The following is a 57,671-nucleotide window of genomic DNA, read 5'->3' as shown; positions in this document are numbered from 1 at the left end:
GTCTTTAAATTTCAGTGCATTTTTAGCAAAACGGAATTTGGCAAAATCCTGATAGACCAGGATGGCGACCGCTTGTCCAAGATAGGCTGGCGTTTTGCCTGCCGGCAGCAACATGTCTTCGCCATAGAATGCCGGGAAAGCCAGACCGTCGCGCGCCAGCACGTCGGCAGTGACCAGCTGATCCGGCTGTAAATCGTCGCCGAGCAGCGATAAATCCAGCCCGGAATAAACACGGTCAGCCTGCGTTACGCGCAGGATAAAAGCATGGGCCTGTTTTTGCGGCCAGTGCGGCATGTCTTTGGCGCGGATATCGCGGGCAAAGACTTTCTGTCCCATAACCTTCGCTTTGCCATCGATACGGAAACGGACGCGTTTGTTTTGCGCATCCCATTGTGGTGACTGGAGAATTTTCTCTTCAAACAGCGCGGCGTAGGCCTTGCTGTGTAACGGGGCGAGATAAACAGAGACGCCAGCGATCACAGCGCCTTTGACAAAGCGCCGCCTGGACGGGTTGAAATTGCTCATAAATTTCCTTGCTTCTTATTGTCTTTCTTATTTTTCGGCACATTTACAGCTTGCAGTAAATGCTGTAAATACCGCTTATCGCGGGCGATTATAGGTTTTCAGTTCGAATTAAGTAATGATCGATTACACATTTTTAATATTTCGTTCACAAACTTGCGCAAAAAGATGGGATAATTATTCATGTTGCGCAAACAATGTACAAAAGGGACAGACGCAAAATGGCAGGCATTCTTCTTCTCGCAGCGGGTACAGGAAACCGGTTTATCGCCGCGGGCGGTACGGGCAATAAACTCAATGCGGTAATGGCTAAAACAGCAGAAAACTCTGTCACGGTTTTCGACGCTACGCTGGCGCAGACCATAGCCAGCGGACTGCGGGTTCACGTCGTTACCCGTCCGGATAATGTGCCGGTTCAGGACAGTTGCGCACGCGCGAAGGTGCCGGTGACGCTGGCCGAAACGGGCGGAACCGGTGAATCCATTGCCGCTGGCGTGCGGGATACGCCGGACTGGGACGGATGGTTAATTCATCTTGCGGACATGCCTTTTGTGACACCGGATATTTTTATCGCCGTGGCTGATACCTTGCGCAGCGCTTTGGTTGTTCGCCCTTACTGGCAAAACGCACCGGGGCATCCGGTAGGATTTGCCTGCCCGCTCAGGGAAAAGTTGCTGCAATTGCGCGGCGACCAGGGCGCGCGGGAACTGATCTACAGTCATGAAATTCTGCGCGTAGATTTCAATAATCCTGCGGTGATCCGCGATATCGATCTGCCTTCCCAGCTTTCAGCGCGCGTTTCGAACGGAAATATGTATGCAACATCTTGATAATCAGGTCATTGCACAGGCCAGCGACTGGCTGGCGCACCATCCGGTCTGGCTGTGTACCGTGCTGACCACTTACGGTTCTTCCCCGCGTGCGCCCGGCGCGTTGATGGTGGCCAATGCCAGCGGTCATTTTTGTGGTTCGCTTTCCGGCGGCTGTGTGGAAGAGGATTTTCTGCAACGCATTGCTGCGGGTGAATATCAGCAGGCCAGTCAGATTGTGCGTTACGGAGAAGGCGGTCTGACGCCGAATATTGCCCTGCCGTGCGGCGGTTCGCTGGATGTGCTGATCGAGTATTTACCGGCGACACAAAACAATATGGATTATCTGCAGAGAATGGGGATGGCGCTGGCCGGGCATTACGCGCTCACCAAGTCACTTACCCTGCCCGCAGCCTGCGACCATCTGGAACTGACAAATTATCATAATGCGACTCAGGTGATGCGTAACGACGATTGCATTACCCTGCATCTGGCCGCCCCGCCGCGTCTGCTGATTGCCGGATTGTCGAGTGTCGCGCTGTATTGCGCTGATTTTGCCTGCGCGCTGGGATTTGAAGTGGTGGTATGTGAATGCCGCGAGGACGTGCTGGAAAACTTTTTGCCGTCGCTTAAAGCGGATATCCGGCTGGAAAAACAGTTTCCTGCAAAATATCTCGAGCAAAAAAGCTGTCATGCGAATACCGCCATTGTCGCGCTGACTCATGACCCGAGAATGGATGATCTGACCCTGATGGAAGCGGTCAATACGCCAGCATTTTACATTGGTGCGATGGGGTCGCAGCGTAACAGCGCACGCCGCCGTGAGCGTCTGCAAACCATCGCGGATTTTACGACAGAGGATTTTTCCCGCCTGCACGCCCCGGTTGGATTACCGATTGGCAGCAAAACGCCGGCAGAAATCGCGCTGGCGGTGATGGCTGACATTGTGAAACACAAGAACGGAATAGCGCAGGAAAACGCCGCAGCCTGAAACCAGGGCTGATTTCAGTGCACAAAAAAGCCTGAGGAAAACCTCAGGCTTTTTTATCCGGCTTACCGGGAAATTACGAACGGGTAAGCTGCAGCTGACCGCTTTTATCCAGCGGAATTTGAGTGCCCGGATCGTGGTCCATACGAACTTTCCCTTGCTGATCGCCTATTTTGTAGGTCACATCATACCCGAGCGTTTTGTCCTCTTTGTCGTACACGGTTTTACAGCGCTGCTGCTGAGTCGTGTACGTATCATTTTCCTGCATGCTGCTCTGCACACGGTTACCGGCGTAACCGCCACCCAGCGCACCGGCTACCGTCGCGACATCACGTCCGCGGCCACCGCCAAACTGGTGTCCCAGTACGCCACCGGCAACGGCACCCAGCACGGAACCGGTGATCTGATGTTCATCCTGTACAGGACGACGATGAGTCACCGTCACGTTGCGGCATTCCTGACGCGGGGTTTTGGTGGTCTCTTTGATCGGCGTCGCGCTGACTACCTGCGCGTACTCCGGACCCGATGAAAAAACGTTCATGCTCGCAACGCCAGCAATGCCCAACGCCGCAGCCACACCAATACCGACCCCAGCTAACATTGACTTGTTCACAGGACTTCCTCCGAAAATGTTACCACGCAATTGTCCCGGATTCGGGGACACCTCAGTGGACAGCAACACATCTGAGGAGCGGCGTGCGTGAATCGCCTTCTGTAAACTTATTGTTAAGTCTGCACAAGGAAATGTCAGTGAACAATAAGACGAACTCTGTAAGTGAGAGGAATGACGGGTGTAACGGGGTGTTTCAGAGAATTCTTAGCTGACAAAGTAAAAAAGCAGAATCTTATGCTTCTCGTGTGGAGAATGTGAAAAATGAAAAAAAGCCTGTAAGAAACAGGCTTTTAGGTATGAAACGATTCAGCCCGCTCAGAAAAAAAGCCGGCTGTTCAGTATCAGTGCAGTTTCAGGCGCGGACGGATCACACGGTTGATCCCGCCGACCAGCATCATCAGGCCAGTTTTAATATAACCGTGCAGCGCAATCTGGTGCATGCGGTACAGGGAAACATAAACCAGACGCGCCATACGCCCTTCAATCATCATGGATCCGCGCATCAGATTCCCCATCAGGCTGCCGACAGTACTGAAGCGTGAAAGGGAAACCAATGAGCCGTGATCTTTATAAACGTAAGGTTTCAGGCTCTGCCCTTTGCGCTGCGCCATGATATTGGCGAAGCAGCGGGACGCCATCTGGTGCGCTGACTGAGCGCGCGGTGGCACAAAGCCGCCGGACGGCTGCGGGCAGGATGCACAGTCGCCGATCGCATAAATATTCGGATCACGCGTGGTTTGCAGCGTAGGCTCGACCACTAACTGGTTGATACGGTTAGTTTCCAGGCCTGCGATATCTTTCATGAAATCAGGTGCTTTGATTCCGGCAGCCCATACCATCAGGTCAGCATCAATGAATTCGCCTGACTTGGTGTTCAGGCCGTTTTTATCGGCGCTGGTCACCATGGTTTGCGTGAGCACACGAACGCCCAGCTTGGTCAGTTCCTGATGCGCAGCCCCGGAAATACGCGGAGGCAACGCAGGCAGAATACGCTCACCCGCTTCCACCAGCGTGACGTTCAGCGCATCGCTGTCCAGCCCTTCAAAACCGTAGCTGTGCAGCTGTTTCACCGCATTATGCAGCTCGGCAGACAGCTCAACGCCGGTCGCACCGCCGCCCACAATCGCGATATTCACTTTTTTCTGCTTGTCATCGCTTGCAGAGAATTTAAGGAACAGATTCAGCATTTCGTTATGGAAACGGTGCGCCTGATGCGGGTTGTCCAGGAAAATGCAGTTGTCTTTCACGCCCGGCGTACCGAAGTCGTTCGACGTACTGCCCAGCGCCATAACCAGTGTGTCGTACGCGATATCACGCACCGGTACCAGCATTTCGCCGTTCTCGTCGCTAATTTCAGCCAGTTTAATGGTCTGATTTTCGCGATCGATATCGGTCAGCGAGCCAATCTGGAAAGTGAAACCGTGGTTGCGGGCATGCGCCAGATAGCTCAGCGCGTCCACGCCGTCATCCAGGCTGCCGGTTGCCACTTCGTGCAACAGCGGTTTCCATAAATGGCTGTGGTTACGATCGACCAGAATGATTTCCGCTTTTTTCTTGCGGCCAAGTTTATGGCCCAGGCTGGTAGCCAGTTCCAGACCGCCGGCGCCACCGCCGATAATCACAATTTTCTTCATTGGTGATGTCAAAATGACCCCCTCAAATGTGAACCAATTGTTATATAAGAGTAAAAATTTTATCCTTATATTACATAGGGTTGCTTAAGTTAAATCGGTATCTGACACGGAGGATATCATGCGTGGTGATTTGGTCATACCAAAATTGATGTAGGTCAATTTAAATTCATTTGATTAATTTGACTTAGTGAAATGGCATGGATTTTGACTTCTTTAAATCAGGGAGTTAGGACACGGCGTGCGGGAAAAAAACGTTTTGACGGGAGATTCAGACATAAAAAACCACCGCACAAGGGCAGTGGTTTTCAGCGGTAAATGTTAATCAAATGATATTTTTAAAGGCTTTGATACGTTGCAGATGGGTCGAGATATCCTTGAATTTATGGGTCTGATGTTCGTCCCATTCAACAGGATAGTAATGATGAAGCTTTTCAGCGGTTTTCTTGCTGTCGAGCACGCCATCTTCGCGCGATAAAATCACCAGACAACGGTCGCGGTTTTTCTCGCGAAAATCACTGATGCATTTCGTGGCGATATCTTCGTACTCTTCGGGACGGTCAATTTTACCGGCCATATTATCCTGGGGCGATAAGTTCGGGTTGAACATCACCTGACGGATGCCGCACAGAAAACCGATGCGTTCAGCCCAGAATCCGCCGAGCCCTACTCCGCAGATCAGCGGCAGTTTGTCGGTGGTTTCATGCAGCACTTTATCGACCTCTTTCAGCAAATGTTGCATGTCATGACGCGGGTGCAGCGTGCTGTAACTGATGAAACGGACGTCGGGATCAATAAACTGCAACTGCAACACTTTCTCGTGGTTACCGGGACTGGTTGAATCGAAGCCATGCAAATAGATAATCATCGTTTACCTCATCCTGAATGTGCGTTGAAACCCTCACGCGGTCTGAAAACGTTACCGGGCAGTTTCTTTATGTTCCTGCCAGCGTGCGTCGAGCGCGGTCAGTTCACGGTTTGCGTCTTTCCAGCGACTGGAATTTTGCAGGTCCTGACGGGCCTGTTTTCCACTGTACAGTCCGCGATGATACAACTGCGCAACACGCTCAGCTTTGACCGGAGACAGGTTATCCAGCACGCTTACCGCGCCCTGACGGTTATTGCAGGCCAGGATCATATCGCAACCGGCATCAAGAGAGGCCTGAGCACGTTCCGGATAGCTGCCCATAATCGCAGCCCCTTCCATCGAAATATCATCGGAGAAAATCACGCCGTTGAAGTTCAGCTCTTTGCGCAGAATGTCCTGAAGCCAGTATGGCGAACCGCTGGCCGGGCGTGGATCTGCCTGGGTGTAAATCACATGCGCCGGCATGACGGCATCGAGCAATTTACGCGCATTCAGCTGGCGGAAAATTGCCATGTCGTGCTCGCGGATAACGTCCAGCGGACGATCGTCTCTCGGAGTTTCTTTGTGGGAATCCGCACTGACCGCGCCGTGTCCCGGAAAATGCTTACCGGTAGTTTTCATCCCTGCTGCATGCATACCGAGAATGAACTGTTCCGCCATCTCCAGCGCTTTCTGCGGTTCGGCGTTAAACGAACGCTCACCAATGGCAGCGCTGATATGCCCGATATCCAGAACCGGCGCAAAGCTGATGTCGATATCCATGGTAATCATTTCTGACGCCATCAACCAGCCGCCCTCCTGTGCCAGGCGCTTCGCTTCATGCGGCGCATTCAGCGCAGCAAAAGACTGCGCGGCTGGCAGACGGGTAAAGCCTTCACGAAAGCGCTGCACGCGTCCGCCTTCCTGATCCACCGCGAGCACCAGCCGGTCGTGAGACGCGGTGCGGATCTGACGGATCAGTTCATGCAGCTGATCAACATCATGATAGTTTCGGGTGAATAAAATCAGTCCGCCCACCAGCGGATGCTGCAAAATTTCACGTTCTTCGGCATCCAGCTCGTAGCCAGCCACATCCAGCATTACAGGTCCCAGCAAAATGGACGCTCCTTTTAAGTTTTCACATGTTAATCATGGACGCGGCCAAACAGCCTGACCCGCAGCGGCTGCGCCCATTCACTGTATTTCTTATCAGCGGTTTGCGCCCAGCGGACTTCAAACCACAGCAGCATCAGATAATCCACCCACGGCAGCCAGCGTTTAATCTGCTGGCGGAAAAGCGGGAGATCCTGATAACCGCCCGCCTCAGCATATTCTCGAAGAAACGCGTCCTGCTGAAGCGGATCTAAATCATTGCCGCGAAACAGCGCCGCAAATTCGAGCGCGATATCGCCGTCGGCGGCATATTCCCAGTCAATGATCCGCATACCCTTCTCCGTCTCCAGCAGGTTTCCCGCGTGGATATCCATATGAAGAAGTGCCATTTTCAGTGGCACGGGCAATTTGCGTCGTATCATTTTCTGGTGTAACGCCAGCCAGCGCGGCGTGAGCCTGCGCCGGTCAACATGTTGCCAGTAACGGGCAAACTGACGGCGTAAATCCAGCGGATAACCGGAACATGCCAGCCGGTGCAGTTTTGCCAGGCTCTGGCTGACGGGTTTCTGCCCCTGTGCGGAGACAAACGCCGCCTCACTGAGCGGCGTACCTGCAATCCATTCCACCAGTAACCACGGCGGTGAACTGAGTCTGACACAAGGCCCCAAACTCTGCCGCGCAATATGCCGCAAAATGGCATGTTCACGCTGTCTTTCCACCCCGGCGTTCCGGCGTTCACCTGACTGATGACGCGCCAGCATATCGCCTGCCGGAGAAGTAATTTTCCAGCTTTCGCCCGTCAGACCGGCCACGGGTGATAAATGAAAACCGGCGGTTTTCACCGCCGGATAATGTTGCTCAATCAGTTGCTGTAGCTGATTTTCAGGGCTGAGTTCAGCCTTAATTTTGAACCGCACCGCGACCTGACCAGACAATTTCGCCGCTCGGCGCTGTCAGTAAACGCATCGACATTGTCGGCGCTTTCACATCGCCGCTCACCGTGCTGTAAAGCACGTACTGCGCTTTTACGATGTTGGCCAGCCCTATGGCTTTGCTCACAGACGACAGGCTGTCATCCGGCGATAAGCCGAGAGACTGCTTGGCGGAAGCCAGTTGATCCGCAGGCACCAGCTGGAACGTTGTGTTATTAGCCAGCGCACTGCGTAAAGCATCGGTCGCTTTGGAGGTTTGCAGTGTGCCATTGGTACTGTTTTTCACGCCATCCACCAGCAGCACGCTGCCAGCCTGAACGCCATTGGCTTTGAGCATTTTCGCCAGCATCGGCTCAACGGTGGAGGTCCAGTCAATGCTGGCCAGTTTCGGCGGCTGCGGAACCGGCTGAATCTGCGGCTGCTCAGGAACCGGCGGATTGACCGGCGGCAGGGGTTGTTGCGGCTGCTGAGGTTGTTCAGGCTGCTGTGGCTGCGTTTGTTGTTGGTTTGGCAGAGTACAACCGCCCAGGATCAGTGCGGCCATCGCCACAATGAGAAAATACTTTTTCATCAACCTTCTCCGTACGGGAATTTAGAGATAAAGGTACAAACGCACACTGTGCGCATCAAGATTGCCATTGGTCGAACTGATCTCCACACTGCTGTTCGCAGGAACAGTGACAGTGCGGGATTCCGCGATCGGCAATAAATCCAGCCCCTGTTTATCATACCAATAGAACCGGTAATGCAGTGTGACAGGATGTGGCTGGTTATTATCCAGCGTACTGGTGGCTTTTTTCTGCCCGCCGGAGTCAGACACGGATGGCGAACCCGGGATGATCCCTGCCGTCAGCACGGGAGATTCCATCACCACCCGTTGCTGATTGTTCAGTGCAATGCCCGGCTTGCTGCTACAACCTATCAGCAAAACGACCGGCAATAACGCCATCAATAAACGCATGTTTACCCTTACTGACGTGACAACAATGGACCGAGCGCCCGGCCACCGACCAGATGCATGTGGATATGATAAACCTCCTGCCCTGCGTCACGGTTACAGTTGACGATCAGACGGTAGCCGCTTTCAGCAATCCCTTCCTGTTCGGCGATTTTCGCCGCGACAGTCATCATGCGCCCGAGAGCGGCTTCATGACTGGCATCAACATCGTTCATCGTGGGGATCAGGACATTCGGGATAATCAGAATATGGCTTGGCGCCTGGGGAGAAATATCGCGGAACGCCGTGACTAATTCATCCTGGTAAACCACATCGGCAGGGATTTCACGGCGAATAATTTTGCTGAAAATTGTCTCTTCGGCCATCTTAACTGTCCTTAACAAAGTAAAAAGCGTTGTACGCAGTATGGGTTAGAATTTCCATTCCTTTCAACCTGATTACGCTTTTTGATGCTTAATTGACGCAGAAAACGCCACCCGAAGGCGGCGCTGTCTTTATCCACAAACCGCAGGCATGAAAAAAGGAGGCCGGAGCCTCCTTTCTCAGAACCAGACAACGTTCACCATTAATGGTTACGCATGTACTCGTCCATGTCTGTTTTCAGGTTATCGGACTTGGTGCCGAAAATTGCCTGAACACCAGAACCTGCCACAACCACACCTGCCGCACCCAGTTTTTTCAGGCCCGCCTGATCCACTTTAGAGACGTCGGCTACGCTGACGCGCAGACGCGTGATACAGGCATCGAGGTTAGTGATGTTTTCTTTACCGCCGAAAGCCTGAACCAGAGATGCTGACATTTCAGAACCCCCCTGAGCAGAAGTTTCGCTGGTAGCGTCTTCACGGCCAGGAGTTTTCAGATCCAGTTTAGCAATCAGGAATCGGAAGATGCTGTAGTAAATCACCGCATACACCGCACCAACAATTGGGAACAGCCAGATTTTGCTGCTGTTGCCGCTCAGTACGATGAAGTCGATCAGACCGTGGGAGAAGCTGGTACCGTCACGCATGCCCAACAGGATACAAATTGGGAATGCCAGACCGGCCAGAATCGCGTGGATCACATACAGGATCGGCGCCACGAACATGAAGGAGAATTCGATTGGCTCGGTAATACCGGTCAGGAACGCGGTCAGAGCAGCGGAGATCATGATGCCGCCGACTTTGGCACGGTTCTCAGGTTTCGCTGAGTGCCAGATAGCAACAGCCGCTGCTGGCAGACCGTACATTTTGAACAGGAAGCCGCCTGACAGTTTACCTGCAGTTGGGTCACCCGCCATGTAACGTGGGATATCGCCGTGGAAGACCTGACCGGCAGAGTTCACATACTCACCGATTTGCATCTGGAATGGAACGTTCCAGATGTGGTGCAGACCAAACGGAACCAGCGCACGTTCAACCACACCGTAGATACCGAACGCAACAACCGGGTTCTGATAAGCAGCCCATTGTGAGAAGGTCTGGATACCTGTACCGATTGGCGGCCAGATGAAGGACAGAACTACACCCAGAATGATGGCAGCCAGACCAGAAATGATCGGAACAAAACGTTTACCCGCGAAGAAGCCCAGATATTCAGGCAGCTTGATGCGATAGAAACGATTGAACATGTATGCCGCGATCGCACCGGAGATGATACCGCCCAGTACGCCGGTATCCGCCAAATGCTTAGCTGCGATTTCTTCAGCCGGCAAATGCAGAACCAGAGGTGCGACAACCGCCATGGTTTTCACCATGATGCCGTACGCAACAACCGATGCCAGTGCAGATACACCGTCGTTATTGGTAAAGCCTAACGCTACACCAATAGCGAAAATCAGAGGCATGTTAGCGAAGACTGAACCACCGGCTTCGGCCATAACATGGGAAACGATCATTGGCAGCCAGCTAAAGTTTGCAGAACCGACGCCCAGCAGGATACCTGCGATTGGGAGTACGGAAACTGGCAGCATTAGCGATTTACCGACCTTTTGAAGGTTTGCAAACGCGTTCTTAAACATAATTGAGTGTGCTCCTGAGTAATGATGCTTTTTGATACTTCATGCGATTTCGCTTAATGGCAAACCGCTTTGCAAAGACTCTGAAAGCCTTTTGCAGTCGGGTGTCTAAGCACCCCTTTTAATTTTTACGCAGGGTAAAATAATTCCCTTTGTTAATGTTTGATGGCAGTCACGTTTTTCTGAAAAATGCAGTAAGAGCGTATTAAAAACCCGCGCTTACCCACACAAAATCCGAAAAACGCGGCCCTGGCACCGTGAAAAACGGTGCCAAGATACCTCAATATGGCGATTAATTACGAGATGAAAAATAAATCTGGAATATATGACTTAGCGAAAGCTTAGGTGAGAGAGGATGCATCGATGTGAAATAATCGTGAAAAGTTTGCTGTTGTCACTTCAGCCAGCTGTTCGACGCTGACGCCTTTCAAAACAGCCATGTAATCGGCCACATCGCGCACGTAAGCAGGCTGGTTTTCTTTACCACGATGCGGAACCGGTGCCAGATACGGAGAATCGGTCTCTACCAGAAGACGATCTAATGGCACATAACGGGCGACTTCGCGTAAGGATTCAGCATTTCGGAAAGTCAGAATGCCGGAAAAAGAGATGTAGAAACCGAGATCTAACAGGAATTCTGCGGTCGGAATATCTTCGGTGAAGCAGTGCAGAACGCCACCGCATTCGCCAGCTTTCTCTTCTTTCAGAATATCGAGCGTATCCTGACGCGCATCGCGGGTATGGACGATCACCGGTTTGTTCAGCTCGCGGCCAGTGCGGATGTGCTCACGGAAGGAATCTTGTTGCAGTTTCAGCTGATGTGCTTCTTTCTGATAAAAATAATCCAGGCCGGTTTCACCCATCGCCACCACTTTCGGGCTGGCGGCGAGACGGCGCAGCTCGGCAAAATCGTAGCCGTCATCAATGTTCAGAGGATGTACGCCGCAGGAAAAAGCCACTTCAGGACGATCGCCAATTAACTGCGCCATGGCCTCATATCCTGGTAATGTGGTCGCAACGGCCAGCATAAATTTCACATCACGCTCGCGGGCTTTTTCCAGCACGTTATCAACGCCGGAGTGCAGCTCGTTGTAATCCAGGCTGTCGAGATGGCAGTGGGAATCGACTAAAAACATAGTATTAACTCGTTACGGTCTGTTGATGATAATTCGATTTCAGCGTGTCAGTGACGAACTGAAAAATGAGGAAGGAACGGAGCCGCGCAACATTTGCTCCCATTCCAGCAATTGCTCGGTCAGCAGCAGTTCGCGATTCACGCCCACGATGGAAAGTAACTGCTGGCGGCAGTGCATCCACGCGTTAACGGATTGTTGCAACGAAGCATTGGATTGCGTACTGGCAAGCAAGCTTACCAGGGGCTGCTGATCGTGATTAATGATGAAATGCCTGGCCTGTTGTTGCCATTTGATGGCATCAAGCAACAGCGTTGCCAGCCAGTACAGCCGGTCAGCGGCGTCGTCATGATTCAATTGCGGCAGCAACGAGAGCATATCCTGCTGCTGGCATTGGGTATAAAGCTGCTGGCACAGCGCCACACGTTGTTTCCAGCGCTCCGGCTGTAATAATTCCAGCGCAGAAAGCGGCGCGCCATTAGCCAACCGCAATGCGGTCTTAATTGCCACCGAATCCGCGCTGAGCTGGCGATTGATCCACTGTACGGATAACGCCTCTTCCGGCACCGGCAGATGCCAGTAGAAACAGCGGCTGCGGATAGTTGCCAGCAGCGCAGAAGGCTCACGGCAGCCTAGCAGGAAATAAGTCCCGGAAGGCGGCTCTTCCAGCGTTTTGAGCAAGGCGTTGGCCGCGGCTTCCGTCAGCAATTCCATCTGCGGGATCCACACAACTTTCGCACCGCCCTGCTGCGAGTAATTGTAGAGCGTTTCAATGAGCTGACGAACCGGGTCGATGCCCAGCGAATTTTTGCCTTTTTCAGGCAGCAAGGTATGCCAGTCAGGATGGTTTCCGGCGATCATCAGCTGGCAGCTGTGGCATTTACCGCAACTCTTTTCCCCCTCTTTATGCTGGCAAAGCAACCAGCGGCTCAGACCATAGACCAGTGCGTCATCGCCCATTCCCGCCGCAACGTGCATCAGCAGAGAATGATGACCACGCCCGGTCTGATATTGCCCGATTAACTGGCGGTAAGGGCCGCTGAGCCACGGATACCAGCTCATGACATCAGGCCTTTTGCTGCCTGTTCGTCGAACCAGTTTTTCAGCGTCAGTTCGATGGAAGCTTTAACCTGTTCAATGGTCTGCGACGCATCAATGGTTTTGATGCGTCTGTCGGCGGCGGCAAGTTCAAGGTAACGCGCACGCGTACGCTCAAAAAATGGCAGCGCTTCCTGTTCGATACGATCCAGCTCACCGCGCGCTCGGGCGCGTTGCAGGCCAATAGCCGGTGGCAGATCGAGATAAAGCGTGAGATCAGGACGGAAATCACCCAGCACGGTGTCGCGTAATGAACTCATCAGTTTTGCATCAATACCGCGTCCGCCGCCCTGGTAGGCTTGCGACGAAAGATCATGCCGATCGCCGACAACCCAGGCACCACGCGCCAGAGCAGGCAAGATTACCGTTTCAACCAGCTGGACGCGTGCGGCATAAAGCATCAGCACTTCAGCTTTCACTGTCGGCTTTTCACCCCCGACGCCGCGCTTGAATAAATCGCGCAATTTCTCCGCCAGCGGTGTACCGCCAGGCTCGCGGGTAAACACAATTTCTTCCACACCGTGCTGGCGCAATGCATCCACCACCACGTTATGAGCGGTGGTTTTTCCCGCCCCTTCAAGGCCTTCAATCACAATGAAGTTACTTTTCATTCTTATTCTTAAGAGCCTCTATATACACACGAACCGCCTTGTTATGGTTCTCAAGGTTAGTGCTGAAAGTATGCCCGCCTTTGCCGTCAGCGACAAAATAAAGATAAGGGGTTTTTGCAGGATGTGCCGCAGCCTGGAGCGAAGCTTCGCTCGGCATCGCGATTGGCGATGGCGGCAAACCGGTAATGACGTAAGTATTGTAAGGCGTCGGCGTTTCCAAATCTTTTTTGGTGATATTACCGGTGTATTTTTCGCCCATACCGTAGATGACCGTCGGATCAGTTTGCAGACGCATGCCGATACGAAGACGGTTAATAAAGACAGAAGCCACTTCCGGGCGTTCATCTTTTACAGCGGTTTCTTTTTCGATAATCGACGCCATCGTCACCATATCGGCGGGCGTTTTATACGGCAGTGAGTCCGCGCGCCCTTTCCAGATGTCGGCAACGGTTTTTTCCATCCTCACATGCGCACGTTTGAGCAGCGAAATGTCGGTCATCCCGGCGGTGTAATGATAAGTATCGGGATAGAGCCAGCCTTCAGCATTTTTAGTGTCGGTAATACCTAATGCCGCCGCAATCTCTTCGCCACTCTTGCCGTTCAGCTCATGCTTCAGATATTCCGACTTCTCCAGCACTTTCATCCAGTCACTCAGTTTGAAACCTTCTACAAAGCGGATGCTGAACTGCGCTTCTTTGCCACTTTTCAGTAATTCCAGCATCTGCCGAACGGTCATTCCCTTCTCGAGACGATACGTCCCCGCTTTGAACTCGCTCAGTTCAGGCTCAAGACGTAATAACCACGGGAACCAGTGACTTGATTTAATCAGTTTTTTATCAATGAGCAGTGTTTCCAGCGCCACACGTCCCGTACCGGCTGGCAGGGTGAAAATGGTTTCGCTGCTGACGTTGATCGGGCGGTCGGCGAACTGCTTCACTTTATGGTAACTCAACGCCGCCAGCCCAAGCAGGATCAGGACAATCAGGGCGAAAAATTTCGTTTTTTTGTTCGTCATTGTTTATTCACTTTTTAAAAGCTCTGGTGCAGGAAATTGTACAAGTGCCGCCCGGTATAATGACGATCACAGGCTTCTGTCACCGGTAAAATGGGCATCAGTGCATTACAAATCAGGATTTCGTCAGCATCCGATAGCGTTTCGGGCGTTTCACAGACCTGATGTAAAACCCAGGGAGAGGCTGATTCAATCACGCGGATAAGATGCTGACGCATAATCCCGTCGACGCCAGACTGCGATAAATCCGGCGTAAAGACCTGATTTCCTTTGCGCCAGAATAAATTGGCCGCACAGCATTCCACCAGGCAACCTGAGGTGTCAACCACCAGCGCCTCATTGGCGTCTGTCTGGTCAAGATGCATGCGGATCATGATCTGCTCAAGACGGTTGAGATGTTTAATTCCTGCCAGCAGGGGATTTTTGCTCAGCATCACCGGGTTTAACGCAAGTTTCACGCCGCGCTCGCGCCATTTGTGATACTGCGCCGGATAAGCCGATACCGACACAATACGGGTCGGGCCGCTGCATCCGGCAGTGCTGTAACCACGCCCGCCCTGCCCGCGCGTCAAAATGGCTTTCACTACCCCTTCTTGCTCAGACTGTGCGGCCCCAACAATTTCGCGCTCCAGCGCCTGCCAGTCCACGCCCTCAATTCGTAATACGGCAACCGCACGCTGCAAACGTTGCAGATGGGCATCCAGAAACTGGATTTCGCCGTTCATCACTCTGGCCGTCGTAAAACAGCCATCGCCAAATTGCACCGAACGATCTCCTGCCGGCAATGCAGCTTGCGCCACACCGTTAATCCACATGGTTACTTCCTCCGGGCGTTAATATTCTCTGACAGAAGAGCCTGCGCGAGCGGCCCAGCTGCATCAAGTGGAGCATTCCTACTTTATCGTACCGGGCCAGGCAGAGGGCTGGAACACGCACTTTGTTGAACTGCCGTTTGGCACAAACCGGACCTTTTATACAGACAGCAAAAAGGCCCAATAACGGGCCTTTTTCAGACGGACAGGTTTTTACCGGATTCAGATCTTGCGAAATACCAGCGAACCGTTGGTGCCGCCAAACCCGAACGAATTGCACAGTGAGTAATTCAGCGCTTTTACCTGACGCGCTTCATGCGCCACAAAGTCCAGATCGCAACCTTCATCCGGATTATCCAGATTGATGGTCGGTGGAACGGCCTGATCGCGTAAAGCAAGCAAAGTAAAGATAGATTCCACTGCGCCAGCCGCGCCCAGTAAATGTCCGGTCATGGATTTGGTCGAGCTGACCAGCACTTTCTTCGCATCTGCGCCAAAGACAGACTTAACTGCCTGCGCTTCAGCTTTATCGCCAGCAGCGGTAGATGTTCCGTGCGCGTTGATATAACCAATTTCGGAAGCAGAAATACCCGCATCGCGAAGTGCATTTTCCATAGCCAACGCTGCACCCGCGCCATCTTCCGGCGGTGAAGTCATATGGAATGCATCGCTGCTCATGCCGAAACCAACAATCTCAGCATAAATTTTTGCACCGCGTTTGCGGGCGTGTTCGTACTCTTCCAGCACCATAATACCTGCGCCATCGCCGAGGACGAAACCATCACGATCTTTATCCCACGGACGGCTTGCCGCCTGAGGATTATCGTTACGTGTGGATAACGCGCGTGCAGCACCGAAGCCACCGACACCCAGAGGCGTACTGGCTTTCTCTGCGCCGCCAGCCAGCATCACATCTGCATCGTTATAAGCAATGATACGTGCTGCATGTCCAATATTGTGCACCCCTGAAGTACAGGCTGTAGCAATAGAAATACTCGGCCCACGCAACCCAAACATAATGCTCAGATGACCGGCAATCATGTTAACGATGGTTGAGGGAACGAAGAAAGGACTAATTTTACGAGGTCCGCCGTTAACCAATGAGGAATGGTTTTCTTCAATCAGACCAAGACCGCCAATACCAGAACCAATCGCCGCACCAATACGCGTTGCATTCTCAGCATTTACTTCAAGCCCGGAGTCTTGCATCGCCTGAATACCGGCAGTAATACCATACTGTATAAAGGCGTCCATCTTGCGTGCATCTTTGCGGGAGATGAAGTCTTCACAGTTAAAATCTTTAACTAAGCCAGCAAAACGCGTTGCATAGGCACTAGTATCAAAATGGTCGATTAGGCTAATGCCACTCTGACCGGCAAGGAGAGCGTTCCAAGTGGACTCTACAGTATTGCCGACAGGAGACAGCATGCCCAGTCCAGTCACTACAACTCGACGCTTAGACACGTGTGTCCTCCAGGGAGGGAAAAAGTAGTTATACCGTGGGATATAAAAAACTTAGGCGGTCGAATGACCGCCTAACTATCTAAACTTAAAGCATGTACGCTTACTGTTGGCTAGCGTTGATAAAATCAATAGCTGCCTGAACAGTAGTGATTTTTTCAGCTTCTTCGTCAGGGATCTCGGTATCAAACTCTTCTTCCAGAGCCATAACCAGCTCAACGGTGTCGAGAGAATCAGCGCCAAGGTCGTCTACGAAAGATGCAGCATTCACTACTTCTTCCTGTTTAACACCCAGCTGTTCAACGATGATTTTCTTAACGCGTTCTTCGATAGTGCTCATACTCTTAAATTTCCTATCAAAACTCGCTTTCGCGATGGTTTTCGTAGTGTATAAAATGTTGAAAAAGATGCAACTAAATCCAGGCTGGTCAAACCACGAATTTGCTCTATTTTGCGGTTTTTACCGCAAAAAACGCAAATAATTTCGTAATTTTTAAATCATGTACATGCCGCCATTGACATGTAATGTTTCACCCGTGATGTAGCTGGCCTCGTCAGAGGCTAAAAAAGCAACGGCGCTGGCAATTTCTTTGGCATCGCCCAACCGGTTGGCTGGAACTGATGACAAAATGCCTGCGCGTTGATCATCTGTCAACGCCCTTGTCATATCCGTCTCAATAAAGCCGGGAGCGACGACGTTGACAGTAATGCCACGTGAAGCGACTTCACGTGCCAAAGACTTACTAAAACCAATCAAGCCAGCTTTAGCCGCCGCGTAGTTCGCCTGCCCTGCGTTACCCATGGTGCCAACAACGGAACCAATTGTAATAATCCGTCCACACCGTTTCTTCATCATAGCCCGCATGACAGCTTTTGACAGCCGAAACACTGAAGTCAGATTCGTGTCCAGAATATCCTGCCACTCATCATCCTTCATTCGCATGAGAAGGTTATCACGGGTAATGCCGGCATTATTAACTAAAATATCAATTTCGCCAAATTCAGCTCGAATCGTCGCCAATACTTGCTCAATAGATGCAGAATCAACCACATTGAGCATAATACCTTTGCCGTTTTCGCCTAAATATTCGCCGATTGCTTCAGCGCCTTTTTCGCTGGTCGCGGTGCCGATCACTTTTGCGCCGCCAGCAACCAGCTTTTCAGCGATTGCGCGACCAATGCCACGGCTCGCACCCGTTACCAGTGCAATTTTGCCTTCGAAGCTCATACTCATCCTCTTAATTACTGCTCAAGCGCCGCTGTCAGGCTTGCCGTGTCGTTTACCGCGGCGGCCGTCAGGGTGTCTACAATACGTTTAGTCAGACCGGTCAGAACTTTACCCGGCCCCACTTCTAATAACTGTTCAACGCCTTGTGCTGCCATAAATTCGACAGATTCAGTCCAGCGAACCGGGCTGTATAACTGACGAACCAACGCACTGCTGATCGCTTCCGGAGACGTTTCAACTTTCACGTCTACGTTGTTCACAACGGAATATTGTGGCGCATTGAAAGTAACATTTTCCAGCGCAACGGCGAGTTTATCAGCAGCAGGCTTCATTAATGCGCAGTGTGAAGGCACGCTGACAGGCAGCGGCAGAGCACGTTTTGCGCCTGCGGCTTTACAAGCAGCACCGGCACGCTCAACGGCTTCTTTGTTACCGGCAATAACGACCTGACCCGGTGAGTTAAAGTTTACCGGCGAAACAACCTGGCCTTGCGCAGATTCTTCACACGCTTTAGCGATTGCATCGTTGTCCAGACCGATAATGGCGTACATTGCGCCGGTACCCGCAGGCACGGCTTCCTGCATCAGTTTGCCACGCAGTTCAACCAGGGAAATAGCCTGTTTGAAATCCAGCACACCCGCGCAAACAAGCGCTGAGTATTCGCCCAGGCTGTGGCCGGCCATCAGAACAGGCTGAGTGCCGTTCTGCTGCTGCCAGACACGCCAGATAGCGACGGATGCTGCCAGCAAGGCAGGCTGTGTCTGCCAGGTTTTATTCAATTCTTCAGCTGGCCCCTGCTGCACCAACTGCCATAAATCATACCCCAGCGCCGAAGAAGCTTCGGCAAATGTTTCTTCAACAATCGGGTGTGCTGACGCTAAATCAGCCAGCATACCGAGCGTCTGGGAACCCTGACCAGGGAAAACAACTGCAATTTTTGTCATTTTTATCTTCCTGTTAAATCAGAAACGTACCAGCGCCGAGCCCCAGGTAAAGCCACCGCCAAATGCTTCGAGCAGCACTAACTGCCCGCGCTGAATTCTGCCGTCACGCACAGCTTCGTCAAATGCTGCTGGCACAGAAGCCGCAGAAGTATTGCCATGACGATCGAGCGTAACCACGACTTTGTCCATTCCCATACCCAGCTTTTTCGCTGTCGCACTGATAATACGCAGATTCGCCTGATGCGGAACCAGCCAGTCAAGTGCAGTACGGTCAAGATTATTTGCCGTCAGGGTTTCATCCACAATGTGCGCCAGTTCAGTCACAGCCACTTTGAAGACTTCATTACCGGCCATGGTGACATAAGCAGGTTTTTCCGGCTCAGACTGACTTGGGTAAGCCAGCGTCAGCAGGTTGCCGTAATGACCATCTGCATGCATGTGCGTGGAAATAATGCCCTGCTCTTCGGATGCCCCCAGCAGTACGGCGCCAGCACCATCGCCAAAGAGGATCACCGTACCGCGATCTTCAGGATCGAGTTTACGGGACAACACGTCAGAGCCGATCACCAGCGCATATTTCACGGCACCGTTTTTAATGTATTGATCGGCAACGCTTAGTGCGTAGGTGAAACCTGCACAAGCGGCGGCCAAATCGAAAGCTGCAGAATCCTTGATGCCCAGCATATTCTGCACCTGGCAAGCTGAACTCGGAAATGCATGTGAAGATGAGGTTGTTGCAACAATGATCAGACCCACGTCGCTTGCGCTAACGCCGGCCATTTCAAGTGCTTTCTCTGCTGCGTGCAGGCCCATTGTGGCCACAGTCTCATCCGGTGCAGCGATACGACGTTCACGAATACCCGTGCGGGTGACAATCCACTCGTCGGAGGTATCCACCATTTTTTCTAAGTCGGCATTAGTCCGAACTTGCACGGGCAAATAGCTCCCCGTACCGAGAATTTTTGTATACATGTACGATCAGTCACTCTTGGGTAATACAGCTTCAAGGCGCGCGGCAATCCGCTGAGGGACCTGCCGCTGCACCGCCTGCACAGCCTGTTCGATAGCAACAGCAAACGCACGCTGGTTTGCTCCGCCGTGGCTTTTAATAACGATGCCCCGTAATCCTAACAAACATGCGCCATTATACTGGTCGGGGTTGAGGTGGCTAAAACGCTTTAGCAACTTCTTCTGAACTATCCGTCCCAACCATTTCAACCACCAGGCCTTCTTGCCACCCTCACCGGAGGATTTTAACAGTGACAAAAACATCCTTATTACACCTTCCATGGTCTTGAGCGTAACATTCCCGACGAAGCCGTCACACACCATCACATCTGTCTTACCGGTCAGAAGGTCATTGCCTTCAAGATAGCCGATATAGTTGATTAGTGCGGTATTTTTTAAAATGGCAGCGGCTTCACGGATGTTATCCAGCCCTTTACTTTCCTCTTCACCGATATTCAGCAAGGCAACACGGGGGTTATTAATACCTACCACCTGTTCGGCCATCACTGCACCCATAACGGCAAACTGGACCAGCATTGTGCTGTCGCACTCAACGTTGGCCCCCAGATCAAGTACCACGGTTTTACTGCGCTGCTGATTGGGCAATACGCTCATCAGCGCCGGGCGCTCAATGCCATCCAGAGGCTTTACAACCAGTTTGGCTAATCCCATCAGCGCTCCGGTATTCCCGGCACTGACGCACGCCTGCGCGTCACCACTCTTGATCAGTTCCAACGCCACACGCATTGAGCTTCCTTTACTGGCACGTATAGCTTGCGATGCGCGCATATCGCTGGCTATCACTGATTCAGCAGGAATTATCCGAATTCGTTCTGTTAAAGAAGGATCGGCTTTGACTAAGAAAGGTGTGATTGCGTCGGGATCACCGACCAGAAGAAGGTCTAATTCAGAATTAGAAATCAGTGCCTGCAATGAAGCAGGCACTGTGACGGAAGGACCGAAATCCCCGCCCATTACATCTAACGCGAGGGTTAGACGAGTCAAGGTATCGCCTTGCCAGCACTTATCACGTGAATAAGTTGCAGGCAAATATCAGCCGATTACCTTGCGACCGCGGTAGAAACCGTCGGCAGTGATGTGGTGACGCAGGTGAGTTTCACCAGAAGTCTTGTCCACAGACAGAGTGGAAGTGGTCAGAGCGTCATGTGAACGACGCATGCCACGTTTAGAACGGGTTGGTTTATTCTGTTGTACGGCCATGGACCTTACTCCTTAAGTACTTTTCTTTAAACTCGCTAATACGGCAAATGGATTTGGTTTCTCCGCCTCTGCAGGCAGTTTACCAAACACCATGTCCGCGTCGGACACTTCACAGTGTTCAGATTCATGTACCGGAACGACAGGCAGAGAAAGAATAATTTCGTCTTCAATCATTGCCAGCAAATCAACTTCGCCAAAATCATCGACTTCGATCGGCTCGTACGCTTCCGGTAATGCCTCAGCCTGCTCATCATTTTGGACAGGACTAAAACAATATGTTGTGTGAACCTGATGTTCAAACGTCTTACCGCATCTCTGGCATTCCAGAGTTACAGCAACATCAGAGTGGCCGGTAATCACCGCCAGACGCTGATTGTCGATATTAAACGACAATGAGGTTTGTATATCAGAATCCACACTGACCACTGATTGGGCAACGCGCGTAACCTGATCTGCAGTATAGACACCTGTATAGTCTAAACGCTTCTGGGCAGTGCGGACCGCATCAAGGGTCAGGGGTAATTTTACTTTTTGCATAGGGCGCGCATATTAACTTTGTAACGACAGAGAGTCAAAGAAAAAGGCCTCAAAACCGCACCTTTCACCAATATTCGCTTCCACAGCGGCCGACAGTTTAAAATGTGCGATTCAATAACGCTACGCTTTGTGAAAAAAAATTATGATTATGTCTTTACCAAAATTACTTTTAGCCTCGACCTCGGTCTACCGCAGAGCGTTGCTGGAGAAAACCGGCCTGACGTTTACCTGTGCGTCACCCAATATTGATGAAACTCCAGCTCCCGGTGAGAACCCGGCTGAACTGGTGAAACGCCTGGCACAATCGAAAGCCACTGCGCTGGCCACTGCCCATCCGCATCATCTGATTATTGGCTCCGATCAGGTTTGCGTGATTAATGGAAATATCACGGGTAAACCGTACACATTTGATAATGCCTTCAAACAGTTGCAGGCAGCCAGTGGCAAAACCGTCACCTTTTATACGGGCCTGAGTGTTTATGACAGCGATACAAAATCAGCGCAGACGTTATGTGAAACGTTTGACGTCACCTTCCGTTCTTTAATCGATGAAGAAATTACCGGATATTTGCATCGTGAAAAGCCCTACGACTGTGCGGGCAGCTTTAAATGCGAAGGATTGGGGATCACGCTCTTTGACAGTCTGACGGGGCGCGACCCAAATACGTTAATCGGATTGCCATTGATCGCCCTGCTCTCCTTACTGCGCAGACACGGCATCAATCCGTTACTTGAAAACCGCTAACTGAGAGGCATAAAAAAAGGCGCAACCCGTGCGCCTCTTTACAGGCTGATTTTTTTAACGGGCGGTCGTTTTGCCGCGTAAAATTTTCAGGCAATTACGCAGTTTGGCATCCATAGGCGCTTCAATACGCAGTGTTTCACCGGTATTCGGATGTTCAAATCGCAAAGCCGCAGCGTGCAGGAATAAACGATTCAATCCCGTGCCTGCCAGTTTTGCGTCAAAATCACGCTCGCCATAGCGGTCATCAAAAGCGATCGGATGACCTGCATGCAGGGCGTGAACACGAATCTGGTGCGTTCTGCCGGTTACCGGGCTGGCTTTTACCAGTGTCGCGAATTCATAACGCTCTTCAATTTTGAATCGCGTTTCAGAGGGTTTACCTTCTGCATTAACACGCACAACACGCTCGCCGCTTTGCAAAATGTTTTTCAGCAAGGGGGCCTGCACGACTTTACAATGTGACGGCCATTCACCGCGCACCAGCGCCAGATAATCCTTCTGCATGCTTTTCACGCGCAGTTGTTCGTGCAGGGAACGCAATGCTGAACGTTTCTTCGCAACAAGCAATACGCCTGAGGTATCACGGTCCAGACGATGGACTAATTCCAGAAAACGCGCTTCAGGGCGAAGTGCGCGTAATCCTTCGATAACACCAAAGCTCAGGCCGCTGCCACCGTGAACAGCGGTACCAGACGGCTTATTCAGAATTAATAAGTAATCATCTTCATACAATATGCAGTCGGTTAGTGCGGCAACTTTATCCAGTTTGGCAGAAACTGGCGCTTCATCCCTTTCGGCTACGCGAACAGGTGGCACACGCACTTCGTCGCCAGCTAATAATTTATATTCTGGCTTAATTCTTTTCTTATTAACCCGGACTTCGCCCTTACGCACGATGCGATAGATCATGCTTTTCGGCACGCCTTTCAGGATTTTGAGTAAGAAGTTGTCGATGCGCTGACCGGCTTCATCTTCGGAAATGGGGATTAATTGTACAGTTGGGTTCTCAGTTTTCATGGCTCGCGATTCTAAATATCCGGCACGGTTCGCGCCACTGATTTTTATGTGCTTAACTCTTACTTTACCAGTAACCACCGAGGAAAACCTGCCTGCTTCACCCGTTTTTTAAGAATACAAATGTTAAGACAATGCGGCTCATATCTCATTGAGGTAAATATCTTACCCGCATGGGAAAAGTCACCTTGCTATCAGAGTGCCTGCAATGGAATAATGAAGTCACTTTCGGCGTTGTTTCTCTTAAGTTAGGGAAAACGCAGGAATTATAGATTTGCCTGATCGCACAAAAACGCAGCAATGGCGTAAGACGTAATGTGAAATCAAGCAATTAGCGGGCTGCGGGTTGCAGCTTGGCCGGCGAACGGAATGAGATCTGTTAACGTAAATTCAGAAGCTATTCCCCTAATAAAAGTGCTGCTTTCATAACGCTGGTGTCTTTAATACAGCAAAAGCAGACTTACCGAAATAATGCGCCCCTATGCAAGCGACAGCCGTGAGGTTGACGATTTGCGAGAAGACTCGGGGCCAACGGTTTATCCGGTCATGAGGTCATTTTGCCCGCAGCTCTGTCAATAATGGAATAATAATGAGTAAGTTAAGATGAAAAGAATGTTGATCAACGCGACTCAGCAAGAAGAGTTGCGCGTTGCCTTGGTAGATGGACAGCGACTGTATGATTTGGATATTGAAAGTCCGGGCCATGAGCAGAAAAAAGCGAACATTTACAAAGGTAAAATCACCCGCATTGAACCAAGTCTGGAAGCGGCATTCGTAGATTACGGTGCGGAAAGGCATGGTTTCCTCCCTCTGAAAGAAATTTCCCGCGAATATTTCCCAAGTAACTATTCCTCTCATGGCCGCCCGAACATCAAAGATGTTTTGCGCGAAGGCCAGGAAGTGATCGTTCAGGTTGATAAAGAAGAGCGTGGAAATAAAGGCGCAGCGCTGACGACGTTTATCAGCCTGGCCGGTAGTTACCTGGTACTGATGCCAAACAATCCACGTGCTGGGGGAATTTCCCGCCGTATTGAAGGCGACGACCGCACAGAATTGAAAGAAGCCCTGTCTTCACTGCAATTACCTGATGGCATGGGTCTGATTGTTCGTACCGCAGGCGTTGGCAAATCTGCTGAAGCTCTGCAGTGGGACCTGACTTTCCGCCTCAAGCACTGGGATGCCATCAAGAAAGCCGCTGAAGGCCGCCCTGCTCCTTTCCTGATCCATCAGGAAAGTAATGTTATCGTCCGCGCATTCCGTGATTACCTGCGCCCGGACATCGGTGAAATCCTCATCGATAACCCTAAAATTCTCGATCTGGCAAAAGAGCACATTGCTGCACTTGGCCGTCCTGATTTCAGCAGCAAAATCAAACCTTACGTTGGTGAGATCCCGCTGTTCAGCCATTATCAGATTGAATCCCAGATTGAATCTGCTTTCCAGCGTGAAGTGCGCCTGCCTTCCGGCGGTTCGATTGTTATCGACAGCACAGAAGCCCTGACGGCTATCGACATCAACTCCGCACGTGCAACCCGCGGCGGCGATATCGAAGAAACCGCATTCAATACCAACCTTGAAGCCGCCGATGAAATTGCCCGTCAGTTACGTCTGCGTGACCTCGGTGGTTTGATTGTTATCGACTTCATCGATATGACGCCAGTTCGCCACCAGCGCGAAGTGGAAAACCGTCTGCGTGATGCCGTTCGTCAGGATCGCGCGCGAATTCAAATTGGTCGCATTTCCCGCTTTGGTTTGCTGGAAATGTCCCGTCAGCGCCTCAGCCCGTCACTGGGTGAATCAACACACCACATCTGCCCACGTTGCGCAGGTACAGGTACCGTTCGTGATAACGAGTCCCTGTCGCTGTCGATTCTGCGTCTGATTGAAGAAGAAGCGCTGAAAGAAAATACCAAAGAAGTTCATGCGATCGTTCCGGTTCCTATCGCTTCTTACCTGCTGAACGAAAAACGTGAATCGGTGAATGCCATCGAAAAACGTCAGGGCGGTGTTCGTGCAGTGATCGTTCCAAACGATCAGATGCAAACCCCGCACTACCATGTTCTGCGCGTACGCAAAGGCGAAGAAATCTCTGCACTGAGCTATCTGTTGCCACAAATTCACGAAGCAGAAATGCTGCAACCTTCTGAAGAGTTGCCGACTGAGCGTCGTCGCCCTGAGCAACCGGCACTGGCTGCGTTTGCCCTGCAAAGTGAAGCGCCTCCGTCCAGCTTTGAGCAGGAAACAGCGGTTGAAGAACCGGTTAAAACCCGTACCACAACGGTTAATGCGCCAGCCGCACCAGCAGCTGAGAAATCCGGCTTTGTCAGCCGTCTGCTGAGCGGGCTGAAAAGCTTGTTCGCACCGCAGCCACAGCAGGAAGTTAAACCTGTTGAAGCGCCGAAAGAAGCTGAAGCCACTGAAACAGAAAATCGTCGTAACAACGAACGCCGTAACCAGCGTCGTCAGGGCGGACGTCGTGATCGCAACGGTGAACGTGGCGAACGCAATGACCGCGGCAACCGTGGTGAGGGTCGTGAGAATAATCGTGATAATCGTGGCGAAAGCCGTGACAACCGCGAAAATAATCGCGAGCAGCGTGATGATCAACGCCGCAACCGTCGTAACCAGGAGCCTGTAGTTAGCGAAAGCCGCAACGAAGACGTTGAAACTGCACCGCGTGAAGAGCAGCAGCAACAACCTCGTCGTGAGCGTTCGCGTCGCCGTTCTGAAGATAAGCGCAAAACACAGACTGAAGAAAAAATTCAGGATGCTGTTGTTGTAGAGCAAATCGCCGCGCCGGTCATTGATGAAACGGAACAAGAAGATCGTCAGCCAGCTCAGCGTCGTCAGCGTCGCCAGTTAACGCAGAAAGTTCGCTTCGAATCAGAAGAAGTTGATCACGAAGCAGAAGCTGCTGCACAGTTACTGATTACCGGTACACGCCCTGCGGCTCCGGTATTTACCGAACAGGCACCTTCTGAAGCGGAAACAGTTAATACAACTGAAGGCGAAGAAAACCTGAATGACAACAACCGTGAAAACGGTATGCCACGTCGCTCACGTCGTTCTCCGCGCCACCTGCGTGTAAGCGGTCAGCGTCGTCGCCGTTACCGTGATGAGCGTTACCCGACTCAGTCGCCAATGCCTCTGACCGGTGCGTTTGTTTCTCCGGAAATGGCGTCAGGAAAGGTCTGGATCACTTACCCGGTTGCGCAGTCATCTGAACAACAGTTTGCAGAAACTGAAGCGCCAGAAGTGCTGACACAACAGGTTGAAACCGCTCAGGCCAATACGCCGGTTCTGAATGAATCAACTGAAGTTGAAGCCGCGCCGGTTGAGCAAACTCTTGCGGTTGAAGCAGTTCCGGTTACTGAAGCAGTACAGCCGGAAGCACCAGCGGAAGAAAGTGTTGTGCCTGAAATTGCACAACCTGTTGCCGAAGAACCTGTTCTGGTTGAACCTGAAACTGCAGAGCCAGTTGAAGAGACACCGCGCGTAGAAGTTGCACCACAAGCTCACGAACCGGTTGTTGTTGAACCAGTGCCTGTTGTTGCTGAACCTGAAGTTCAGGCTCCGGTAGCCGCAGAACCTGAAGTTAACGCCGAGCCTGTTGCTCCGGTACAGCACGCCGCAGAAACAGCGGCAGAGGTGAAAGCCCCTGCTCATGTTGAAACTGTTGTCTCTCAAGCTGTCGTTGCTGAACCACGCTTTAAACATCATGCCACTGCACCGATGACCAAAGCGCCAGCCCCTCAGTACGTTCAGGAACCTGCCCGTCACAGCGATTGGGTTCGTCCTGAATTCGGCTTCGAAGGTAAAGGTTCTGCAGGCGGCCATGCAGCAGTAAGCACTGCAACGGCACCAGCAACCAAACCTGAAATGCCTTCTGAGTGATGCGTTGAAAATGCTCTAAAAAAACCCGCCCCGGCGGGTTTTTTATTATTAAGCAATAATGACTGGCTGATTGAGACGTTTTCAGGCCAGGGTTTTCAGACGGCGAATAGTCAGTTCTTCCAGTTTACCTTCGAGACTTTTGGCGAAATGCTGAAAATGCTCTGTTTTGTTGTGCTGCTTAAGTGCATCTTCAGAAGCCCAGCGTTCGTAAAACACGAACGTCCCTTCCTTATCAAGATCTCCGTGCAGTTCATACTGCAGACACCCAACCTCCTGACGGCTGGGTTCAATAACGTCAAGCAAAGCCTCTGTTACCTGTTTTTTAAACTCTGGTTTAGCAACAATTGTGGCAACAACTCTGATTTCCATACTGGTTCTCCTGTCGTTTTTTGTCTTGCTTCCCCGGTGTCTGGAAGCACTTTGACTAAAATCTGCGTTCACTATGAACCTTTCGATACATTGATTTCAATACGAACTTTATTTAACAGATGCAACACAACGGTTTTACGCTTATTCTTGTTCCCCGCCGTTAATGCTCCCATTACCGCACCTGATTCCCAACATCTTGTCTCTCAATGCCGGAGTTTTGCCTGATGACCGCCACACCGCAAGTTTTGAAAATCCGCCGCCCAGATGACTGGCATATTCACCTTCGTGACGATGAAATGCTCAGCACCGTGCTGCCTTTCACCAGTGAAGTCTTTGGCCGCGCGATTGTCATGCCCAACCTGACGCCTCCGGTGACGACCGTCGCAGCGGCAATTGCCTACCGCGAACGGATTATGGTTGCACTGCCGAAAGAACATAACTTCACCCCATTGCTGACCTGCTACCTTACGGATTCTCTGGATCCTGATGAGATCTCTCAGGGTTTCGAGCAAGGTGTATTCACTGCCGCAAAACTCTATCCTGCCAATGCAACAACCAACTCTCAGCACGGTGTCTCCGATGTTAAGGCAATCTATCCGGTGCTGGAGCGCATGCAAAAAATTGGCATGCCTTTGCTTATCCACGGTGAAGTTACTCACAGCGATGTGGACATTTTTGACCGTGAAGCGCGCTTTATTGATGAAGTGATGGATCCGGTACGCCGCCAGTTTCCTGAACTGAAAATCGTGTTCGAACACATCACGACCAAAGAAGCGGCGCAATACGTTCTGTCCGGCAATCAGTACCTCGGCGCGACCATTACACCTCAGCACCTGATGTTTAACCGTAACCACATGCTGGTCGGTGGCGTACGTCCTCACCTGTTCTGCCTGCCAATCCTGAAACGTAATGTTCATCAGCAAGCCCTGCGTGACGTTATTGCCAGCGGCGCTGATCGTTTCTTCCTGGGCACTGATTCTGCGCCACATACCAAAGGCCGCAAAGAATCGAGCTGCGGCTGCGCAGGCTGCTTCAACGCACCACTGGCACTTTCCGCTTACGCGACCGTTTTCGAAGAAATGGATGCACTTCAACATTTTGAAGCTTTCTGTTCCCTGAATGGCCCGCGCTTCTACGGCTTGCCGCTCAATGAAGACTTCATTGAACTGACGCGTACGCCAGTCACTCAGCCAGAAGAAATTGCGCTGGGCGATGAATGCGTTGTGCCATTCCTTGCAGGGCAGACGCTCAACTGGAAAGTGACTTCGTACTAAAATACGATTCTCTTCAACTCTGTATTGCACCGCTCATGATTTGACTGTATAAATATACAGTCAAATCTATTCAGGAGGTCCTATGCGTGTTGAAGTCACAATCGATAAAACCAAGCCTCTGCCTGCGGGTGCCTTAGACGCCTTATCGGGTGAATTGAGTAAAAGAATTAACAAACAGTTTTCTGATCGCGAAAATAAAATTCAGGTTCGCTACGCCGGCGCAAATAGCTTGTCCGTGCTGGGTGGAGCCAAAACAGATCGTGATCTTATCGAAGAAATTCTCCAGGAAACCTGGGAAAGTGCAGATGACTGGTTTTCAAATCAGAATGATGAGTAACTGCATGAATTTTCTCAGAACGTGCTCAGATTCAATACCTTATTAATAATAATCAGGTTTATTAAAACCCGCCGTAAGGCTATTTGCGTATTTCACCGGGCGTCGCAGTCCGGTTTTTTCATTCTTTTTGCTCGTATAAAAATTACCCAAATTAAAAAGTAATTTTGGTTAAACTCCAGATTATTCTGACTCCCGGATAATCAATACAAATTATTTACAATTAAAATCCCTTAAACCTCTCCATAAATTGCATTAACTGTTTATACTGAAATAGCTCACCTGATAATGAGCCGCATTGATCCTCAGATAGTCACTCACGTCAGTCACTACAATATAAGGGGTCTATATGGACAGAAATGATGAAGTTATTCAGACACACCCGCTTGTTGGTTGGGATATCAGTACCGTCGACTCTTATGACGCCATGATGATACGTCTTCATTACCTGTCTTCAAAAGACCAGACACCCGAGGATGCTCAGGTAGACAGAACTTTATGGTTAACTACCGACGTTGCCAGGCAGCTGATCAACATTCTCGAAGCCGGTATCGAAAAGATAGAATCTAACGAGTACGAATACAGTGATCACCGAAAACACTAAGCTATACCTGCCAGTCTGAGGCACCAGCGATTCCATCCTGGTGCCTTTTTCTTTGCCTTCGCTCCCTTGCCTTCCCAGCCGTAAACTCACTATCATGCCCGTAGTGCATATGTTAAAAAATTTCGACAGTGGAGCATTTGGTTATGGATTATGATCTCATCATCGTTGGCAGCGGTTCAGTCGGGTCAGCTGCGGGCTATTACGCCACGCGTGCCGGGCTGAAAGTACTGATGATAGACAGCGCAATACCTCCTCATCAGGCAGGCAGCCATCACGGCGAAACGCGGCTTATCCGACACGCGTATGGTGAAGGTGCCCGGTACGTTCCAATGCTGCTGAGAGCACAAATGCTCTGGAATGAGTTGGCAGAGCTAAGCGGTGATAAAGTATTTCACCGCAGCGGCGTGTTGAATATGGGTCCTGAAGGTTCCGAATTCATCGGCAATGTGAAAGCTAGTGCAGAAACCTACAACCTGAACACACAGTCTCTCAGCGCGGCTGAAATCCGCGAAAAATGGCCACTGTTTACTTTGCCAGACGGCTATTGCGGCGTTTTCGAACCTGACTCTGGTTATCTGCAAAGCGAAATAGCCATCAGCGCCTACATCCGCCTTGCGCGCGAAGCGGGTTGCGCGCAGCTGTTCAACTGCCCGGTCGACGATATCCGTTGGGTTGATGGCGGCGTTGAGGTCTCCACAATCGATGGCGTTTATCATGGCAAAAAACTGGCAGTGACCGCCGGAACCTGGGTGACAAAAATCCTTCCGGAGTTGCCAGTGAAACCTTTACGCAAAGTTTTTGCCTGGTTTCATGCCGATGGGCGCTACAGCGAGGAGAATCACTTCCCGGCCTTCACGCTCGAAACCCAGCAAGGTGATCAGTATTACGGCTTCCCTTCCGTAAAAGATTCCTTAAAGCTCGGAAAACATAATGGTGGTCAGTGGATCACAGAGCCGCAAGAGCGCAAACCTTTCGGCGGATTTAGCCAGGACGGTACAGAATCCTTCAACTTTTTCCGCCACTTTTTGCCGGGTGTTGGAGTGAGTTTACGCGGCGCGTCATGCACTTACGACATGACCGCAGATGAAGATTTCATTATCGATACATTGCCGGGCAGAGAAAATACACTGGTCATTTCAGGTTTGAGCGGCCACGGATTTAAATTTGCCAGCGTATTAGGTGAAATAGTGACTCATTTCGCTAACAATCATCCTATTCCTTTCGAGCTTGAGCCTTTCTCCCTTTCCCGATTCAATTAATGTAAAGATGTTTCAACCGTCGTTTATATTCTTTCGACGGTTGTCATTTTATTTCCTCGAAGAGTCATTTTTAAGTTTCACTTTGAACGAGATCAATAGACCGGTATTTCCGAATTGACAGCATTATAGAAAAAAACCTATGCTAGATGCAGAAATCACAGGAGTGGTTTCCACGCGTAAATGATACGCCTGAACAAGGACGTCGAATGAAACTCTCTATTATTGAACCCTGTGGATTCACCCGGTTAGGAATTTTCTCTTATCTTGTTGAGAATAATAATCTCGACATTATTGATACTGTGAATATTTCTCAGGCACTCAATTCACTGACAGAATTTCAGCCTGACGTTATTCTCGTGAATATGACGCAGCATTGTCATAACGCTGAATTATCATTGGAATTGAAGGCTTTCTTTGAGTTCCGCCATACCGCCAGAATATACTGTTATATCGATGCGAATTATCCGGACAGTGATGCGCCGATTGCCATCACCCGCGAAGTTTTCGTTCTCAATAAACAGTCATTAACACAGTTATTACAAGAGATTGCCGCAGCCCCTGAATCCTTTATGCCTGAAAATAACTTCGGCATTCCAAGAACCCTGTTCAGCGATCAGGAAATTCTTGTGATGGGATACTGGATGTCAGAAATGCCGAACTACCGGATTGCCAGAAAATTAAATATCAGCAGCCGTACCGTGTATGTTCATAAGCGCCATCTGGCTCAGAAAATTAAAGTCCGGAACCGGCTTGAATTCTGTTTTATTTACAATCTGATCAAGTATTTATTCTGGCCGATAGATGACATTTCCGCGACACCCATTAGCCGTCAGATTAAAGACGATCTTTTAATGATTTACAAAGCACACAGCTAAATCATTCACATAATGCCCTGAACAATCAGGGCATTTTTATATTATCGCCTTCCTGTTTTTCCATTAAGTTTCACTCACTCAGACATCCGCGGATTACGCGGTTGCACTCTGACGACAGGGGCATACAATAAGTTTAAAATTAGCAGCCTTATCTTGAGCAGCCTCATAAAATGAAACACTCCGCTTCTGAAGATGTCACCCCAACAGAAATTACAGAAACGTTGCTTTCCGTAATCCGTCTGATGCGCAAACAAGTGGACGCGGCAATGTCCGCGCAGGGCCTTTCCCTGGCTCGCGGAAAACTATTGTCGGCCATCGCGCATGAAGGTACCTGCCGCCCCGCAGAACTGGCTCAGGTGCTTCAACAATCTCCCCGAACCATTACCGATGCGATTGATGCCATGGACCGGGACGGTTTGCTGGTGCGCAAACGTCATCCGACAGATCGCCGTTCACAATTGCTGGAATTAACGGAAGCGGGAAAACAGGCGTTAGAGCAGACTAAAAAACCGAAGAAGGATGCCATCGACCGGTTATTTCACGGGCTGGATTTACCCGCCCGTCAGCAACTCATGGCCTCTTTGAAAAGCATTGAAACGCACGCAGTGCGCATTGAAGAGTTAAACAAACTTTAGCGTTTTTGTGCGGCGCCATCGCCCAACAGTACAGCAATCTTATGCCCGGCAGCCGTCGGTTCCAGCGCTATTTTCAGTACAATAGTCAGCGGCACGGAGAGCAGCATTCCGACCGGGCCCATCAGCCATCCCCAGAAAATCAGGGACATAAAGACCACCAGCGTCGAAAGCCCCAACCCGCGCCCCAGAATTTTGGGGTCGATAATGCTGCCAAAAACAAGGTTGATCAGCACATATCCGCCTGCCACGATAATCCCTTCACTGAAGCCGTTGAACAAGAACGCCTGAATAACCGGCGGGATTGCCGCCAGAAAAGAACCGATATTGGGAATGTAATTCAGCGCAAACGCCAGCATTCCCCACAAAAACGCAAACCGGATCCCCGTCGCTGCCAGCAGCGCCCAGACCGCCAGCCCGGTGACCACGCTGATTAACGTTTTGATCACCAGATAACGCGTCACGCTGTCGAGCGCACGCTGAACATTTGCCATCCCCTTTCCCGGTTCATCCGACATCTGTTCAATTTTGTACGGCAGCTGCGGCACTTCGAGCAGCATAAAAGCCACCGTCATTAGTAACAGAAACAAACCCGCCATCGCGTTAGATAAATAGCTGATGAGTTTGCTGACCAGGTTCAACGTCGCTGCCGGGTCGATATAACTGGCCAGCTGTTCAGGCGATAACGTCAGGTCGCTTTGCCCGGACAGCTCTTCGAGATAACTCAGCTTCTCAACAATCAGCCCGCGATACTGTGGCAACGTGCGGGCAAATTCATTAAGCGTCACCAGCAGTTTAGTGGTCATGAAAACCATCAGGCAAATCACCAGCGTCGCCACCAGCAAAACGGCAAGTGCGCGCGGCACCCGACATTTCCCCAGCAGCACAATCAGCGGATTCAAAACAAAAGCCAAAAACAGCGCCAGAATGAACGGTACGATGATGTCCGCCGCAGATTTAATTCCCGCGAAAATCACCACCAGCATCGCCATCATTACGACGATTTTGAGTCCCTGAGTCGTCACGATCGTTTTACGCAAATCTTCCTCCTGATGCGGCCCGATTTCTTAACGGGATTTCACCCATTCCCGCAGACGCTGAACATGCACATACAGCGACGGGATAAACAGGATCCCCACGGTCGTGGACAACAACATTCCGCTAAACACCGTAACACCAATGATGTGCCTGCTCATGGCGCCAGCACCCGACGCCAGTACCAGCGGCAAGACGCCCAGAATGAACGAAATTGCGGTCATCATGACAGCGCGGAATCGTTGCTTCGCACCGTCCTGCGCCGCTTCGCGGATAGTGGCGCCCTCTTCCCTTCTGGCTTTCGAAAACTCGACAATTAGTATGGCATTTTTCGCCGCCAGCCCGATAAGCAACACCATACCAATCTGAGCATATACGTCGTTGCTGAGGCCTGCCAGATACAGGCCTCCGACCGCGCCGAATACCGCAAAAATCACCGAAATCATCACCACCAGCGGTATGCTCCAGCTTTCATACTGGGCGACCAGGAACAGATAGGCGAAAAGCAGCGCCGCGGCATAAATCACAATAGCCTGACCGCCCGCCTGAATCTCCTGCAACGACATCCCGGTCCACTGGTAACCATAACCGGCGGGCAGTTTCTCGTTCAGGATATGTTCCATTTGCGTCATCGCTTCCCCGGAACTCACGCCTGGCGCAGCAGAACCGCTGATCGCCAGTGACGGGAACTGGTTATATTGCGTAATAAACGGTGCGCCGAGAGTCGGCGTCAGGCTGACCATTTTCCCCAGGCTGACGAGAGAACCATTATCGCTGCGCACGGTCAGCGTCGAGATTTGATCTGCACGCTGGCGATCTTCCATCTCATTTTGCATCTGCACGTTGAACAAACGGTTGTTGATAATGAAATCGCTGACGTTAATCCCGCCGAGCGATGTCTGCAACGTACCGAAAATCCTGCTGACCGGAACCTGCAATTGCGCAGCACGATCGCGATCCACGCTGAGTGCAATTTCAGGAACGGACGCACTGAATGTTGTGAAGACGCGGCTCAGTTGCGGATCCTGATTTGCCGCCTGAATCAGCGCCTGTCCGGTCGCCGCCAGTTCCTGCGGTGATTGTCCGCGTAACGCCTGTAAGCGCAAATCCAGCCCGGAAGCCGTACCCAGCCCGGAAATGGCTGGCGGGTTTATCGCCATAATCATCGCAGAAGGAATGCCTGCCATCGCAGGTTGCAACCGTCCGATGACCTGATCCACACTGCTGCGCTCACCCCAGGGTTTCAGCAAAACAATACCAAAGGCAGAATTCGGTGAGCTCCCGCCGCTCAGCAGGCTGAATCCGCTGATCGCGATGACATCTTCAACCGCGTCATCTTTGCCAAGAATTGCCTTCATCTGCCCGAGAACCGTATCGGTACGGTTAAGGGACGCGCCGTCCGGTAGCTGCACATTCACGAAGAAATACCCCTGATCCTCATCCGGCAGGAAAGATTTCGGCAAACTGCTGTAACCCCATGCGCACAAACCGGCGATCACAATCACGCTCACAATACTGGTCAGCACATTTCTGCTGATCCCACGCGCGGCTTTGACATAGGTATCGCGCACACTGTCCAGCCCGTTATTGAAGAGCTGGAAGAAGCGCGCAGGTTTCTCCGGACGGGGCTTGAGTAATTTTGCGCACAGCGCCGGAGTCAGCGTTAATGCGTTAATACTGGAAAGCACTACCGCCGCAGAAAGCGTCACCGCAAACTGACGATACAGCGCACCGGTAATCCCCGGCAGCACGGCAATTGGAACGAATACCGCCAGCAGAACCACGGTAGTAGCAATAACCGGTCCGGCAATTTGTTTCAGTGCCAGACGGGTTGCAGCTACCCGCCCGAGCGACGGATCTTCGACCATCAGCCTTTCGACATTTTCGACCACGACAATCGCATCATCGACCACGACCGTCAGCGCCAGAATAATAGCGAACAGACTCAGTGTATTGGCCGAATAGCCAAAGATGTAAAGCACGGCAAATGTGCCGAGCAAAGAGACAGGAATGGTCAGCGCAACAATGAATGTGGCGCGCAAACTTTGCAGGAACAGGAAAACAATGGTCAGAACGACGATGAACGTCAGCACCAAGGATACGACGATTTCATCCAGCGTCGCGCTGACAAACCGTGTGGAGTCGAATTTGATTTCATAAGTCAGATCGTCCGGGAAGTAACCCGCCTGACGTTCCATTTCCGCGCGCACCGCATTGGCCACATTCAGCGCATTGGCACCCGGTGCCGGATAAACTGACAGAAAGGCGGACGGCGTCTGATTCAGCGTAGCGTTTACCTGATAATCCTGCGCACCCAGCTCAATGCGGGCGACGTCATGCAAACGCACCGTGCCGCCGTTGGCATTTTTACGCACAATAATATTGCCGAACTCTTCCGGCGTACTCAAACGTCCGGCCCCGCTGATGGTGAGCGTTTGTTGCTGCATGGACGGACTTGGCGAAGCGCCAATCTGACCGGCCGCCGCCTGCACGTTCTGGCTCTGGATTGCCGAACTGATTTCCATGCTGCTGACATCCAGCGCTTCCATTTTGCGGGGATCGAGCCAGATTCGCATGCTGTAATCGCGGGAACCAAACACGCGGACATCGCCGACGCCGTCGATACGCGCTAAAGCATCGCGCAGCTGAATGCTGGCGAAGTTACTGATAAACAGCATGTCGTGAGTATGTTTCGGGGATAACAGGCTGATCCCGAGTAAAATATTGGATGCCTGCTTACGCACGGAAACGCCAGTATTCAGCACTTCCGGCGGGAGCTGAGAGCTGACCTGAGAGATACGGTTTTGCACTTCAACCGCCGCAGTATCAGGATCCGTTCCGCTGGCAAACGTAATCGTCAGCGAGTAACTGCCGTTATTGCCGCTGTTAGAGGACATATACAGCATATTGCTGACACCGTTGACCTGCGCTTCAATGGGCGCAGCAACAGATTCCGCCACGTCACGCGCACTGGCGCCGGGGTAAACCGCGCTGACAGAAACAACGGGCGGCGTGATGTCCGGATATTGTTCCACCGGGATCACCTTGAGCGCCACGGCACCAATCAGTGCCGTGACCAGCGCGATGACCACCGCAAAGCGCGGTCTTTTAATGAATTGCTCGAGCATAGTTATTCCTTAACCTTTTTTTGCCGGCGTCGCCGGAGCACCCGAGGCGTCCCGCGTCTTCACTTTCATCCCTGGCTGGATCCACTGCAGCCCTTCGGTGACCACTTTTTCTCCTCCCTGCAAACCGTCCAGAACGAAATATCCCTGTCCGGTCTGCGCCCCCAAGCGGACTGGCCGTTTCTCAACCTGCTGCTCAGCATTCACCAGCAAAACAAAGTGGCCGGTGGCATCCTGCTGTAAAGCCGCGGCTGGCAGAACCGGAAGTTTCTGTCCGGAGCGCGGTGCTGCCAGCACGTTAACTGAGCCACCCGGTAATAAACGGTGATCCGGATTCTCAACGGTCAGCCTGACGGGCAACGTGCCGGTTTGCGTATCAATGCGGTTTCCCAGGGATTCAAACTTCGGTGTTTTCAGGTACGGCGAACCATCTGATAAACGCAGCGAAAGCGTCATGTTATCCGCCGCGAAAGCGCCCTCAAGCGAACCGCTGCTCTGGCTGGCACTGAGTACATCGCGCTCGTTAACGGAAATCACCACACGAACCGGATCGAGCTGAACAATTTCAGTCAGCGCGCCGCTCGCCGGATTCACCAGACTGCCGGTGTGATAATGGCTCACGCCAATCCGCCCGGAAATAGGTGCGGTAATGCGGGTAAAGCCCAGCTGTAATTCCTGAGTTTTCAGGGCGGCCTGAGCCTGCGCGACGGCGGCCCGGGCGGTATCGCGTGCGGCAAGTGCGGTATCGACATCGGACTGGCTGACCGTCCGCGCATCGCCCAGACGCTGAATGCGGTTCAGATGCGTCTGCGCATGTCGGGCCGTGGCGTTCGCACTGTCGAGCTGCGCTTTCGCCTGCGCGACTGCGGAGTGATGCAGCGCGGGGTCGATTTCGTAAAGGATATCCCCCTCTTTAACCAGCTGACCTTCCTGGAAAGCTCTCCTGGAAATAAAACCTTCCGTGCGGCTGACAACATTCACCGCCTGAACAGCCTCAAGGCGGCCGAGATAAGTGCGGCTGACGCCATCAGTTTGCGTTGCGATAGTCGATGTCGTAACCGTCGGAACAGATTGCGCTGTTGCGACAACCGGAAGGGATAAAAACAGAGCCAGCAGTGGGGATAAAACTGCATGACGACATACTGCAGGTAACATAGTGTCACTCTCCGTGTCAGGTCGGATGCCGGTTATGTTGGGTCAGGAAAGTGCACGCACCGGCTCATATCCATTTTAGTAGATAAAAAAATTCCTAATCAGAATTTTCGGAGATTATAGAGGTGATAACTTTCCATAAACTGATCCCGATCAGTTTGCATAATATCCCGTGATTTCTTTACGTTATATTTAAGGAATATTTATAATTAATATTCCGAAGAGTGCTATCCGCTAAATCAGATAACGTTTTTCATTTTAGTTATTATCCAAAAATAACAATCACGGATGAAATCAATTTTTTTACTCAAATTTTTAGTAATAAAACAAACTTTACCGTCGATGACAAAACCTGACAAACCCGCATCCAGACTGAACCCCAGCCCATCCCAGCCTTCCTGACGAATCAAAAACGAATAAGCTGAACAAGATAACCTTAATCAGTTCAAAAATAGTGAACAAGTTAAATTAATCATCTATTTTGCAAATAATAGTTTGCCAGAATGTTTCCAAATGTTTACTTTCCAAAAATAACTCTCACAATGAGCGGCCAAATTATGTTTTGGAAAAATACGACTGTGCGCTTCGGGCATATTTCAATTCTGATCCACTGGATTGTTGCGCTGGCCGTTTATGGCCTTTTCGCACTGGGATTATGGATGGTCGGACTGGGCTATTACGACACCTGGTATCACCGGGCGCCGGAAATTCATAAAAGCATTGGCGTGCTGGTTTTCGCGGCCATGGTATTCCGGCTGGCCTGGCGCTTTATTTCGCCGCCACCAAAACCGCTGGACAGCTACAGCGCCAAAACCCGGCTCGGGGCGTGGCTCGCGCATGTTCTGCTCTTTGCCGGTCTGTTCGGGATCCTGCTCAGCGGCTATCTCATTTCGACCGCCGAAGGCCAGCCGGTCAGCGTTTTCGGTTGGTTTGATATCCCGGCCACGCTGTTCGGGCTTGAGCAACAGGCGGACATCGCCGGCACCGTACATCTGTGGATGGCGTGGGGAATTGTGATTATCTCTGCATTCCACGCGCTGGCCGCACTCAAACATCATTTCATCGACCGCGACAGCACGCTGACACGCATGCTGGGGCGCTGAACTGTTTCACCTTGCGATTCACTTAATGGATAAATGGAGAATAACCATGCTGAAAAAAACCACTCTGGGCCTGACACTGGCATCCCTGTTGTTAGCCGCAGGCACCGCAAGTGCGGCGAATTACAAAATCGACAAAGAAGGACAGCACGCGTTTATTGAGTTTCGCATCAAGCATCTGGGCTACAGCTGGCTTTACGGCAGTTTTAACGATTTTGACGGCGGCTTTACCTTTGACGAGAAAGACCCGGCAGCGGATAAAGTGAACGTGAGCATCAACACCACCAGCGTGTTCACGAACCATGCCGAGCGTGATAAACACCTGCGCAGCGCGGAATTCCTCAATGTGAGCAAGCATCCGCAGGCCACGTTTAAATCCACGTCGGTGAAAAAAGAGGGGGATAACCTGGCCGTTACCGGTGATTTCACCCTGAATGGCGTGACGAAACCGTTAACCCTTCAGGCGAAATTGCTGGGTCAGGGTAAGGATCCGTGGGGCGGTTATCGCGCCGGGTTTGAAGCCGCAGGCACGATTGCGCTGAAAGATTACGGGATCACTACCGATCTCGGCCCTGCTTCGCAGGATGTTGAGCTGATCATTTCCGTGGAAGGCGTGCAGGAGAAGTAATCCGCATCGCCAAAACAAAAGGCCCTGACGGTATTAAATCGTCAGGGCCTTTGTTACGACGGATCGGCAGTTCAGTCGTTTTCCGGTGCCGGAATGTGCATGGTTGTTTGCAACAGCCCTTTGGACTTGTTGAAAATCTTGATCCCATTTTCACGGCCAGCACGCAGCGCACGCTGTTCTTCAACCGGCAGTTTCAGCTCAGTCATACAGATTTCGCTGCAACAACCGTCGAACTTCGCCGCACAGGTCGGGCACTGAATGAACAGCAAATGGCAGCCGTCATTTTTACAGTTGGTATGGTTATCACACGCCGCACCACACTGGTGACAATGCGCGATCACATCGTCAGAAATGCGTTCGCCCATGCGCTCATCAAAGACGAAGTTTTTACCTTTGAATTTAACCGGCAAACCCTGCTCTTTCGCTCGGCGCGCATATTCGATAATGCCGCCTTCCACGTGATACACGTTTTTAAAACCGTTATGCAGCATGTAGGCGCTGGCTTTTTCACAGCGAATACCGCCGGTGCAGTACATGACGATTTTCTTGTCTTTGTCTTCTTTCAGCATATCAACGGCCATGGGCAGCTGATCGCGGAAAGTGTCAGACGGGACTTCAATCGCTTTATCGAAATGTCCCACTTCATATTCGTAGTGGTTACGCATATCGACAAACAGCGTGTCCGGGTCGTCAATCATGGCGTTGACCTGCTCGGCTTTCAGGTACTCACCGATATTCGACGGATCGAACGACTCATCATCGATGCCGTCCGCCACAATACGGTCACGCACTTTCAGACGCAGAACCCAGAAGGATTTGCCGTCATCTTCCAGCGCCACGTTCAGGCGGATGTTATCCAGCGCCGGATGGCTGGAAAACAGCTCGGTTTTGAACGCGTCAAACTGGCTTTGCGGAACGCTGATCTGCGCGTTAATCCCTTCTTTTGCCACGTAAATACGGCCAAACACATTCAGGCGAGTCAGGCTGATATACAGGGCATCGCGAAAAGCTTTCGGATCTTCGAGCTGGAAATACTTATAAAAAGAAACAGTCGTGCGGGGCTCGGTTTCAGCCAACATGCGCGCTCTGAGTTCCTCATTAGAAATACGGTTATGTAACACTGGCATGGTGTACGTTCCTGTCTTTCAGGGGGATTTAACTATTGGAAACCAATTAGCTACTTTTGAAGCGGCAAGATTATACATTAAAGCAACACGGACGACATCTTCCGTTGCAAATTCATGATAAGAAAAACACCTGCTGCGCCTTGCCTTTTCTCTAAATGCGGTAACCTATTCTCAGATGTTATCCATACTTGTGATCTATCCACCACACTGATTTTTTAAAGGGCAGGAAACATGAGCAAGCTTTTTGAACCGATTTCTCTGGGCGGCCTGACGCTCCCTAACCGCATTGTTATCGCACCAATGTGCCAGTATTCCTCCGACGAGGGGAAAGCGACTTCGTGGCACCACGCGCATCTCGGGCAATTGTCATTTTCCGGTGCCGGTTTGCTGATCCTCGAAGCCACAGCGGTGGAAGCCGTCGGGCGCATTTCTGCGCAGGATTTAGGGCTGTGGGATGATGAAACCGAAGCCGCGCTGAAAGGACTGGTCGACGGCCTGCGCGAAAACAGCAACATTCCTCTCGGTTTACAGCTCGGCCACGCAGGACGCAAAGCCTCTCACGCCGCACCGTGGAAAGGGGGTGCGCAAATACCTCAGTCCGCCGGTGGCTGGCAAACCGTCGCACCTTCCGCTATTCCTTTTGCCGAAGGAACGGAAGCGCCCGTCGCGCTTTCTGCTGAACGCATCAGCGAACTGAAAAAAGCGTACGTGGATAGCGTACGGCGCGCCGACCGCCTCGGGTTCGATCTGCTGGAACTGCACGGTGCGCACGGTTATCTCCTGCACCAGTTCCTGTCCCCGCTTTCCAACCAGCGCACCGATCAGTACGGCGGTTCACTGGAAAACCGTATGCGCCTGCTGCTGGAAATCTTCCAGGAAATTCGCGCGGCCTTCCCGGCTGATAAACCCATCGGCGTGCGTATTTCCGCCACCGACTGGGTAGAAGGAGGTTGGGATCTGGAGCAATCTGTCGAACTCGCCAAAGCACTGGATAAGCTGGGTTGCAGCTATATTCATGTGTCCAGCGGCGGCCTGAGCCAGCACCAGAAAATCACCGTGGGGCCAAATTATCAGGTGCCCTTCGCTGACAGCATTAAACAGCACGTCAAAATGCCGGTGATCGCCGTTGGCTTAATCACTGAACCGGAACAGGCCGAAGCCATTGTCGGCACCGGACAGGCAGACATGATCGCACTGGCGCGTGGTATTTTGTATAACCCACGCTGGCCATGGCACGCCGCTGCCAAACTCGGTGCAAAAGTTTACGCACCGAAACAATACTGGCGCAGCGAGCCTCATAGCGTGAAAGGATTATTCCTGCCGGATTAATACCGGGCAGTTTAATAAACGTGATCACGGACAGCCCCCGGGCTGTCCGTTTCATTGACAAAAAGCCATTCTCTGCGGATATTTGATTCGAAGACTCATGGAGAAAACAGCTGAATTGTTCATAAATAAATCACATTGTTTTTCATTCATGCAGTCCATAAGTTAAATGAGGTATTAGTGCCGTGAATTTTCACCTAATACCAAAAAAGTGCCACAATATGTCACTTTGCTACTAAAAATAACGGATAACACGCGCTCCATATCGGAATGTGGACGTATTTCTGTAGCGGGCTGCTGCATTAGACAGAGCTTATAAACTTTCTACTTCGATCCATTGACGCAGAGATTCTATGACTCAGGTACCTACCTTTAATCGTTCGTTATTGCATCCACGCTACTGGATCACCTGGATAGGTCTGGGGTTGTTGTACGCGCTGGTCTTATTACCTTATCCGGTCATTTACCGCATCGGTACCGGGCTTGGGCGCTTCTCAATGCGCTTTCTGAAACGTCGCTACAAAATCGCCCAGCGTAATATCGAACTGTGTTTCCCCGACATGCACCCTGAACAGCGGGAAGACATGGTCGTGAAAAATTTCGAATCAGTTGGCATGGGTTTATTTGAAACCGGCATGGCCTGGTTCTGGCCTGACTGGCGTATTGAACGCTGGTTTAAAGTCAGCGGTCTGGAACACATACAGCGCGCCCGCGATAACAAACAAGGCGTGCTGCTAATTGGCGTTCATTTCCTGACGCTGGAACTGGGTGCGCGTATTTTCGGTATTCATAATCCGGGCGTCGGTGTTTATCGCCCGCATGACAATAAGCTGATGGACTGGATCCAGACCAAAGGCCGCATGCGTTCAAATAAAGGGATGCTGGATCGCAAAGACCTGAAAGGAATGATCCGCAGCCTGAAACAAGGCGACATTATCTGGTACGCGCCGGATCACGACTACGGCCCGCGCGCCAGCGTGTTTGTACCCTTCTTTGCCGTGGATAAAGCCGCGACAACCACCGGCACCTATCTGCTGGCACGAATGGGCAAACCGGCCATCATTCCGTTTACACCGCGCCGTCTGGCTGGCGGAAAAGGCTACGAGATGATTATTCATCCGCAGGTCGCTGATTTCCCGCTGGATGATGAAGTGGTTGCCGCCGCGTACATGAACAAAGTGGTAGAAGACGAAATTCGTCAGGCGCCCGAGCAATACATGTGGCTGCATCGACGCTTCAAAACGCGTCCCCAGGGCGAGCCTTCGCTGTACAAAGCCCTCAGCGAATAAACTTAAAGGCCGGCTCAGCGCATCCTGAACCGGTTTTATTGATTTGCTTCAACAATTTTTTTGACAGACTTCTTCAAAGTTATCAGATTTTATCCTATCCGGTTTAGGCCAATACTCTCCCCATGATTTCTCCACGTGATTACCCCCTCACTTCTTGGGAGCCGCGTGGCCACTTTGTGACCTTCAAAAGGAATACATTATGTTGGCTAAAATGAACACTGCTTTTACCCGCGTTACCGATCACCCTGACTTTGGTAAGTTACTGTTACGTCTCACTTTCGGGATTTTGATTTTATTCCACGGCGTGGCGAAAATGGAAAATGGCGTTGGCTGGATTGCCAAAATGTTGCAGGCTGCTGGCTTACCGGGATTCATCGCTTATGGCGCATACATCGGTGAAGTAATTGCACCGGTTCTGATTATTCTGGGTATTTTTACCCGCCCTGCCGCGCTGGTGATGGCATTCAACATTTTAGTGGCAGTTTTGCTGGTGGTTGCGGGTAAATTTTTCACCGTGACCGACGTCGGCGCCTGGGGTCTGGAAGGCGAAGCATTGTACTTCTTTGGCGGGCTGGTGATTATGTTCCTGGGCAGCGGCCGTTATTCTGTGATGAAAAACGCAGCCCTGCGTTAAACCCTGTTTTTTGCTGTGTCTGTCTTTTGGTTTTTATTTTAATTCTGTGTCTGACGCGGCCGGCCTCATCGCTGGCCGTATTTTTTTTGCATTTTCGCTCCTCAGTTGATCTCCTTCACCACACCTCTCGCGATAAAACGGTATTTTACTTTCGTTGTTACAGTTCATTAACATCATTGAAGTGGATGATAATTAGGCGCATAATTATCCAGCCAATTGATTGTTACTTGTGCTCTGCCTTGCTCCCATCTGTCATTCCAGAGCTAATCTGACCTCTTTTTTCGGTAATTTATGACTTCGGCATCTGAATCTGAAACCGCACCAGAACCCATAAACTGGAAACGAAATCTGTATGTTGCCTGGATTGGCTGCTTCCTTACCGGTGCCGCGTTCAGCCTGATCATGCCTTTCCTGCCGCTTTACGTCGAAACTCTGGGTGTCACCGGCCATGAATCACTGAACATGTGGTCGGGTTTGGTTTTCAGTATTACCTTCCTGTTTTCCGCGATTGCTTCGCCCTTCTGGGGCGGCCTGGCTGACCGTAAAGGCCGTAAAATCATGCTGCTGCGCTCGGCGTTGGGCATGGCGATTGTCATGATGCTCATGGGCTTTGCGCAAAACATCTGGCAATTCTTAGTCCTTCGCGCGCTGCTGGGTTTGCTCGGCGGCTTTGTGCCGAATGCCAATGCGCTGATTGCCACACAAATTCCCCGCAATAAAAGCGGCTGGGCGCTGGGAACACTCTCCACAGGCGGCGTCAGCGGCGCACTGCTTGGCCCGCTGGTCGGCGGGTTACTGGCAGATAACTACGGTTTACGCCCGGTATTCTTCATCACCGCAGCCGTACTTTTTCTCTGTTTTGTGATGACGCTGTACTGCATCCGCGAACAGTTTGTCCCTGTAAATAAGAAAGACATGCTCAACCGCAAACAGGTTTTTGCCTCGCTGAAAAATCCCAAGCTGGTATTGTGCCTGTTCGTCACCACAATGATTATTCAGGTGGCGACCGGATCGATTGCGCCGATACTGACGCTTTACGTGCGTGAACTGGCCGGTAATACGCAGAATCTGGCGTTTATCAGCGGGATGATTGCGTCGGTGCCCGGCGTGGCAGCACTGATGAGTGCACCGAGGCTGGGAAAACTGGGGGACAGAATCGGGCCTGAAAGGATTTTGGTGGCCATGATGGGGTTATCCGTCCTCTTGCTAATCCCGATGGCATTCGTGCAAACGCCGCTTCAGTTAGGCATTTTACGTTTTCTGCTGGGGGCAACAGACGGCGCGCTGCTCCCGGCGGTGCAAACGCTGCTGATTTATAACTGCACCAATCAGGTGGCGGGAAGGGTCTTCAGCTATAACCAATCGTTCCGTGATGTCGGGAATGTCACCGGCCCTCTGCTGGGTGCGGCAGTTTCGGCAAGCTACGGGTTCCGAACGGTATTTTGCGTCACGGCGCTGGTGGTGATGTTTAATGCCGTTTATTCCTGGTGGTGTTTGCAACGCCGGCCGCGTCAGGCGATGGTCGATTAATTCCGGCCAGCGTGTAAAACACTTTACTTGGCTTTTTCTGCCTGCGGAGGCATCGGCAGGTGGTCAGGCACTTCGACAACCGCCAGACGGACTTCATAATGTTTGCCCGCCGTTGTCGCCGGAAGCACCGAAGTCAGTTTCTGAATTGTTTCCGTTGGATTATCGCTAGCCATGCTCGCACAGAATAGTGCGCCCGGATGGCAGAGCCCCATCATCACCGGTGGCGGAGGCAGCATGCCTTCATGGTCGGATGGCGGCATACCGTGCGGATATTCCATCGGCGGTTGTGGATGCGTACTGTCAGCCGCCATACCGGCGACACTGAAAAACAGGCCAAGACCACACAGCGGCATAAGCAAAGTACGGGAAAAAATCTTCATAACAGTAACCTTTTTCTTGAAAGTTCACCGTCACTCTACCCGCCAATTCTTCCCCGGACTGGCGGTTTGCTAAACTTTTACCCTCTGCCACCGTCCTCTTTGCAAAGCTGAAGCTCTTCTGACATTTCTCTCTACACGGTCCAGTCACGTGAAGCCAGTACCACGCGATAACCGTCTAAATCTTCAAACGTTTGACCATTTTCATCCCAGTACGGATTGTACGAAGGAACGGCAATAAACCCGGCTTGCAGCATCGCGTCACACTGCGCCTGCCATTGCGCATCCTCCGGGATATAAAACACCAACAGGCTATCCTGCGTTGGCGCGCGCCCGACGGTTGTTCCCCGGTGATGTGTAAATTCCAGGTGATAGTGATGATGCGGATGGCCGATCAGAACGCCATCAAAATTCTGATGGTCGCTGAAACCGCCGATCACCTCAAAGCCCAGTCCCTGACTGTACATCGCCGCAATCCGCTCCAGATTATCGGTCGGACGGGCAACCCTCAGCACTGCGTTTCGTGAAACCATAGCCGCCATAACTCCTTCAACTTACCGTGTTCCGGCATTAAGACTCAGAGAATAGCAGAAGAAAGGCGACCTGTTTTTTCATCTCAAAACTTGCATCCTGTCAGTTATCGACAACAATCATTTAATCAGAGTTTTCACTGTCAGATGGCTGTTACTTCTTCATTCCTAACGCTATTTACTATCAAGACTATTGATTATTTCCCCTTATTCAACTCAGGAGACAACAATGAGCATGTACGCAACGCTTGAAGAAGCTATTGATGCCGCCCGCGAAGAATTTCTCGAAGCCGCACAGGAAAGAGTTCAGAACGATGAAGAGCCCGTTCCGGATCAGTTCAACCTGCAAAAGTACATCATGCAGGATGGCGATGTGATGTGGCAGGCAGAATTTCTCAGCGATGAAGGCGACGCCATCGATGCGCTGACGTTCCGCAGCGGCGCGGCCGCGCAGGCTATCTTCGATGAAGATTACGATCAGATTGAACTCGAAGAAGAATGGCAGGAAGAAGCGACGCTGTATGAATGGGATGAAGGTGAATTCCAGCATGAGCCGCAGCTGGATACGGAAGAAGGCGAAGCCGCCGCCGAAGAGTGGGATGACGAGGACGATTATCCGGGACGGGATATTGACTAAGCGTTTATAACAGATTTATTCGTAAGGCCCGTGGCGGGCGTCAATCGGCAACATGAAGGTATCGACAATCATGGACAGCGGGACATCAATAACAGTGACATACCGCCACGGGCTGTCACGTAAATCCCACTGCACGCCGGGATAATACTGGTTGCCATGCCCCTGCCCTGGCACGGTCCGGCTGATAATGCTGCCACAACCTGTGAGCGAGGTAGCCAGTAGCACCAGTACACATCCACGAAAAATTACGCGATTAATCACTTACCCAACCTGTCGATTCAAATCAAAAGAAGCTCTTTTTAAGCGCTGAACAGCGCGCTCAGAATAGCACGCGCGTCCTGTTCCCTGATGTTAAGGGGACGTAAAACTTTATACGCTGCAGGCCTGAGAGTCACCTGTTGTCTTTGCGGCGTGATGGCCTGTGCGGGCCTGTGATCGTGAAGCAATAAAAAGGGCAGCATGTTTTCACATACTGCCCTTTCCGTCCGCTATTTAACTCAGGCGGATTTAACTTCCAGCGTCTGCGTCACAGGGAAAGCCTGCACGTTACGCGGAAGCTGGTCGTAATAAGCTCCCCACGCCTGCTGATCGGGTTGCGTCCACACCGCGGAGTGTAAACGCGCCATCAGCACCGGGTCGCTCAACAAGACCAGACGGTCAGCTTTGCCCAAATCTTTTGGCCCGGTTTTCAGGGCCTGCTCCAGACGAGCCCGACGACCGTTTTCTACAGTTTCACGCAACAGATGACGGGATGTTGCCATCGCCGTAGCCAGTGCGTTGAAGCCCGGATCAAACACCGCATGCATAAAGCCGTTTTGCAGCTTACGTTCACGGTTCAGTGCCAGATATTCTTCAGTCGCAACCAGCTCACGCGGCGGATCGTACTCTTCCGGGATCAGGAACAGCTTGGCTTTCTTACTCTTAATCCCCAGCGTTGCACGGCTCGACAGAACCGAAACAATCGGTGACAGGATCAGAGAGAAGACGATTGGCGCCAGCCACCACAGGAAGCGCAAGTCCAGCCATGCCATACCGGCAGCCCAGACGGCACCGAGCAGAAGCTGCGAACCATGGCGTTTAAATGCTTCACCCCACGGCGTGTCATCATCATCACGCTGCGGAGAGTTCCAGACCACTTCCCAGCCCAGGAATGCGCTGACCACAAAAACGGTGTGGAACAACATACGCACCGGTGCGAGCAGCACCGAGAACAGCATTTCCAGGAACATGGAAACCAGCAGACGGAATGCACCACCAAATTGCTTCGCTCCCTTCGCCCAGATCAGGACGATACTCAGCAGTTTTGGCAGGAACAACAGAACCATTGTTGTCGAGAACAGGGCAATTGCCAGCTCAGGACGCCATTGTGGCCATACCGGGAATAACTGCCGCGGTTGCAGGAAGTACGTCGGTTCCATCAACGTATGCACGACCTGTAATGCCGTGGACAACGCAAGGAACGTAAACCACAGCGGCGCAGAAAGATAGGACATCACGCCGGTCAGGAAGACAGCACGGTGAACCGGGTGCATGCCTTTGACCAGGAACAGGCGGAAGTTCATCAGGTTACCGTGACACCAGCGACGGTCGCGTTTCAGCTCGTCGAGCAGGTTTGGCGGTAATTCTTCATAGCTACCCGGCAGGTCGTAAGCAATCCACACCCCCCAGCCCGCACGGCGCATCAGCGCAGCTTCCACAAAGTCGTGAGACATGATGGAACCGGCAAATGAACCTTCACCCGGCAACGGCGCAAGCGCACAGTGCTCGATGAACGGTTTCACGCGGATTATGGCGTTGTGCCCCCAGTAGTGGGATTCACCCAACTGCCAGAAGTGCAGACCGGCGGTAAACAGCGGGCCGTAAACGCGTGTCGCAAACTGCTGGCAACGCGCATACAGCGTATCCATGCCCGACGCTTTTGGCGCAGACTGAATAATACCGGCGTTCGGATTCGCATCCATCAGACGAGCCAGACCGGTCAGACATTCGCCGCTCATGACGCTGTCCGCATCGAGGATAACCATGTAGGCATATTCCCCGCCCCAGCGACGGCACCAGTCATCAATGTTTCCGCTTTTACGCTTCACACGGCGACGGCGACGGCGATAGAAGATACGACCATGACCGTCTACGTCGCGGCATACTTCCATCCAGGCTTTCTGTTCAGCGACACAAATATCCGGATCGTAACTGTCACTCAACACGTAGATATCAAACTGATCCAAATCACCGGTAGCTTTAACAGATTCGTAAGTAGCACGCAGGCCCGCGAAAACGCGTTCCACGTCTTCGTTACAAATCGGCATGATCAGCGCAGTACGGTTATTCGGGTTCAGCGGCTCATCGCCCTTAGTCGAGGCGGTGATGCTGTATTTGTCGCGCCCGATAAGCAATTGTAAAAAGCCCATCAGCGCGGTCCAGAAACCGGCCGAAACCCAACAGAACAGAATTGCAAACAACACCAGAATCCCGGTCTGCAACACGTACGGCAGCAATTGCAGAACCGACTGCAACCAGTCCTGATTCAGCATATCTGCGGGGTCGATCAGCGCCCACCCCTGATAAGGCAGGATGGTTTTCATGTACCAGGTTGCGATCGCCGTCTGAACCAGCATCAGAACCAGCAGGACATAACGACGAACCGAACCGGCATGACGCCAGCGCTTTTCTGACTCCGGCATATCGGCAACCGTATGACGCGAAGCCGCGCTGCGTCCCATCAGATTGTCCCAGAAACGCCCTACCGGGTTGGTACGCCAGACATCCGGGAACATACTTGAACGCTTCACTGGCGGCATTGCGCTGGCGATGGTGCGCCCTTCGTTGTCCACTTCGTCCAGAGAACCGTTGGCCAGCGCATCCGGCCAGCTTGCGCCGACGCGCGCTTTCACCGAGAGCAAAGGTGCATCCGGTTCAGGGGCATTAGCAGAGGCTGTCACATCACCGCCTAAGCGGTGATGTACGGTAGCAAAAGCCTGCTCATCTTCAGCGGGAAGCTGCTGAGTGAGCGCCGCTTTCTGATCATCAGTAAGCGGCAAAGCTTCTACATAATCATGAGTAGAGTGCGTTGACTTATTCATTTGCAGGCAGCTGATAGCTCCAGGTTTCACTCAGTGTTTTATCGCCATTAGCCAGAGAAGCGCGCATTTCGATCGCTTTCTTCGGATCTTTCACTTTCAGGCGCAGCGTCAGACGCCAGCCTTTGGTTACCGGATTATAGCGGACAGTGTTTTCAACCAGTTCACCGTTGTCACCCACGCTGACCTGAGACGCCACCGGAGTGTCGCTTTTCAGGGCTTTCAGATTTGGGCCGACAAAATCAACCAGGAAAGCCACGCTGCCGTCAGGTTCACGGATCAGATTCGACTGTTTCACATCACCGGTTGAACGCATGGTACGTTCAACCCACGCCAGATCAGGAGAATGTAATTTTTCTTCTTCACGGGTGAAATGCAGACGATAGTTCAGGCTCAGCGGTTTACCGGCATCCGGCAATTGTTCCGGCGTCCAGAACGCGACGATGTTGTCGTTGGTTTCGTCTGCGGTTGGAATTTCCACCAGCTCAACTTTACCTTTACCCCAGTCGCCTTTGGTCTCGACCCAGCCACTCGGACGCAGGTCGTAACGATCGTCGAGATCTTCAAAGTTTGAGAAGCTGCGACCCCGTTGCAGCAGACCGAAGCCTTTCGGGTTCTCCATGGAGAACTGGCTGACAGCAAGGTGTTTCGGATTGTTCAGCGGACGCCAGATCCATTCACCGTTACCGGCATGGATAGACAGACCATTGGAATCATGCAGCGCCGGACGATAGTTCATCACCGGAGAGGGCTGATTCGCGCCAAACAGGAACATGCTGGTCAGCGGAGCGATACCCAGTTTGCCGACTTTGTCACGCAGATAAACTTGTGACTGCACGTCAACGGTCGCTTCCTTGCCCGGATACACATCCAGACGATAAGCACCGGTCGCACGCGGCGAATCGAGCAAGGCATAAATGACTAAATGTTTTTCGTCTGGATTTGGACGTTCAATCCAGAACTCGCGGAAACGCGGGAATTCTTCGCCGGAAGCCAGCGCGGTGTCGATCGCCAGACCACGGGCAGACAAGCCATAAACCTGGCCTTTACCGATGACGCGGAAGTAGCTGGCACCCAGCACACTCATAATTTCATCATCTTTGTCTGCTTTATTGATCGGATAAAGCACTTTGAAGCCAGCAAAACCGAGGTTTTTGACTGAGTCAGCGTCATGTTTGACGTTGCCAAAGTTAAAGTAGTCCGGGCTGTATTTGATTTCTTTTACGGAGTCTGCCGTCACTTCGTTGATTTTTACCGGAGTGTCGAAGTACATCCCCTGATGGTAGAACTCAAGCTTGAAAGGCGTATTCAGGTTTTTCCAGTACGCTTTGTCATGATTGAACTGAATTTGTTGGTAATCTGCGAATTTAAGATCGCGGAATTGAGACGGAAGATTGCTTTTCGGCGCTTCGTAACCTTTATCGGCTAATGCCTTCGCTTGTTTGGCAACATCATCTATAGAAAAAGCCCAGGCAGATGAGGTGAACATGGTCATCAACACTGCGGCACTTAGCAAACGGACTTTGATCATACGTGACCCTATGGAAAAATTTTTATCCGACACTTTGTCTCCTATGCGCGCTTCAATCATTCACTGTAACTATTTTATGGGAAGTGTCAGGTTTCCGACAACTTGAGCAGTCGATGGTTCAGCCATTGATGAACCGTTTAAGCGCAACAGGGTACAAGGATATCAATTCGTTGAAACTCCGGCTATGGAAACTTGTCCTATAACAATGCATGTTTTAAGGTGAGAAACTAAACTAATGTCAACGACAGTCATTTTTGGTTACCTGAGAAATTAGCCCGAATACAAACTACGCTCTAAAATTAGGATGAGCCACATACAACGGATACGTAATGAAACCACAAAAACCACAACGTGAGTTTTTCCTGGACTCTATCCGCGCATATTTGATGCTGCTGGGTATTCCTTTCCATATATCATTGATTTACTCCAGTCATATCTGGGCGGTAAACAGTGCGGTGCCTTCGCACGGCCTGACAATTTTCAATGATATTATCCATGCCTTCCGGATGCAGGTTTTCTTTGTCATCTCCGGGTATTTTTCTTATATGCTGTATGAGCGCTACGACTCGCACCAGTGGCTCAAGGTACGTCTGGAGCGGGTTGCCATCCCGCTGGTAGCGGCCTTCCCGCTGATTACAATCCCGCAGCTCTATTTCCTGATGAAATTCACCAGTAAATTCTCAGACTGGGGAAATATGGATTTCTATCAAAAGATTAACATTACCGTCTGGGAATTAGTGTCCCATTTATGGTTCCTGTTAACGTTAGTTATTCTGACCAGTATTTGTTTTTACCTCTTCAAATTTATTAAAGAAATTAAGACTAGTCGTATTCAATTAATAAAAACCCGGACAAACACGTTAGGAAAACTCTCAATTGTATTTTTATTTATCGGCTTAATTTACGCCGCGTTTAACCGCGGGCTGTATCTTTTTGCACCTAATTTACTTTCCAACGGTGCGTTTAATTTCGTCGTGATGCAGACATTGTTTTATCTGCCATTTTTCATCATCGGCGCGTTTGCTTATAAATTCTCCTGGTTGAAAGAGCTGTTCCTGAAGCCTTCAGCAACTGCCGGCGTGGTGAGTATCTTCCTGTTCGCCGCTTACATGTTTAATCAGCACGTGAATACTCCGCAGCTGTACTCGATGGAAATCGACGCCATCATCACCACCCTGTTGGGGATCCTGATGGTTAATGTGGTGTTCTCATTCAGTCACTACCTCCTCAATTTCCAGGCGCCGTGGATTACTTATCTGGTGAACTCGTCGCTGTTTATCTATCTGATTCACCACCCGTTAACGCTGATTTACGGGGCATTTATCACGCCGAAGATCCACAGCGACTGGCTGGGTTTCTGGCTGGGTCTGGTGTTCGTATTCGGTATTGCGTTTATCTTGTACGAAGTACACAAACGCATTCCGATTCTGCGATTCCTGTTCTCGGGTAAACCGCAGCATCCGGCGAAGAAGGATTCATCGGACGCCACGCCACCGCAGAATCAGGCGTCCTGACGCTTCAGGGGGCGCGAAAACAAAAAGGGCCGTGCGGTTAAGCATGGCCCTTTTGCTTTCAGGGGGCTGATTTTTGACGCAAAGAAAGACAAACGAAAATCAGCGTGACGCAGTATCTATCGTCGGGATCACCGACATTCCGACTTTCAGCCGCTTCGCATCGGCCTGATCTTTATCCAGCACAATCTTCACCGCCAGACGCTGCACCACTTTGGTGTAGTTACCGGTTGCATTATCCGGTGAGATCGGCGAAAACGTGACACCCGTGGCCGGAGAAATACTGTCCACTGTCCCTTTCAGCGTCACGCCCGGCAATGCGTCGATTTTGATATCAACGGGCTGATTTTGCTGCACATCACCCAGCTGCGTTTCCAGATAATTCGCCACAATATAGGCATCGTGAAGCGGCACGACTGCCACCACACGGGTTCCTGCGCTGACATAGCCGCCGATGCGCAGAGAACGCTGGCCGACCACGCCGTCAACCGGCGCCGTGATTTCTGTATAGGAAAGATTGAGTTTCGCCTGCGCCAGCGCGGTGGTAGCAGAATCAATCGCCGCTTTGGCCTGCGCCTGCTCCGCTTTCAGTACGTCAACCTGCTTTTCAGCGGCCTGCACGGCGGCCATATCACTTTGCTGGGAAGCCAGTTTTGAGCGCAAACTGGCATCTGATTCATCACGAGCATCCGCCGTGCCGGAGCCATTTTGCAGCAAACGTTTGTAACGGTCAGCACTCTGGCGTGCATACGCAATACTGGCAGAATCCGCATTCACCAAGGCCTGCGCCTGTAAAATAGTCTGCTGCTGTTTCGCAAGTTGCGCGTTCAGGCTGAGCATTTGCGCATTCGCCGTTTCGAGGCTGGCCTGCGCGGTGAGCACGGCGTTGCGGTAATCGCGATCGTCAATTTTTGCCAGCACATCGCCCGCTTTAACACTCTGATTATCCTTAACATACACATCAGCAATCGTGCCGGAAATCCGCGGTGCAACCAGTGTAGAGTCTGCCGATACAAAAGCGTCATCGGTTTCCTGTGCGCTCCCTGAAGACAACGTCCAGAAGGCAATCACAATCAGTAATACCACCACCACGGCGGCAACCAGCCAGCTCAGGCGGACAGGCGATGTTTTTATCATGATGATTTTCTCTCGTACTTTCTTATAGTGAAATTCATTCGTTCAGGTGATGCTTCATTCAGGGGCGTTTAACCAGAGACTGAGGCGGATAAGAGCGTTTGGGCAGGATTGAGGCCAGCACAATCAGCGCAAGCGCCAGGCCGATAATCAGCATGTAAATATCAGCCAGGCTCATAACCAGTGCCTGCTTCCTGACCAGCGTGGAAAACTGCGTAATGACTTCCGTTGAAATCGCAGAACCGTCAGTGTTCAGCGGTGCCAGAAAACTGCTGCCACCGCCATAAGGCTGGGAAAGCAGATAATTCACACCGCCAATGTGATTGAGTAAAACGTTAGAATGGAACTGCTCACGGTCGCTGACCATCACGCCCAGAAGGGCACTTCCCGCAATACTCCCCATTCCGCGCGTGGTATTAAACATCGCTGCGGCAAAAGGGCCTTCCTGCGGTTGAACGACGCTGGTTGCGCCCAGCAAAATGGGCAACACCGCCATCGGCTGGCCGAACGCCTGCATAATCTGAATCACATAAAAGTTATCACGCGCCCAGACGCTGGTGATATGCGTTCCCCAGTAACAGGAAACCCCCACCAGCCCCAGCCCGCAGGCCAGAACCCAGCGGCTGTCTACCCAACGAATAGTCAGGAAAAACGCCACCAGCGGAGCCAGAAGCAGCTGCGGCAAACCGATCGTCAGCGCCAGCGGCCCGACCTGCACCGCACGAAATCCCCCTACCTGCTGCATGAAACTCGCCGGTAATGCCGAGCCGGATAAAAACAGGAACATCAGCGCAAACAACGTGATTAAACCGTGCGCCAGATTGTGGCGTTTCAGCATTTGCAATTTGAACAGCGGCAACGGGTGATGCCATTCGTTAACCAGAAAAATCGTTAGCAGCGCCAGCGAGGCGAAAAACATGACGGTAATCAGCGGCGAGTTGAACCAGTCCAGCCGTTCGCCCTGTTGAAGAACCAGCACCAGCAAGGAAATGCCGCTGCATCCCGTCACCATGCCGACAATATCCATCTGTTTAAATCGCTCAAAACGCTGCGGATCTTGTGGCAATCCGTAACCAATCAGCAAATACCCCAGCACACACGGTGGAATAACCTGCCAGAACACCCACTTCCAGCCGACATAATCGGTCCAGATGGCCGCCATGGAGGTCGCGATGTTCGGCCCAAAAGTAGCGGTCAGCGCATAAGCACTCAGCCCGTAAAGTTTGTACTGCGGCGGCATAAAGCGCAGCGCCGCCGTCATCAGCAAAGGCGGCATCGCCCCGCCAAACAGTCCCTGAACCGCACGCAGCGTAATAAACACCGGCAGGTTGGGTGAATACGGTAAAACGGCGGCGACCAGCAAAAAGCCCAACGTTACGAACAGCGTGAAGCGGCGCAGCGAAAACGTCACCGCCAGCCACGGAGCAATCATCATGGCCGCCACTTCCGCAGCCTGATAGGAGCCGATCAGCCATGAACCGGCATCATTACTGATACTTAAAGCGCCACGAACATCAGCCAAAGCAATATCCGTGACACGGTCGTTCAGGCCGGAGCAAAGTGCGACGATCAATACGCCCGCTAATCCGGTGACCAGCCTCGCGGTAAACGGCGGTGGTCCGGACATTCCGGCGCTGCTTGCGGCCGGTGCCTGTGCAATTGGCTGATTCATAGTTGTACTCATTAACTTCGCCGCTTTATGGTACGCCGATAGTGAGAAGGCAGGTCTGCGCCGGGAAGGCACAGTTCAGTGAGCGATGTCACTCATATTTCGATGCAATGCACCGTATCGTGATACACTCCAAAATACTATAATACGGTACAGTGTATTGCAATGTGATTAGGAATTGTTTTTCACCGGTTCAGCCATTACATTGGCAAGACAAGGTGTTGGCGGATGACACCGGATAATGAAGAAGGAAAAAGAATGGCGCAGGATATTCCGGCAGACGAAGAGCGCAGCGGTGGGATCCAAGTGATCTCGCGGGCAGCATCGGTACTTAATGCACTGGGCAAACATCCTCAGGGCATGAGCCTGGGAGCCATCGCGAATGATGTCGATCTTCCGCGCTCGACGGTTCAGCGCATCGTTGCAGCACTGGCAGAAGAAGGGCTGGTACGTTCGGAAGGCAACGGCGGTGTCCGGCTCGGGCCGACGTTGCTGAAACTGGCGTCAACAGTACACACCGACATGATCGCCATTGCCACACCGTTTCTCCGTAATCTGAACGAAATTACCGGGGAGACCGTCGCCATTGGCCGCGCCAGCGGTCGTCAGATTGCCAATATTCACTGCATTGTGTCGGAAAAAGAGTTACGCATTGTTCCCCGCGTGGGCCTGAATTTGCCGATATACAGCACTTCCTCAGGGCGTGCGCTGCTGGCGTTAAAAACCGATGAGGAAATTCGAATTATTGTCGGTGAAGTGCTGGAGCCGGCGACGAAAAATACCGTCGGCACGCTCGGCGCACTGCTCGATATCGTTGCCGACGTTCGCCGTAACGGTTACTCGATTGAAACGGGCGAAACGGTAGAAGGTGTATCCACTATTGCGATTGCCATCGACACGATTTTGGGGCGCTATTCAGTTTCCGTTCTGATTCCCACTCCGCGCCTTGAGGCTAAACAGGACGTGATCCGCACCGCTTTGCTTGAGTGCAAAGAAGCGCTGACCAGCGAAATTGGCAAGTAATACCGAACCTCAAAAATCAGGCTGTATAAGGAATACAAATGTTTGACGTCATTTTGTTAGCCGTAGATGGCTCCAGACAAACGGGATTTGTAGTGGATCTAAGCCGTCAGCTTGCTACCGGCCATAACTCAACGGTCTATGTCACCTGTTGCATCGATGAGTCTTATGCACTGGAAGAAAACGGGGATATGCCCGGCGAAATCATCGAATATCCTCCTGCGGAGGAAGAACAGACTACCGCCCGCGCCGTGGTCGGTCAGGCATTGAAAACGCTCGCAGAAGCAGGGATTCAGGCGAAAGGCAATATCATTGTCGGTAACGCCGGAGAAGCGCTGGCGGCAGAAGCCGTGAAAAGACAGGCGTCGGTCATTGTGATGGGCCACCGGCAGCTTTCAGCTTTTGGCCGCATCATCAAAGGTTCGGTCAGCGCAGAGGTTATCGCGCGATCGCCCTGCCCGGTGATGGTAGAAGTACGGGGAAACTGATTCTTCTGTCATCCGCACAAGTAAAAATGCAAAAAGCGCCCGAAGGCGCTTTTTTAATGTCGGGAAAGCAATACTATTTCGTATTCATCAATCCCATCAATTTTGCCCATTCCGTAATGTGTTCACGATAGAAAAAGGCAATATCAAATTCCAGCGAACATTCTTTGGAAGGCGTGACCGTTCCTAAACATGGATATTCCTGCGGACGGCATTCAAATAAAAACTCATCCATCTCTTCGTCGGTCAGCAACGTATCGCCTTCTATCTTATCCTGATA

57 protein-coding genes (2 of these 57 only partly in view) are annotated in these 57,671 nt (G+C 51.6%); 20 read left to right on the top strand and 37 right to left on the bottom strand.

The features are described 5' to 3' along the window. On the bottom strand, window positions 1-525 hold the 5' portion of the coding sequence (locus J1782_RS14070; protein WP_165059634.1) for a xanthine dehydrogenase family protein molybdopterin-binding subunit. 2,265 nt of this gene lie to the left of the window's left edge; only the first 525 of its 2,790 coding nucleotides appear in the window; its start codon is at window positions 523-525; the stop codon falls past the left edge of the window. Window positions 526-743: 218 nt separating this feature from the next. On the opposite strand from J1782_RS14070, the gene J1782_RS14065 reads away from it, so the two are divergent. Together J1782_RS14065 and J1782_RS14060 are read left to right on the top strand one after the other, a co-directional pair. Continuing rightward, window positions 744-1,352 (top strand): NTP transferase domain-containing protein, encoded by a 609-nt coding sequence (locus tag J1782_RS14065; RefSeq protein ID WP_217153346.1) that lies wholly within the window; start codon window positions 744-746, stop codon window positions 1,350-1,352. Continuing rightward, complete coding sequence (locus tag J1782_RS14060; RefSeq protein ID WP_217153345.1) at window positions 1,339-2,322, top strand: XdhC family protein; 984 nt, start codon at window positions 1,339-1,341, stop codon at window positions 2,320-2,322. Before J1782_RS14065 ends, J1782_RS14060 begins: the two co-directional genes overlap by 14 nt. Before the next feature lie 73 nt (window positions 2,323-2,395). Here J1782_RS14060 and J1782_RS14055 read toward each other — a convergent pair whose 3' ends face one another. The 22 genes from J1782_RS14055 to yceD form a co-directional block, all read right to left on the bottom strand. Further along, window positions 2,396-2,932 (bottom strand): glycine zipper 2TM domain-containing protein, encoded by a 537-nt coding sequence (locus J1782_RS14055; RefSeq protein WP_152325613.1) that lies wholly within the window; start codon window positions 2,930-2,932, stop codon window positions 2,396-2,398. A gap of 341 nt (window positions 2,933-3,273) precedes the next feature. Further along, window positions 3,274-4,578 carry an NAD(P)/FAD-dependent oxidoreductase gene (locus tag J1782_RS14050; protein ID WP_217153344.1) on the bottom strand — a complete coding sequence of 435 codons (1,305 nt, stop codon included), beginning with the start codon at window positions 4,576-4,578 and terminating at the stop codon, window positions 3,274-3,276. 310 nt (window positions 4,579-4,888) lie between these two features. Continuing rightward, on the bottom strand, window positions 4,889-5,431 hold the full coding sequence (ycfP, locus tag J1782_RS14045; protein WP_152325611.1) for an alpha/beta hydrolase YcfP: 543 nt from the start codon (window positions 5,429-5,431) through the stop codon (window positions 4,889-4,891). A gap of 51 nt (window positions 5,432-5,482) precedes the next feature. Then, on the bottom strand, window positions 5,483-6,511 hold the full coding sequence (nagZ, locus tag J1782_RS14040) for a beta-N-acetylhexosaminidase (protein WP_217153356.1): 1,029 nt from the start codon (window positions 6,509-6,511) through the stop codon (window positions 5,483-5,485). Between the two features lie 44 nt (window positions 6,512-6,555). Next, window positions 6,556-7,458 (bottom strand): phosphotransferase, encoded by a 903-nt coding sequence (locus J1782_RS14035; RefSeq protein WP_371819784.1) that lies wholly within the window; start codon window positions 7,456-7,458, stop codon window positions 6,556-6,558. Then, window positions 7,424-8,026 carry a penicillin-binding protein activator LpoB gene (lpoB, locus tag J1782_RS14030; RefSeq protein ID WP_208950236.1) on the bottom strand — a complete coding sequence of 201 codons (603 nt, stop codon included), beginning with the start codon at window positions 8,024-8,026 and terminating at the stop codon, window positions 7,424-7,426. The genes J1782_RS14035 and lpoB overlap by 35 nt, the downstream gene beginning before the upstream one ends. Before the next feature lie 21 nt (window positions 8,027-8,047). Continuing rightward, window positions 8,048-8,416 carry a YcfL family protein gene (locus J1782_RS14025; protein ID WP_165059627.1) on the bottom strand — a complete coding sequence of 123 codons (369 nt, stop codon included), beginning with the start codon at window positions 8,414-8,416 and terminating at the stop codon, window positions 8,048-8,050. 8 nt (window positions 8,417-8,424) lie between these two features. Next, window positions 8,425-8,778, bottom strand: a complete 354-nt coding sequence (gene hinT, locus J1782_RS14020) for a purine nucleoside phosphoramidase (RefSeq protein ID WP_152325607.1) — start codon at window positions 8,776-8,778, stop codon at window positions 8,425-8,427. Between the two features lie 200 nt (window positions 8,779-8,978). After that, window positions 8,979-10,412 carry a PTS glucose transporter subunit IIBC gene (ptsG, locus tag J1782_RS14015; RefSeq protein ID WP_095921346.1) on the bottom strand — a complete coding sequence of 478 codons (1,434 nt, stop codon included), beginning with the start codon at window positions 10,410-10,412 and terminating at the stop codon, window positions 8,979-8,981. 338 nt (window positions 10,413-10,750) lie between these two features. After that, window positions 10,751-11,545 carry a metal-dependent hydrolase gene (locus J1782_RS14010; protein ID WP_165059624.1) on the bottom strand — a complete coding sequence of 265 codons (795 nt, stop codon included), beginning with the start codon at window positions 11,543-11,545 and terminating at the stop codon, window positions 10,751-10,753. A gap of 39 nt (window positions 11,546-11,584) precedes the next feature. Then, entirely contained in the window at window positions 11,585-12,604 is a 1,020-nt protein-coding gene (gene holB, locus J1782_RS14005) for a DNA polymerase III subunit delta' (RefSeq protein ID WP_217153343.1), read from the bottom strand. Further along, window positions 12,601-13,251 (bottom strand): dTMP kinase, encoded by a 651-nt coding sequence (tmk, locus tag J1782_RS14000; protein ID WP_152325604.1) that lies wholly within the window; start codon window positions 13,249-13,251, stop codon window positions 12,601-12,603. Before tmk ends, holB begins: the two co-directional genes overlap by 4 nt. Beyond that, entirely contained in the window at window positions 13,241-14,266 is a 1,026-nt protein-coding gene (gene mltG / locus J1782_RS13995; RefSeq protein ID WP_152325603.1) for an endolytic transglycosylase MltG, read from the bottom strand. Before mltG ends, tmk begins: the two co-directional genes overlap by 11 nt. Window positions 14,267-14,280: 14 nt before the next feature. Next, window positions 14,281-15,078 carry an aminodeoxychorismate lyase gene (gene pabC / locus J1782_RS13990; protein WP_152325602.1) on the bottom strand — a complete coding sequence of 266 codons (798 nt, stop codon included), beginning with the start codon at window positions 15,076-15,078 and terminating at the stop codon, window positions 14,281-14,283. Between the two features lie 219 nt (window positions 15,079-15,297). Beyond that, the gene (gene fabF, locus J1782_RS13985; protein WP_152325601.1) at window positions 15,298-16,539 is read right to left on the bottom strand and encodes a beta-ketoacyl-ACP synthase II; all 1,242 of its coding nucleotides are present in this window, start codon (window positions 16,537-16,539) and stop codon (window positions 15,298-15,300) included. 100 nt (window positions 16,540-16,639) lie between these two features. Continuing rightward, window positions 16,640-16,876 (bottom strand): acyl carrier protein, encoded by a 237-nt coding sequence (acpP, locus tag J1782_RS13980; RefSeq protein ID WP_015690190.1) that lies wholly within the window; start codon window positions 16,874-16,876, stop codon window positions 16,640-16,642. A 153-nt stretch (window positions 16,877-17,029) separates the two neighbouring features. Further along, window positions 17,030-17,764 carry a 3-oxoacyl-ACP reductase FabG gene (gene fabG / locus J1782_RS13975; protein WP_013576245.1) on the bottom strand — a complete coding sequence of 245 codons (735 nt, stop codon included), beginning with the start codon at window positions 17,762-17,764 and terminating at the stop codon, window positions 17,030-17,032. 14 nt (window positions 17,765-17,778) lie between these two features. After that, window positions 17,779-18,708 carry an ACP S-malonyltransferase gene (fabD, locus tag J1782_RS13970; RefSeq protein WP_152325600.1) on the bottom strand — a complete coding sequence of 310 codons (930 nt, stop codon included), beginning with the start codon at window positions 18,706-18,708 and terminating at the stop codon, window positions 17,779-17,781. A gap of 18 nt (window positions 18,709-18,726) precedes the next feature. Further along, window positions 18,727-19,680, bottom strand: a complete 954-nt coding sequence (locus J1782_RS13965) for a beta-ketoacyl-ACP synthase III (protein ID WP_152325599.1) — start codon at window positions 19,678-19,680, stop codon at window positions 18,727-18,729. A gap of 6 nt (window positions 19,681-19,686) precedes the next feature. Further along, entirely contained in the window at window positions 19,687-20,721 is a 1,035-nt protein-coding gene (gene plsX / locus J1782_RS13960) for a phosphate acyltransferase PlsX (protein WP_208950232.1), read from the bottom strand. Between the two features lie 48 nt (window positions 20,722-20,769). Further along, complete coding sequence (gene rpmF, locus J1782_RS13955) at window positions 20,770-20,937, bottom strand: 50S ribosomal protein L32 (protein WP_013576249.1); 168 nt, start codon at window positions 20,935-20,937, stop codon at window positions 20,770-20,772. A 12-nt stretch (window positions 20,938-20,949) separates the two neighbouring features. Further along, window positions 20,950-21,474, bottom strand: a complete 525-nt coding sequence (gene yceD / locus J1782_RS13950) for a 23S rRNA accumulation protein YceD (protein ID WP_152325597.1) — start codon at window positions 21,472-21,474, stop codon at window positions 20,950-20,952. A gap of 148 nt (window positions 21,475-21,622) precedes the next feature. Here yceD and J1782_RS13945 point away from each other — a divergent pair, with 148 nt between their 5' ends. Then, on the top strand, window positions 21,623-22,219 hold the full coding sequence (locus J1782_RS13945) for a nucleoside triphosphate pyrophosphatase (protein WP_217153342.1): 597 nt from the start codon (window positions 21,623-21,625) through the stop codon (window positions 22,217-22,219). A gap of 54 nt (window positions 22,220-22,273) precedes the next feature. Here J1782_RS13945 and rluC read toward each other — a convergent pair whose 3' ends face one another. After that, a complete protein-coding gene (gene rluC, locus J1782_RS13940) occupies window positions 22,274-23,236 on the bottom strand; it encodes a 23S rRNA pseudouridine(955/2504/2580) synthase RluC (RefSeq protein WP_152325595.1) in 963 nt (320 codons plus the stop codon). A gap of 600 nt (window positions 23,237-23,836) precedes the next feature. Here rluC and rne point away from each other — a divergent pair. Next, window positions 23,837-27,127: a ribonuclease E gene (rne, locus tag J1782_RS13935; protein WP_217153341.1), complete on the top strand. Its 3,291-nt coding sequence runs from the start codon at window positions 23,837-23,839 to the stop codon at window positions 27,125-27,127. 81 nt (window positions 27,128-27,208) lie between these two features. On the opposite strand, the gene J1782_RS13930 is transcribed toward rne, so the two are convergent. Then, window positions 27,209-27,496, bottom strand: coding sequence for a putative quinol monooxygenase (locus J1782_RS13930; RefSeq protein ID WP_152325593.1), 288 nt, complete (start codon window positions 27,494-27,496; stop codon window positions 27,209-27,211). Window positions 27,497-27,720: 224 nt separating this feature from the next. Here J1782_RS13930 and pyrC point away from each other — a divergent pair, with 224 nt between their 5' ends. From pyrC to J1782_RS13900, 6 genes are all read left to right on the top strand, one after another. Next, on the top strand, window positions 27,721-28,770 hold the full coding sequence (gene pyrC, locus J1782_RS13925; protein WP_165059612.1) for a dihydroorotase: 1,050 nt from the start codon (window positions 27,721-27,723) through the stop codon (window positions 28,768-28,770). An 82-nt stretch (window positions 28,771-28,852) separates the two neighbouring features. Next, window positions 28,853-29,107 (top strand): DNA damage-inducible protein I, encoded by a 255-nt coding sequence (dinI, locus tag J1782_RS13920; protein ID WP_013576257.1) that lies wholly within the window; start codon window positions 28,853-28,855, stop codon window positions 29,105-29,107. Window positions 29,108-29,453: 346 nt separating this feature from the next. Then, on the top strand, window positions 29,454-29,708 hold the full coding sequence (gene bssS / locus J1782_RS13915) for a biofilm formation regulator BssS (protein WP_013576258.1): 255 nt from the start codon (window positions 29,454-29,456) through the stop codon (window positions 29,706-29,708). A gap of 143 nt (window positions 29,709-29,851) precedes the next feature. Next, window positions 29,852-30,967 carry an N-methyl-L-tryptophan oxidase gene (solA, locus tag J1782_RS13910; RefSeq protein WP_217153340.1) on the top strand — a complete coding sequence of 372 codons (1,116 nt, stop codon included), beginning with the start codon at window positions 29,852-29,854 and terminating at the stop codon, window positions 30,965-30,967. Window positions 30,968-31,113: 146 nt separating this feature from the next. Beyond that, entirely contained in the window at window positions 31,114-31,842 is a 729-nt protein-coding gene (locus J1782_RS13905) for a LuxR C-terminal-related transcriptional regulator (protein WP_254303076.1), read from the top strand. Window positions 31,843-32,012: 170 nt separating this feature from the next. Next, window positions 32,013-32,477 (top strand): MarR family winged helix-turn-helix transcriptional regulator, encoded by a 465-nt coding sequence (locus tag J1782_RS13900; RefSeq protein WP_152325590.1) that lies wholly within the window; start codon window positions 32,013-32,015, stop codon window positions 32,475-32,477. Here the strand turns inward: J1782_RS13900 and J1782_RS13895 are convergent. From J1782_RS13895 to J1782_RS13885, 3 genes are read right to left on the bottom strand one after another with little or no spacing between them, the layout of a single operon-like run. Continuing rightward, complete coding sequence (locus J1782_RS13895; RefSeq protein ID WP_152325589.1) at window positions 32,474-33,514, bottom strand: AI-2E family transporter; 1,041 nt, start codon at window positions 33,512-33,514, stop codon at window positions 32,474-32,476. The genes J1782_RS13900 and J1782_RS13895 overlap by 4 nt on opposite strands. A 27-nt stretch (window positions 33,515-33,541) precedes the next feature. Continuing rightward, on the bottom strand, window positions 33,542-36,637 hold the full coding sequence (locus J1782_RS13890; RefSeq protein ID WP_217153339.1) for an efflux RND transporter permease subunit: 3,096 nt from the start codon (window positions 36,635-36,637) through the stop codon (window positions 33,542-33,544). A 9-nt stretch (window positions 36,638-36,646) separates the two neighbouring features. Beyond that, a complete protein-coding gene (locus J1782_RS13885) occupies window positions 36,647-37,789 on the bottom strand; it encodes an efflux RND transporter periplasmic adaptor subunit (RefSeq protein ID WP_217153338.1) in 1,143 nt (380 codons plus the stop codon). A gap of 554 nt (window positions 37,790-38,343) precedes the next feature. Between J1782_RS13885 and J1782_RS13880 the strand changes: the two genes are divergently transcribed. Both J1782_RS13880 and J1782_RS13875 read left to right on the top strand, forming a co-directional pair. Beyond that, on the top strand, window positions 38,344-38,889 hold the full coding sequence (locus J1782_RS13880) for a cytochrome b (RefSeq protein ID WP_101077222.1): 546 nt from the start codon (window positions 38,344-38,346) through the stop codon (window positions 38,887-38,889). A gap of 46 nt (window positions 38,890-38,935) precedes the next feature. Continuing rightward, entirely contained in the window at window positions 38,936-39,514 is a 579-nt protein-coding gene (locus J1782_RS13875) for a YceI family protein (protein ID WP_152325586.1), read from the top strand. A gap of 71 nt (window positions 39,515-39,585) precedes the next feature. On the opposite strand, the gene J1782_RS13870 is transcribed toward J1782_RS13875, so the two are convergent. Continuing rightward, window positions 39,586-40,641: a rhodanese-related sulfurtransferase gene (locus J1782_RS13870; protein WP_101077224.1), complete on the bottom strand. Its 1,056-nt coding sequence runs from the start codon at window positions 40,639-40,641 to the stop codon at window positions 39,586-39,588. Window positions 40,642-40,872: 231 nt separating this feature from the next. Between J1782_RS13870 and J1782_RS13865 the strand changes: the two genes are divergently transcribed. The 4 genes from J1782_RS13865 to mdtG all read left to right on the top strand — a co-directional run bounded on the left by J1782_RS13865 (window position 40,873) and on the right by mdtG (window position 45,420). Then, window positions 40,873-41,970, top strand: coding sequence for an NADH:flavin oxidoreductase/NADH oxidase (locus J1782_RS13865; RefSeq protein ID WP_217153337.1), 1,098 nt, complete (start codon window positions 40,873-40,875; stop codon window positions 41,968-41,970). Between the two features lie 350 nt (window positions 41,971-42,320). Next, window positions 42,321-43,256: a Kdo(2)-lipid IV(A) acyltransferase gene (locus J1782_RS13860; RefSeq protein WP_152325584.1), complete on the top strand. Its 936-nt coding sequence runs from the start codon at window positions 42,321-42,323 to the stop codon at window positions 43,254-43,256. A gap of 199 nt (window positions 43,257-43,455) precedes the next feature. Next, a complete protein-coding gene (locus J1782_RS13855) occupies window positions 43,456-43,890 on the top strand; it encodes a DoxX family protein (RefSeq protein ID WP_152325583.1) in 435 nt (144 codons plus the stop codon). A 291-nt stretch (window positions 43,891-44,181) separates the two neighbouring features. Next, entirely contained in the window at window positions 44,182-45,420 is a 1,239-nt protein-coding gene (mdtG, locus tag J1782_RS13850) for a multidrug efflux MFS transporter MdtG (RefSeq protein ID WP_152325582.1), read from the top strand. 23 nt (window positions 45,421-45,443) lie between these two features. On the opposite strand, the gene J1782_RS13845 is transcribed toward mdtG, so the two are convergent. Then, window positions 45,444-45,800, bottom strand: coding sequence for a hypothetical protein (locus J1782_RS13845; RefSeq protein ID WP_152325581.1), 357 nt, complete (start codon window positions 45,798-45,800; stop codon window positions 45,444-45,446). A 131-nt stretch (window positions 45,801-45,931) separates the two neighbouring features. Beyond that, window positions 45,932-46,330 (bottom strand): VOC family protein, encoded by a 399-nt coding sequence (locus tag J1782_RS13840; RefSeq protein WP_152325580.1) that lies wholly within the window; start codon window positions 46,328-46,330, stop codon window positions 45,932-45,934. Window positions 46,331-46,556: 226 nt separating this feature from the next. Between J1782_RS13840 and J1782_RS13835 the strand changes: the two genes are divergently transcribed. Next, window positions 46,557-46,964, top strand: coding sequence for a MysB family protein (locus tag J1782_RS13835; protein WP_152325579.1), 408 nt, complete (start codon window positions 46,557-46,559; stop codon window positions 46,962-46,964). Window positions 46,965-46,979: 15 nt separating this feature from the next. Here the strand turns inward: J1782_RS13835 and J1782_RS13830 are convergent, their stop codons facing one another. From J1782_RS13830 to J1782_RS13820, 3 genes are all read right to left on the bottom strand, one after another. Further along, the gene (locus J1782_RS13830; protein WP_165059597.1) at window positions 46,980-47,225 is read right to left on the bottom strand and encodes a YceK/YidQ family lipoprotein; all 246 of its coding nucleotides are present in this window, start codon (window positions 47,223-47,225) and stop codon (window positions 46,980-46,982) included. A 236-nt stretch (window positions 47,226-47,461) separates the two neighbouring features. Then, window positions 47,462-50,044 (bottom strand): glucans biosynthesis glucosyltransferase MdoH, encoded by a 2,583-nt coding sequence (gene mdoH, locus J1782_RS13825; protein ID WP_152325577.1) that lies wholly within the window; start codon window positions 50,042-50,044, stop codon window positions 47,462-47,464. Continuing rightward, entirely contained in the window at window positions 50,037-51,572 is a 1,536-nt protein-coding gene (locus tag J1782_RS13820) for a glucan biosynthesis protein G (protein ID WP_152325576.1), read from the bottom strand. Before J1782_RS13820 ends, mdoH begins: the two co-directional genes overlap by 8 nt. A 329-nt stretch (window positions 51,573-51,901) precedes the next feature. On the opposite strand from J1782_RS13820, the gene mdoC reads away from it, so the two are divergent. Further along, window positions 51,902-53,086: a glucans biosynthesis protein MdoC gene (mdoC, locus tag J1782_RS13815; RefSeq protein WP_165059593.1), complete on the top strand. Its 1,185-nt coding sequence runs from the start codon at window positions 51,902-51,904 to the stop codon at window positions 53,084-53,086. Window positions 53,087-53,185: 99 nt separating this feature from the next. Here mdoC and J1782_RS13810 read toward each other — a convergent pair whose 3' ends face one another. After that, window positions 53,186-54,220: an HlyD family secretion protein gene (locus J1782_RS13810; protein WP_217153336.1), complete on the bottom strand. Its 1,035-nt coding sequence runs from the start codon at window positions 54,218-54,220 to the stop codon at window positions 53,186-53,188. Window positions 54,221-54,278: 58 nt separating this feature from the next. Then, complete coding sequence (locus J1782_RS13805; RefSeq protein ID WP_217153335.1) at window positions 54,279-55,889, bottom strand: MFS transporter; 1,611 nt, start codon at window positions 55,887-55,889, stop codon at window positions 54,279-54,281. 255 nt (window positions 55,890-56,144) lie between these two features. Here J1782_RS13805 and J1782_RS13800 point away from each other — a divergent pair, with 255 nt between their 5' ends. Both J1782_RS13800 and J1782_RS13795 read left to right on the top strand, forming a co-directional pair. Further along, complete coding sequence (locus tag J1782_RS13800; RefSeq protein ID WP_217153353.1) at window positions 56,145-56,909, top strand: IclR family transcriptional regulator; 765 nt, start codon at window positions 56,145-56,147, stop codon at window positions 56,907-56,909. 38 nt (window positions 56,910-56,947) lie between these two features. Continuing rightward, window positions 56,948-57,394: a universal stress protein gene (locus J1782_RS13795; RefSeq protein WP_152325572.1), complete on the top strand. Its 447-nt coding sequence runs from the start codon at window positions 56,948-56,950 to the stop codon at window positions 57,392-57,394. A gap of 73 nt (window positions 57,395-57,467) precedes the next feature. Here J1782_RS13795 and J1782_RS13790 read toward each other — a convergent pair whose 3' ends face one another. After that, a protein-coding gene (locus tag J1782_RS13790; RefSeq protein ID WP_338105846.1) for a hypothetical protein crosses the window boundary here: on the bottom strand, window positions 57,468-57,671 show its 3' portion. 90 nt of this gene lie beyond the right edge of the window; only the last 204 of its 294 coding nucleotides appear in the window; its start codon lies beyond the right edge, outside the window; the stop codon is at window positions 57,468-57,470.

Origin of the sequence: Rahnella sp. BCC 1045, assembly GCF_019049615.1 — a bacterium.
Lineage (GTDB): Bacteria > Pseudomonadota > Gammaproteobacteria > Enterobacterales > Enterobacteriaceae > Rahnella > Rahnella contaminans.
Note: the sequence above shows the minus strand (reverse complement) of the source record. Positions and strands in the feature narration are given on the sequence as shown.

What these genes read in the sequence shown, in the direction of transcription:
- J1782_RS14065 (WP_217153346.1), top strand. Translation starts at nt 744, where the DNA reads ATGGCAGGCATTCTTCTTCTCGCAGCGGGTACAGGAAACCGGTTTATC.
- J1782_RS14060 (WP_217153345.1), top strand. Translation starts at nt 1,339, where the DNA reads ATGCAACATCTTGATAATCAGGTCATTGCACAGGCCAGCGACTGGCTG.
- ycfP (WP_152325611.1), bottom strand. Translation starts at nt 5,431, where the DNA reads ATGATTATCTATTTGCATGGCTTCGATTCAACCAGTCCCGGTAACCAC.
- nagZ (WP_217153356.1), bottom strand. Translation starts at nt 6,511, where the DNA reads ATGCTGGATGTGGCTGGCTACGAGCTGGATGCCGAAGAACGTGAAATT.
- lpoB (WP_208950236.1), bottom strand. Translation starts at nt 8,026, where the DNA reads ATGAAAAAGTATTTTCTCATTGTGGCGATGGCCGCACTGATCCTGGGC.
- J1782_RS14025 (WP_165059627.1), bottom strand. Translation starts at nt 8,416, where the DNA reads ATGCGTTTATTGATGGCGTTATTGCCGGTCGTTTTGCTGATAGGTTGT.
- hinT (WP_152325607.1), bottom strand. Translation starts at nt 8,778, where the DNA reads ATGGCCGAAGAGACAATTTTCAGCAAAATTATTCGCCGTGAAATCCCT.
- ptsG (WP_095921346.1), bottom strand. Translation starts at nt 10,412, where the DNA reads ATGTTTAAGAACGCGTTTGCAAACCTTCAAAAGGTCGGTAAATCGCTA.
- J1782_RS14010 (WP_165059624.1), bottom strand. Translation starts at nt 11,545, where the DNA reads ATGTTTTTAGTCGATTCCCACTGCCATCTCGACAGCCTGGATTACAAC.
- holB (WP_217153343.1), bottom strand. Translation starts at nt 12,604, where the DNA reads ATGAGCTGGTATCCGTGGCTCAGCGGCCCTTACCGCCAGTTAATCGGG.
- tmk (WP_152325604.1), bottom strand. Translation starts at nt 13,251, where the DNA reads ATGAAAAGTAACTTCATTGTGATTGAAGGCCTTGAAGGGGCGGGAAAA.
- mltG (WP_152325603.1), bottom strand. Translation starts at nt 14,266, where the DNA reads ATGACGAACAAAAAAACGAAATTTTTCGCCCTGATTGTCCTGATCCTG.
- pabC (WP_152325602.1), bottom strand. Translation starts at nt 15,078, where the DNA reads ATGTGGATTAACGGTGTGGCGCAAGCTGCATTGCCGGCAGGAGATCGT.
- acpP (WP_015690190.1), bottom strand. Translation starts at nt 16,876, where the DNA reads ATGAGCACTATCGAAGAACGCGTTAAGAAAATCATCGTTGAACAGCTG.
- fabG (WP_013576245.1), bottom strand. Translation starts at nt 17,764, where the DNA reads ATGAGCTTCGAAGGCAAAATTGCACTGGTAACGGGTGCGAGCCGTGGC.
- fabD (WP_152325600.1), bottom strand. Translation starts at nt 18,708, where the DNA reads ATGACAAAAATTGCAGTTGTTTTCCCTGGTCAGGGTTCCCAGACGCTC.
- J1782_RS13965 (WP_152325599.1), bottom strand. Translation starts at nt 19,680, where the DNA reads ATGTATACAAAAATTCTCGGTACGGGGAGCTATTTGCCCGTGCAAGTT.
- rpmF (WP_013576249.1), bottom strand. Translation starts at nt 20,937, where the DNA reads ATGGCCGTACAACAGAATAAACCAACCCGTTCTAAACGTGGCATGCGT.
- yceD (WP_152325597.1), bottom strand. Translation starts at nt 21,474, where the DNA reads ATGCAAAAAGTAAAATTACCCCTGACCCTTGATGCGGTCCGCACTGCC.
- J1782_RS13945 (WP_217153342.1), top strand. Translation starts at nt 21,623, where the DNA reads ATGTCTTTACCAAAATTACTTTTAGCCTCGACCTCGGTCTACCGCAGA.
- rluC (WP_152325595.1), bottom strand. Translation starts at nt 23,236, where the DNA reads ATGAAAACTGAGAACCCAACTGTACAATTAATCCCCATTTCCGAAGAT.
- rne (WP_217153341.1), top strand. Translation starts at nt 23,837, where the DNA reads ATGAAAAGAATGTTGATCAACGCGACTCAGCAAGAAGAGTTGCGCGTT.
- J1782_RS13930 (WP_152325593.1), bottom strand. Translation starts at nt 27,496, where the DNA reads ATGGAAATCAGAGTTGTTGCCACAATTGTTGCTAAACCAGAGTTTAAA.
- pyrC (WP_165059612.1), top strand. Translation starts at nt 27,721, where the DNA reads ATGACCGCCACACCGCAAGTTTTGAAAATCCGCCGCCCAGATGACTGG.
- dinI (WP_013576257.1), top strand. Translation starts at nt 28,853, where the DNA reads ATGCGTGTTGAAGTCACAATCGATAAAACCAAGCCTCTGCCTGCGGGT.
- bssS (WP_013576258.1), top strand. Translation starts at nt 29,454, where the DNA reads ATGGACAGAAATGATGAAGTTATTCAGACACACCCGCTTGTTGGTTGG.
- solA (WP_217153340.1), top strand. Translation starts at nt 29,852, where the DNA reads ATGGATTATGATCTCATCATCGTTGGCAGCGGTTCAGTCGGGTCAGCT.
- J1782_RS13905 (WP_254303076.1), top strand. Translation starts at nt 31,114, where the DNA reads ATGCAGAAATCACAGGAGTGGTTTCCACGCGTAAATGATACGCCTGAA.
- J1782_RS13900 (WP_152325590.1), top strand. Translation starts at nt 32,013, where the DNA reads ATGAAACACTCCGCTTCTGAAGATGTCACCCCAACAGAAATTACAGAA.
- J1782_RS13890 (WP_217153339.1), bottom strand. Translation starts at nt 36,637, where the DNA reads ATGCTCGAGCAATTCATTAAAAGACCGCGCTTTGCGGTGGTCATCGCG.
- J1782_RS13885 (WP_217153338.1), bottom strand. Translation starts at nt 37,789, where the DNA reads ATGTTACCTGCAGTATGTCGTCATGCAGTTTTATCCCCACTGCTGGCT.
- J1782_RS13880 (WP_101077222.1), top strand. Translation starts at nt 38,344, where the DNA reads ATGTTTTGGAAAAATACGACTGTGCGCTTCGGGCATATTTCAATTCTG.
- J1782_RS13875 (WP_152325586.1), top strand. Translation starts at nt 38,936, where the DNA reads ATGCTGAAAAAAACCACTCTGGGCCTGACACTGGCATCCCTGTTGTTA.
- J1782_RS13870 (WP_101077224.1), bottom strand. Translation starts at nt 40,641, where the DNA reads ATGCCAGTGTTACATAACCGTATTTCTAATGAGGAACTCAGAGCGCGC.
- J1782_RS13865 (WP_217153337.1), top strand. Translation starts at nt 40,873, where the DNA reads ATGAGCAAGCTTTTTGAACCGATTTCTCTGGGCGGCCTGACGCTCCCT.
- J1782_RS13860 (WP_152325584.1), top strand. Translation starts at nt 42,321, where the DNA reads ATGACTCAGGTACCTACCTTTAATCGTTCGTTATTGCATCCACGCTAC.
- J1782_RS13855 (WP_152325583.1), top strand. Translation starts at nt 43,456, where the DNA reads ATGTTGGCTAAAATGAACACTGCTTTTACCCGCGTTACCGATCACCCT.
- mdtG (WP_152325582.1), top strand. Translation starts at nt 44,182, where the DNA reads ATGACTTCGGCATCTGAATCTGAAACCGCACCAGAACCCATAAACTGG.
- J1782_RS13845 (WP_152325581.1), bottom strand. Translation starts at nt 45,800, where the DNA reads ATGAAGATTTTTTCCCGTACTTTGCTTATGCCGCTGTGTGGTCTTGGC.
- J1782_RS13840 (WP_152325580.1), bottom strand. Translation starts at nt 46,330, where the DNA reads ATGGTTTCACGAAACGCAGTGCTGAGGGTTGCCCGTCCGACCGATAAT.
- J1782_RS13835 (WP_152325579.1), top strand. Translation starts at nt 46,557, where the DNA reads ATGAGCATGTACGCAACGCTTGAAGAAGCTATTGATGCCGCCCGCGAA.
- mdoH (WP_152325577.1), bottom strand. Translation starts at nt 50,044, where the DNA reads ATGAATAAGTCAACGCACTCTACTCATGATTATGTAGAAGCTTTGCCG.
- J1782_RS13820 (WP_152325576.1), bottom strand. Translation starts at nt 51,572, where the DNA reads ATGATCAAAGTCCGTTTGCTAAGTGCCGCAGTGTTGATGACCATGTTC.
- mdoC (WP_165059593.1), top strand. Translation starts at nt 51,902, where the DNA reads ATGAAACCACAAAAACCACAACGTGAGTTTTTCCTGGACTCTATCCGC.
- J1782_RS13810 (WP_217153336.1), bottom strand. Translation starts at nt 54,220, where the DNA reads ATGATAAAAACATCGCCTGTCCGCCTGAGCTGGCTGGTTGCCGCCGTG.
- J1782_RS13805 (WP_217153335.1), bottom strand. Translation starts at nt 55,889, where the DNA reads ATGAATCAGCCAATTGCACAGGCACCGGCCGCAAGCAGCGCCGGAATG.
- J1782_RS13800 (WP_217153353.1), top strand. Translation starts at nt 56,145, where the DNA reads ATGGCGCAGGATATTCCGGCAGACGAAGAGCGCAGCGGTGGGATCCAA.
- J1782_RS13795 (WP_152325572.1), top strand. Translation starts at nt 56,948, where the DNA reads ATGTTTGACGTCATTTTGTTAGCCGTAGATGGCTCCAGACAAACGGGA.